This window comes from Yoonia sp. D2-7 (assembly GCF_055809435.1).
Genome location: NZ_CM147912.1, coordinates 2912501 through 2970171 on the forward strand (window position 1 = coordinate 2912501; position 57671 = coordinate 2970171).

Genomic DNA, 57671 nt, shown 5'->3' on the forward strand with positions numbered 1-57671 from the left:
GAACAAGGCACCAAAAAGAAAGAGAACTGACATGATCATTGGTCACATTGGCGCGCGCGGCGGCAGCAAGGGCGTTCCGGGCAAGAACTTCAAACAACTTCACGGCAAACCCCTGATTGATTGGTCGCTGGACCAATTGTTCGCCTCTCAAGACGTCGATCATGTTGTCGTCTCTTCTGATGATCCGGAAATCTACGAGCATGGCCTGAAACGTGGCGGTTTGGATATCGGCATCCGCCCAGCCCACCTTGCCAATGATACCGCTGGTAAATGGGGTGTTTGGCAGCATGCATTAGAAGAAGTCGAAAAGATCACTGGACCCGTCAGTACCTTTATTGATCTCGACTGCACATCACCGTTGCGATTGCAGGAAGATCTGGACGGCGCCCTGACACTATATAAGACCGAAAAGCCGGACATGGTGATGTCGTGCTGCGAAAGCCGGAAGAACCCCTATTTCAACATTCTGGAATTGGACGAGACCGGTAGCCTGCATGTGTCCAAACCATTGCCCGGAGGGGTCGTCGCACGGCAGCAAGCACCGAAGGTCTTGGATCACGTCGGGTTGGTCTATGTTTTGAACCCCGACTATCTGCGCACGGCAAAGTCGTTATTTGAAGGGCGTGTGATCCCTTACGAAGTACCAAACGAACGAGGTCTTGATGTGGACAGCCCCATCGACTGGGAGATCATTGAATTCCTGATGGGGCGCCAGATTGCGAATGGACTGAAGGGTTAGACTTACCAGCCTTCCCACAGTTTCTGTTTGGCCTTCATCGCGGCATAGCCCGCTTTGGTTTCGTCTTCGTCATATTCAGTCTCTACCCAAGTCCGAATATCAATCTGGTCTTGGGCGCGACGGGCAAGATAGGTTTCGAGCACATAGTCCAGAATGCCCGTCGAAGACTTGCGGATATGAAGGTAACGGAAACTCAGCTGCGCGCGCACCGTGTCGTCATCTGCATCGCTATAGGCCAGCAGATAGAATGCAGACGCCAGACCGGTCCGATCCGCGCCTGACTTGCAATGGATCAGGAACGGTTTTTCAATCGCCTCAAAGGCTTCAAACAACTGAACCAGCCGGATCTTCTGCGGGGCTTTGCGCGCGCTTAGGCCAACTGTCACGATCTTCAGACCCAGCGCATCGCAGGCTTCTTTCTCAAACAGGTAAAACGGTTCTTTCAAACCGCCGCGCAAGTTCAAGATCGTTTTGATCCCCATTTCCGCGTAAGCCGCAAAGCGATCCGGTGACGGCTGGTTCGACCGGTAGACGCCATCAGCCACCGCTTCAAAATTGTGCCACTTCCGACGTAGGACGTCGTGGTCCTGCCAATCGAACTGGCGCAACGCACGCGCGCGGCCTTCAGGGGTGTCGATTTCGTGGGGCCGCTTCGCCATGGTATCGTCCTTCGTTCAAGGTCTCGCTGATGCAATATTCCACGCTCTTTGACAATAAACGCCCCTCTCCTTCTTTTGGCCCTCAATATCCCGGGGGTTTGGGGGCTGGCCCCCAATTGCCCTGCCCTCACAAACCTCGTAGACCAAAGCAAAGCAGGATAAGTGAGAAACACACATGGATATCGCAGGCCGCAAAATCGGACCATCGCACCCGCCTCTCGTGATCGCAGAAATCGGGATCAACCACGGCGGCGACCTGGATGTCGCAAAAGAAATGGTGCGCCTCGCCGCGGGTAGCGGATGCGAAATGATCAAGCATCAGACCCATATCGTCAGCGACGAGATGACCGAAGAGGCCAAGCAAATCTTCCCACCCAATGCGGATGTGTCGATCTGGGACGTGATGGAGCGTTGCGCCCTGTCGTTAGAAGACGAAGCAGAGCTGAAACGCTACACCGAAGAACTGGGCATGATCTGGATTTCGACACCGTTCTCACGCGCTGCTGCTGATTTTCTCGAAACGCTTGATGTTCCTGCCTATAAAATCGGGTCGGGCGAAGCGGACAATCTGCCGCTGATCCGTCACATCGCCGCCAAGGGCAAACCAGTGATCATGTCCACCGGCATGCAAACCATCGAGACGATCCGCGCATCAGTTCAAATCCTTGAAGACGCCGGCATTGAATACGCGCTGCTGGAGTGCACGAACCTTTACCCGTCGCCGCCAGAAATTGTGTCGCTGCAAGGTGTGACTGATCTCAAGGCCGCCTTCCCCGACGCGATTGTCGGCTTTTCAGATCATTCAATTGGGCCGGAAATGGCGCTTGCCTCTGTCGCCCTTGGTGCGTGTATCTTGGAACGCCATTATACAGACAGCCGTTACCGCGCAGGTCCCGACATTATCAATTCCATGGACCCCTCTGAATTGCGGCACATCATTGACCGGTCTCGCGAAATTCACACGGCCCTTCATAACCCCAAACAACGCACCGACGCCGAAGGTCCGGTTTATGCCTTTGCCCGTGCGTCTGTCGTGGCCGACCGCGATCTGGTCGCAGGCCACGTGATCCGCGAATCCGATATCTGGGCACGCCGCCCCGGATCGGGCGAAATCGCAGGCTATGAATTCGATAAAGTCGTCGGCAAAACCCTGACACGTGCAGTCACCCGCAACACGCAACTGAAGTGGAGCGATCTTTCGTGACCCATACCCGCGCAGATATCGGGGTTTGGGTCATCAATCTGGACCAAGACAGTGACCGCATGTCAGCAATGGCAACCCAGCTTGATGCGATGGGCCTGCCTTTCCAACGCTTTGCGGCTGTCTACGGGAAAGACCATTACGACACATTGATCCAAAACGCCGATGAAGCCGCCTACCAACGCAATATGGGCTCCAACCTATTGCCCGGAAAGCTGGGCGTTTTTGCGAGCCATACAAAGGTGTGGGAAGCTTTCATCGCGTCCGATCATGAAATCGCGCTGATCTTGGAAGACGATGTCGTGTTTCACAATGATTTTCGCGACAGTCTTGATCTGGCTTTGGCGCAGTCTGGCAAATGGGACACCCTGCGCTTCAACTGTATCCGTGCAAAAATGCCCGTCGCGCAGGGCAAGATCGGGCCGTACACGCTGAACGCTTATGTCGGCCCATTTACGGGCAACGCGGCTTATCTGATCCACAAATCGGTCGCAGAACGAGTATTGCCGGGCCTTTGGCCGCAAACCCGTGCGTTGGACCATGAACTGAACCGGTTCTTCAAACACAACTTCCGTCAATTCGGGTTAGAGCCCTTCAGCAGTCACGTTGATGATGGCGGCACCAGTTCCATCACCGGCACAGCACATGGGTTGCGCCGGAAACTTCCGCCATTGCAGCGGCTTCCCCATTACAGGTTGAAGGCCGCGAACTATTTCCGCCGCTTCTTTTGGCTTACGAAGAATGGTTACATCTTGGGACGCAAGTCATGAAGCTGCATTTTCAACACCTGCGCGAAACCGACAATATCGGGGATCGGTCCTGTTCCCCATTTGATTACTTCGATTGGGGCGATGCGACTGTTTCAGATGTGCGCAACGGCGACACGCCTGCCTACGATGTTGGTATCTATGGTGGCGGTAAAATCTTTGGCGGTTTGTCAAAATACGCGGGTGTCAGGCGTGACAAGGATGCCGTGAATATCGCGTGGGGCGTGGGCACCGTTCAATCGTTCCCGTTGTCTTGGCGTTACATGAAATCGCGCCGATCCATGGATCTGATCGGGAGCCGCGACTTCGGTGACAAACGGTACACCTATGCGCCCTGCCCCAGCTGTATGGCCCATCAATTTGACGCTCCCGACGCACCAGTACACGACGTCGTCTTCTACGCGCACGGCGGTAAGACCGCGAAGATGGGGTTGGACATTCCGGACCACATCCCTGTGCTGACGAACGAATGCAAAGACTTGGACTCCGCCCTGCGTTTTATAAGCAGTGGCGCGACAGTTATCTCGAATTCGTATCACGGAGTTTATTGGGGGCTATTGATGGGCCGCAAGACGCTGTGCGTCCCGTTTTCGAACAAGTTCGGCGGATATCGGCAATCACCGCATTACGCCACGCCAGAGAACTGGCCAAGCGAGATTAAAAACGCCATCGCCCGCCCCGAGATGCGTGATATCGTGCGTGATGCGACACATGCCTTTAAAGCCAAAGTAGATGCACGGATTGATGAACATGTCTGACCCTAAATCAATCCTGTTTGTCACCGGAACTCGTGCTGATTTCGGAAAGCTTGAACCGCTTGCGATTGCTGCGCGGGATGCAGGTCTGACCGTTTCATTCTTTGCCACGGGGATGCACATGCTGTCCCGCTACGGTTTGACCAAGCTGGAAGTGCAACGCGTGCCGGGCGTGACCGTGCACGAATACCTCAATCAAAGGGAAGGCGATCCGCAGGACATTATTCTTGCGAAAACCGTCACCGGCTTTTCCGACTTCGTCCGCGAAGCGAAACCCGATCTTGTGGTTATTCATGGCGATAGGGTCGAAGCATTAGCCTGTGCGCTGGTTTGCGCCACAAATTACATTCGGTCTGCCCATATTGAGGGTGGCGAAGTCTCTGGCACGATTGACGAAATTTACCGCCATTGTAATTCGAAACTGGCCAGCCACCATTTCGTCAGTTCCGAGGACGCCGCGCGACGCGTGAAAGCACTGGGCGAAGATACAGGTGCGATTCATGTGATCGGATCACCAGAGCTTGATTTTCATGCGGGGCCTTCGGGTGTGTCGTTGGACGAGGTCAAAGATCGCTACGCCATCCCGTTCGATGAATTCGGTATCTGCGTGTTCCACCCCGTCACATCCGAAGCGGATACGATGGCCGCCCAAGCCCGCGACATGTTCGGCGCATTGGACGCGTCGGGGCGTAATTTCGTCGTGATTGCACCGAACAACGACCCTGGCAGCACAGGCATTTTCGACGCAATCGCGGCACTGCCAACTGAACGTTTCCGCATTCTGCCATCCATGCGGTTCGCCTATTTTTCGGAACTGATGAAACACGCGGCATGCATGGTCGGCAATTCATCAGCGGGGGTGCGAGAGGCGCCATTCTTGGGGCTGCCGTCGCTCGACATTGGCACTCGCCAAACCGACCGGGCCAAGGCCGCATCGGTGCATTTTGCCAATGCGAACGAGATGCAAAAGATCGCGGATTTCTTGCAAGATCATTGGGGCGAACGCCACCCGCGTGATGAAGGGTTCGGCGCAGGATCAGCCGCTGCGCGGTTCGCCGATATTCTGCAATCAGACACGTTCTGGACTGGCGATCTGCAAAAGCGGTTCCATGACGGCGACTAAAATGCCCCTGAGCCTGCGGGCCTATCTGGGTGCGACGCGCGTTGTACCGCTGATCGCGACACGGCACCTCAAACGACGGGTCGCACGCGGTAAGGAACACACGACCCGATGGACCGAAAAACGCGGGGAACCCAGCACCGCGCGGCCACGTGGCACCCTGATTTGGCTGCATGCGGTGGGTTTGGGCGAAGTCCTATCGTTGCGCGGATTGATCACCGAAATGGCACAAAACTGCGATGCGCATTTCCTTGTGACGTCCAGTACGCGGGCAGGCGCGCAAGCATTTGCCGACAACGCCCCACCCCGCACGATTCACCAATTTCTGCCGTTGGATGCCCCTAACTACCGACGCCGTTTTTTGGACCATTGGCAGCCTGATCTCTGCATCTGGGTGGAACAGGACATCTGGCCCGGTTTTGTCGTTGATCTAGCGCAGCGCGGCATCCCGCAATGTCTGATTGCGGCGCGGATGGACGCCAAAAGCTATGCAAAACACGCGCGATCACAAACGACATTTACGTTTATTTATGATCAGATGCGGAAGATCACGGCGCAAGATCCCCAAACTGCCGATCATTTGGCGAAACTGGGTGCGAAGGCTGTGACGGTCACGGGATCACTGAAATCAAGCGCACCGCCACTTCAATGCGATGTCGAAGAGCATAAACAGCTTCGCGAGATCACGGCTGGTCGTTTCATCTGGGCGACTGCGCCCGCACATCCCGCGGATGTGGCGCTTGCACTGGCCGCACAAACCGACCTGATGCAGACAAGGTCCGACGCCCTACTGATTATCGCGCCGCGCTTTCCAGATGAACCCATCAACATCGCATTGCCGCACACCAATCGCGCGGCAGGCGAAGGGCCAACCGCTGCCGTTTGGGTCATGGATACGTTTGGCGAACTTGGATTGGTGTACCGCTTGGCCCAAGCGGCCCTGATCGGCGGCACCAATAACGACACCGAAGGGCACAATCCTTGGGAAGCCGTAGCGCTGGACACCGCGATCCTACATGGCCCGCGAACCGCGAATTTCGCGTCCGATTTCAAGGCGCTAGACGCGAATGGAGCGATCGGCATTGGCTCGGCCCGTGAAATTGTCGATGCGTTGAATAGTGACTTGCCTGCAATGGCCGCCGCATCAAATGAGCTGCGCAAGACACTGGCAGACGAGACAAAAACCTTGGCGCATACACTTACAAAAATGGTGCCTAATCATGTCTGATTTCCCAACGCTTGCGCTGCGCCGCTTTTTCCTACTCTACAAATTGCTGTGGATTGTTGGGCTACCGTTCGCGATTGCCTATCTGTTTTGGCGCAGTCGCCGCGATCCAGACTACAGACGGCACATTGCGGAACGCTTTGGTTTCTACCGCAAAAGCCTTGATAGCCCTGTTTGGGTGCATGCCGTTTCCCTAGGCGAATTGCGGTCCGCCGTGCCGCTGATTCAACGGTTGCTGGATGAAGGCAACACAATCGTCACGACGCATTTCACGCCCGCAGGCAGACGCGAAGCCGAACGGGTTTTCGCGACCGAAATTGCAGAGGGGCGCGTGCAGGTGATCTGGATCCCGCTTGAGTTCAAATGGACTTTTCGCCGTTTCTTTTCCGCCTTCCGCCCCCGTTACGGGTTGGTCATGGAAATCGAAATCTGGCCAGAAATGATCCGCAGTGCCGCAGAAAACAGCATCGCCCTTTTTGCATGCAATGCGCAATACCCGCTTAAATCCTTCACCAGAGATCTTGAAAAATCAAAATGGCGTTTTGATCTGCACAGCGGCTTCGCCGGTGCTTTCTTGAAATCAGATCTGCAAGCCGACCGCTTTGCGCAGGCTGGGTGTCCGAACATCCATGTCACAGGTGAACTCCGGTTTGATCAACCGATCCCGTCGGATCACGTATCTAAGGGGGCGGCGATCAAGGCCGGCATAAATCGCCCCACCGTGACCATTACGAGTGTCGTGAAAGGCGAAGACGACACTTACATCCGAGCCATCAAAGCAAACAAAGACCGCTTGTATATCTATGTTCCCCGAGCGCCCGAGCGCTTTGATGAAACCTTCGACATGCTGACCGAAGCGGGCCTAAAAGTCGCGCGCCGCTCTGACCTTTTTGACAGTGATCTGACGCTTATCGGCGATCCGAACGTCGATGTCATTCTGGGCGACAGCATGGGCGAGATGTATTTCTACCTTGCCCTGTGTGACGCCGCGATCATCGGCGGCAGCTTTGTGACGAAGGGTGCGCACAACATTTCGGAACCCTTGGCGCTTGGCAAACCCGTCATTGTCGGGCCGCACACATGGACGATTGAATTCCCGATTGTCGAAGCGCTTGCCGCGGATGCCGCAGTTCAGGTTACCGATTCAGAGGCTTTGATTGCACTGTTGCGGTCAGACGCCATTCCCACGTCGCAGGCCGCAACCGCCTTTTTTGCCAGCCAAAAGGGTGCAGTCGCCCGCACCCTTGCCGCGATCAAGACTGAGACGCAGCAGCCCGAATAGCGCGCATATTCTCGCCGTAAGGGGCCGGATCAGTCACTGATCCACCACGGAACACCGCAGACCCTGCGACTAAAACATCGGCCCCGGCTGCTGCGACCAAAGGTGCAGTTTTCGGGTCAACGCCGCCGTCAATTTCAATGTGGATCGGACGGTCGCCAATCATCGCCCGCAGTTTTGCGATTTTTGTGGTCATATCGATGAACTTTTGCCCGCCGAAACCGGGGTTTACGGTCATCACGCAGACCAAATCGACCATGTCCAACAAATCGGCGACAGCCTCTGCAGGGGTGCCGGGGTTCAGGGCGACGCCTGCTTTGCAGCCCAAGGCCCGAATGTTTTGCAATGTGCGGTGAATATGAGGCCCCGCTTCGACATGGGCAGTGATCACATCGGCACCAGCTTGCGCAAATCCTTCGAGGTATGCGTCAACAGGTGAAATCATCAGATGCACGTCCATCACGGTTTTAATGTGCGGGCGCAACGCCTTACAGGTCTGCGCGCCAAAGGTGATCGCAGGGACGAAATGCCCGTCCATCACATCAACGTGGATCCAATCCGCGCCTTGTGCCTCGACCGCTTCGCATTCCGCGCCGAAGTTGGCGAAATCGGCGGCAAGGATCGAAGGGGCAATCTTGATGGAGCGATCAAAAGTCATGGCAATGTCCGGTCTGTGTCAGGTTCGCCCTGCCATAAACTGCGGCGTTTGAAATGTCATCGGTTCCGTTTGCGCAAACATCAATAGGCTTTGCGTTTTACAGTGATCTGCTAGGTTTACCTTATGACACATACCATGCGCCAAAAATCGATTCTCGCAAATGGACAAGCCGTTCATTTAACACGTGCAACCGTCCTACCGCGCCGCCCGAAATCTTTGCATACACACGACTATGTCGAAATGTTTTGGGTGCAAAACGGGATCATCCGGCATCATGCGGACGACGGCGTCGACACGCTTTCCGAAGGCACGCTTGTCGTCGTGCCAAAAGGGCAAACGCATGCACTGCAAGGCAAAGGTGAACATGCCATGGTCGTCATGCTGTGTTTGTCGACAAAACTGACGAGCGGCATCGTGAAACGCCATGCCCCCTGCGCGAACATCTTACAGGTCCCGACGATCCGCACATTTTCGCGCGATACCCGCCAGTTAGCGGCGCTCAACCAAGCAGCCATGCGCCTTGAACGCAGTCCTTGCGATGCGTTTGCTGCAGAGGCATTTTTGCTACCTTTGCTCGTTGATCTGTTGGATGCGCCAGAATTCACGGATGCACCAGCGTGGCTAACGAAAGCCTACACCGATGCCCAAGACCCCGCCGTTTTCCGGCAAGGGGCAGCGGGGTTTGTCGCACTGACAGGAAAGGCGCATCCGCACGTCAGCCGGACGATGAAGCACTTCAGCGGTCTAACACCTGTGCAATATATCAACGACTTACGTATGAAGCACGCGGCACGGTCTTTGACGGGGTCAAGCGATCCACTGTCGGAAATTGCGTCGGAAATTGGTTTGCCGAACCTGTCGCATTTCCACAAATTGTTCCGCGCAAAATACGGTGTAACGCCCGCTCAATATCGGGCAGACAAGCAACGTCACGTCGTCCAACCAGAATAGCATTTGACCAAAAGGTCAAAACTTGCCAAGACAGGACCTTCATGCAACGCTCGCATGACGTATCGGAGGCACTATGCAAACGCTTAGCCAAACACACACGACGCCCGATCAGCTCCCTCAGGTTCACGAACCCCGTAACGACGGTATTCCGTTGGATTTGGAATGGGTGAAATCTGTTCAGGCAAACACGTCCGCCATTGAACGCCGCGCAGCAACGTTGCCGGGTCGGCGGTCCGTCAAAAAAGATTATCAGGCCGCGTGGCTGTGCAAAGCGATCAGCGTCATGGACCTGACCACGTTGTCCGGTGACGACACCGAGAACCGCGTGAAGCGCTTATGCGCGAAGGCTAAACAGCCCGTGTCCCCCGCTCTGCTGGAAAAGCTGGGAATGGAAGGCCTGACGACGGGTGCCGTTTGCGTTTACCACGATATGGTTGAAACCGCTGTGAAAGCGCTCGATGGCACGTCCATTCCTGTCGCTGCCGTGTCGACGGGTTTCCCTGCTGGTCTGTCCCCATTCCACCTACGTATTCAAGAAATCCGCGAAAGCGTTGCTGCCGGTGCCGAAGAAATCGACATCGTGATCAGCCGCCGTCATGTTCTGAACGGAAACTGGCAGGCGTTATACGATGAAATGGCCGAAATGCGCGAAGCCTGCGGTGAAGCACATGTAAAGGCGATCCTTGCAACGGGCGAGCTTGGCACATTGCGCAATGTCGCCCGTGCCAGCCACGTTTGCATGATGGCCGGTGCTGACTTCATTAAAACATCAACGGGTAAAGAACCTGTCAACGCGACCCTGCCTGTCACCTTAACCATGATCCGCGCGATCCGTGCTTACCAAGAACGGACCGGCATCAAGGTCGGCTACAAACCCGCGGGCGGTATTTCCAAGGCGAAAGATGCTTTGGTCTACCTTGCCATGATCAAGGACGAACTTGGTGATCGTTGGCTCCAGCCTGATCTGTTCCGCTTCGGCGCATCGTCCCTTCTGGGCGATATCGAACGCCAACTCGAACACCACGTGACCGGCGCATATTCCGCCCAATACCGCCACCCGATTGGATAAGCCGATGACCATCAAAGAAATTTTCGACACCATGGACTACGGCCCAGCCCCTGAATCCTCAGCCGAGGCTTTGCAATGGCTGTCCGACAAAGGCGGCATCGCTGGACATTACATCAACGGGAAATGGGGTGCGCTGCGTGATGATTTCGCGTCAACGAACCCGGCGACTGGTGAACGTCTTGCCGGTGTGACCAAAGGCACCGCCGACGAAGTCACCGAAGCCGTCAAAGCGGCGCGCAAAGCCCAGCCCGCATGGGCGAAGGACGGCCACAAACGTGCACGCGTTCTATACGCCATCGCCCGTTTGATGCAGAAACATTCCCGTCTTTTGGCGGTGATGGAAGTGCTCGACAACGGCAAACCGGTCCGCGAAGCCCGCGACATCGACGTGCCGCAAGCGATCCGCCATTTCTACCACCACGCAGGATTCGCCCAACTGATGGACGACGAACTGCCCGACCGCGAAGCTTTGGGCGTCTGCGGCCAGATCATTCCTTGGAATTTCCCGCTGCTGATGCTCGCGTGGAAAATCGCGCCAGCGCTTGCGATGGGCAACACGGTTGTGTTGAAACCTGCTGAATACACATCACTGTCCGCCATGGTGTTTGCAGACATCTGCACCCAAGCAGGCGTGCCAGCGGGCGTCGTGAACATCGTGACCGGCGACGGCGACACGGGTGCGGCTTTGGTGAACGCAGATGTCGATAAGATCGCCTTCACAGGCTCCACAGCCGTAGGCCGGATCATCCGCGAACAAACGGCTGGCAGCGGCAAAGCGCTGTCTCTCGAACTGGGGGGCAAGTCGCCCTATATCGTCTTTGACGACGCGGATATAGATTCTGCCGTCGAAGGTTTGGTTGACGCGATCTGGTTTAACCAAGGTCAGGTCTGCTGCGCGGGTTCACGGCTTTTGGTGCAAGAAACCATCGCCGACGCGTTCTACGCCAAGCTGAAAGCCCGCATGCAAGGCCTGCGCATTGGCAACCCCTTGGACAAATGCATCGACGTGGGCGCAATTGTGGACCCGATCCAGTTGCAGCAGATCACCAAAATGGTCAGCGACAACACGGACGGCGAAACGTTCCAGATTGCGGCACCCGAGGGCTGTTTCTATCCACCGACCCTGATCACAGGCCTGTCGCCCGCGTCCACCTTGATGCAGGAAGAGATCTTTGGTCCGGTCCTCGCGGCAACCACATTCCGCACGCCATCCGAAGCGATCGAAATTGCGAATAACACCCGCTACGGGCTCGCCGCGTCGGTCTGGTCCGAGAATATCAATCTGGCGCTGGACATGGCCCCAAAACTGGCCGCAGGCATCGTCTGGATCAACGGCACCAACATGATGGACGCCGCAGCAGGTTTTGGCGGCGTGCGCGAAAGCGGTTTTGGCCGTGAAGGCGGCTGGGAAGGCCTGGCTGGCTACACGAAGCCGAAAACAACCGCGAAACCGGTAAAAGCGATTGCTGCGTTTACTGGCGACGATGCACCTAGTGATCCGCTGGACCGGACTGCGAAACTGTATATTGGTGGCAAACAAGCACGTCCCGATGGCGGCTACAGCCAAGCGGTCTTTGCACCAAAAGGGGCGCGTCTGGGTGATGTGTCGCTTGCGAACCGCAAAGATCTGCGCAACGCGGTTGAAGCCATGAACGCGGCCAAAGGCTGGTCCAAGACGACGGGGCATCTGCGGGCGCAAATCCTCTACTACATCGCCGAAAACCTGTCCGCGCGGGCCGACGAATTTGCAAACCGGATCAAAGCCATGACAGGAAAATCCGGCACGGCAGAGGTCGAAGCATCCATTCAAGCGCTGTTCACAGCTGCGGCTTGGGCGGACAAATACGACGGTCAGGTGCACGGAGTGCCTGTGCGCGGCGTGGCCATCGCCATGAAAGAACCGGTCGGCAAAATCGCAGCACTTTGCGACGACACTCCGCTATTGGGCCTGATCCAAGCGATGGCGCCTGCAATCGCGATGGGTAACCGGATCACGCTTGTGGCCAGCGGGCCATTTCCGCTCGCGGCAACGGATTTCTACCAAATCCTGGAAACGTCTGATGTGCCAGCTGGTGTCGTCAATATCATCACGGGCGACCATGCCGAACTGGCACCGCATATGGGCAAACATATGGACATCGACGCGGTTTGGTCGTTCTCACCACAGGACCTTGCAGCGACAATCGAAGCGGGCAGTGCGACGAACCTGAAGCGGACGTGGATCACACAGGCACCAACGACCAAAGAAACGTTGATGCAGGCGACAGAGGTCAAAAACGTCTGGGTGCCTTACGGCGAATAACGCACGCAGATTTCGCGAGACAAAAAAGGGTGGGAGGCTGCAAAGCCCCCCACCCTTTTTCAATTATGTCGTAGGCGCAGCCTACATTTGGATCAACGCTGGTTGTCTTTGGACCGCCATGTGTTCATCCAGCGCTTCACCCCGCTTTGACGCTTGGCAACACCCGCTTGGACCTCGTCCAACCGATGACCCGCGCTATCCAGAAGTGGATCGACGGACCGTTCACGCAATTGCATCCACATCGCCCGCACAAAGAAAAAGCCGATGATCAACGCGATGAAGAAGAAGATGTTAAACCACGGGATGACCTGATGATCCGGCCCTGTCGCGGGTTTTACACTAACCGCGTTTGGGAAAATCGACAGAAACGGAATACGCCAGCCATAATGCGTAACCACCGACCAATTCCCGTTCTCTGAAGATGCATCCCTACGCGCAAGGCTCGCCGCTTCAGCCTGCAGGTTAGAGCTGTCGAACTTGAAATACGGCGGCCAAATCCAGCCCGTATCTTCGTTCCGGTAGACGCTGACCCCGATGGAATCACGTTGGACGAGACCAAAAAGAAACGTCTTCTTGCGATCTGCGTAAATGTAGAAAATATCGCGGTTTTCCAGCACGGCACTGCCGATGTCGGCTTGCGAGTAGAACCATTTGTTAAAGCCACCAAAGTCGGTCCGCTTGGTTTCCACTTGCGTGATTTGCACAACGTCATGTTGCGGCAGCACGTAGTGGAAAAATGATCCAAGGATCACGAATAGAAGGACACGAAAGATGATACGGAAACGGCGCATATTGGACCTCAATTCGCGTTTGTTAAGTAAATGATTGTCGCCACGACAAGCGGCGGGATCACAAAGACCAGAGCAATCAGTTTCGGCCGAAAGCTGTTGTTGTAGGCTTGAACGCCCTTATCGACAAATTCCTTGCGCGTCATGTTCGCAATCGGGTTTTCGTCGTATTCATTTTCGAGCTTTTCGCGGCGCACTGACCGTGAATAGACTGAAATAGAAAGATAAATAACGCCAAGCGCGATAAATCCAAAAACGACTAGCCTGACCAATCCCATTGTCTATTTCCTTCCCACACGGCCCCACGGGCCTACGCGTTCTATCACGTCGTGGCGGATTTCATACCCACCCTTGTTTGTCCATGGTCCCGCAGGTCGTGCGGGTGCGGCCTTGGGTTCTTCCATCGGCGCCTCGTGTCCAAACAATGCCTCGCGCGTTCCGGCCTTATCGACCTGATATTCACGAACCAAAAAGTCGACGACGTAGGCGCGTTTTTTGTCCGACCACGTGGCATAGGTTTGATAGAACGCCTCTTTGTGGCAAATGAATAATTGCCGGATATCCAGTGGCGATAGTTCGGCAAGCAGCATGTTCACCAGATCAGCGTCTGCATGATCTTTGGCCCGCAGCGTATAGAAATAGGCCGGATGATCCGCCGTGATCTTAGGCCAAGGGCCGTCTTCTTCTGCCCAACGTGCAAGTGCGGCAAGGCCCTGCCACGCCTCCGGCAACAGTTTCGCATAGCGTCGCCCCAAGTTGCGCAGATCGCGGCGGGTCGCACCTGTCAGGTCTTCCTCCATGGTCGCCGCAACCTCGGCCACCATGAAATCCATTTTCTGGTGCAAGATCGCAGCTGCATCAACGCCGCGTGCTTTCACGATGGGTTCCACCAGATCATTCAGTTCAAGAAACTTTGCAATCCCGCGCCGTTCGTCGAAATCAAACTCAAACGCGATTGGTAGGTCTTTCAACGCCGTCTTGTCACCGTGAATGATTGCGGCAGGATGTTCGACACCACGGAAAATGTACATTCCGCCGAAATGCGCTGTCCAAAAGTTATCCTGCCCAAATTCAGCAGAGGCCAGCGTGACCGGATTGCGCGTCACGTCACCTGTTTCCTTGGCCAAGCTGATCATTCGACCGATCAGAACATCGTCAAACCACGCGTCTTGTTTGGTCTTAAAGTCGTCGATCATCTCGCGCAGCTTATGCGCCGTTGCCACTGTCCCTTGGGTCGTATCCGCTTCGACAGTGACTTTACGAATATCAAACAAGCGCGCAGGCTGTTCGACGTGGTAAACTGAATTCACCAACTCGCCTGCGACTGCGTCCCGTGTCGTCAGGGCAAACAACTGGCTTTCGTTATCCAAGATGAATTGCTTGAGAATACCGCGCGACGTCGAAAACTTCGCATTCAGCAAAGGCGCGGTTTTCTGCTCCGTCGTCAGCAATATGAACTGCCGGTTCACACCTGCGTGGTTCAGATATTGGTCATCGCCCAATTCATCGCCGATCTCGGGAGAATAGCCGGAGATGTCGATGTGAAAGTCGGTCAAAGTCGTCTCGAACCGCGTCAGATGCTTCAGCGCACGATTGTACCGTTCCACCAAAATCGGGCTATCCACCCGGATCAGGTTGCCAAACATCAGGCCATTTTCGATAAGTCTATGCATTGCTCAGTAATTCTCGTTGCACGTTACCATTCCACCGATGTCCATGTTCGCGGCAGTCCCGCAATCGACAGCACCATGATCGGTGCCCAGATGATGCCCGCCGAGACGGACAGACGGACGAAAAACAACAGTGTTTGCCCGATGCCGCCCACTGTCAGCGTAGCCAGTGATGCCCCTTGGATCATGTAGAGCAGCAAGAATAGCCCGCTTGTCAGCGCCAGCATGATGACGAACGACAGTAAGGACAAGATGACCAAGGGTTTCACCCCTTCGGCCATAACCGTCGATAGCAATTTCGGCACGAGCCATCCCATCAACGCCAAGAACAGCGCGGGGAATAGAAGACTGGAGCCGAATGCCTCTGCCATTATCCTTTGTCTTTCAGGTAGCGGCGCTTGGCTTCTTCTTGGCGACCAAAGTCGCGCACCATGTTCTCAATCGCCACTTCGTCTGATTTGTCCGCGTAGCGGAATTCACTGTCGGCGTAGCGGTTGATTTCTTGCAGCACCATATCCGTCGTAATCGGCTGACGCAGGTCCGCGATCATCGCCTTTTTAGCGTCGTAGTCTTTGAACAGGAACAATTCGGGATTTTCCATCCATTCGTCCGGCAATTCAAAATCCATCGCGCGAACCTTCACCGCGTCCGTGATGTTCTTGATCGCCCGACCGGTAAAGCGTTCGTCCGCTTCTTGAATACCCTTCAGATAGGTCCCCATCTTGGCAATCGTATCAAGTTCACCGACCTGATCGCGCACACGGTCGAACACCCGCATCAGGCCTTCTTCGTGCGGCTTTGCGTGGCCTTCGAATGACGCCGCAACCGCTTTTTTGATCTCTTGTGCGCTGAACACTTCGTGGTCACCCACGGGAATATCATGGTTCTTGCCCATCAGCAGATAAAGAATGTCGATGTAATCGTCCCGCGTCTGCGGTCCGTCCACAAGGAACCGCGCCCCTGCCCGCTGGCGCAACGCATCATCCACGTTTTCAGGATAGTTCGAAAACATCCCGAAGGTACAATTCCCGCGCACGACGGTATTGGCCCCCGCGAAGCTTTCCATCAGGACAGCAGTAATTTCGAGCTGACCCGCAGATGACTGCCGATCCCCGCGCTTACCGGCAAGCTGGTCGATGTCGTCGATTGTGCCAAAGCCGATCGCATTCGGATCAAGCACGTTGTTGATAAACGCCTTCGCGTTCTGGCCCGATTTACCCTGATAGCTATCGATATTGTCGGTGCTTAGGTTCTGATACCGGAACGGATAGCCCGCGACCTGACAGTAGTTATTGATCAAGCCTGCCATCATTTGGATCAACGTCGTTTTACCCGTGCCGGGTTTGCCGTCGCCCATAAAGGTAAAGATGAAACCGCCCAATTCGGCAAACGGGTTCAGTTTACGTTCGAAATCATAAGCCATCACCATCTTGGCCAGCTTCATCGCCTGATATTTAGCGATGTGGTTACCAACGACTTCGTTCGGTTTTTTGAACTGCATCGTCAGTTTGGTGCCCTTCGCCTTTGTGGCGGGGCTGAAACCATCAACGGTGAAATCATCGGCTTCGACGTGCCAAGATGCGGCGATGAAGGGCTCTAACCGCGTGGCGGTGCTGGCGCGTGCGGCAACCTTGTCCATTAACGCCTCGGCGAAGGCGAGGATTGTGGCGACGAGTTTCGGCTCAGACGTCGCGTGGGTCGCGATGTCTTGATCTAACTCCCAAAGCACACCATGCAGCGCAAGCTGGCCGTTGTCGGTGAGAACTTCATCGACTTCGCCGACCTCAACAGTGTCTTCAGTCGCGTGAGATGCCAGCAGAAACGCGGTTGCAGAGCCGAAGACGTAGAGCGTGACCAAGGCCTCCGCCGTCAGCAATTCGGAAAACTCAGTGCGGTTCGCGTCAGACAAACCACCTTCCAAATTCGCGCGCTTCAGGTCTTTTAACGCGGTGCGTTCTGCGAACTGATCAGCCACGCCCAGCGCAATCGCGATCGCGCGGCGCAGGCTTTGCAGAACAGTGGCTTGCAGGGGGGATGTCAGGCCATCGCCGCCTTCGACCGCTTCAATGCGTGTGGTCAGTTGGATACCTTCGGCGCGTACGGTGCGGCGTGTGGCCAGCCCCGGTGTCGTGGACCGGAAACGTCTGCGTGTGCCAACGCCGGAAGACCGTTCAACTGGCGCGTCAGCCGTTGCCGTCGCGATGCGCGGCGCATGATCGAACCCGTCAATCAGGTCGAGTGCGGCGGCATAATGGCTGCGAATATCATCTTCGCGTAATTCCATCTGATCACTGGTTTGGCTCATCGGTCAAATACTCACTTTATCAAAATCTTAGCGGTGGCTCAGCACGCGACCGCGGTCGCTGACCACAAATTTACGCACGTCACGAAACCCCGGCGGATTACGTTCGGCAAGCGCCTGATAGGGCCGTTCGGGCATAATCAACGACCGTTCCATCCGCGTCGCACCCGTATCAGCACCCTGCCCCGCAAACGGATCAAGCGCGAAGATTTGCCGTTCAACCGTGCCGAACCAACCGGATTTCACACGTTCCACGCGATCCGCGACCAGTTCTTCTTCGGTCCAGACCAGCGCCCAATCTTCACCAACGGGGCTGTTCGCGGCGGCAAGGACTTCGCGCAATGGACCGGTTTGCCGCGTGAACGCGTTCGAATACATCGGCCCGATATGAAAACGGCGCAACCGCACGGGATGCAGATCGTCAAAATCTTCGTCAAAGCCCTTGGCAATCGTCAGCAGTTTCAGATGCGCGACAGACTGCGCCATGAGATGCGCCTGCACTTCAGGCCAACGCCGTTCGTCTTTGGGCAAGCCGGTGCGCCCGCTGTCTTCGACATCCATGAGGTAGATCGTCGGCAAGTTCACTTGGCTATCATAGACCGCCCAATGGATTTGGAACGTCCGCCTGTCGCCCTCATTGCCGATCCAAACAGCTTGTGGATCGTTGCGCGCCCAGAACTGGTACCCTTTGAGCAGTTCCTCGTAATAAAGCCGCTGCGACAGTGCGTATTGCAGCTTTGTCGGGATCTTCTGTTCGCCAACAATCGTGCGGACCATCTGGTCTTTCAGGTCCTCGGCGGACGGCATGGTCGCCAAATGCCGTTCGGCCTGTAGCGCATCATTTGCCATCTCAAGCAGCTCTTGATACACCGGAAAGCCGCTTTCGACCCGATCAAAGGTCAGCTGCCCCGCGTGGGAAAAGCGGCCCGAGAAGTGGTATTTATGCGCAAGCGAACGGAACGTGATGTTCAGCCCCACCAGATACCGGGCGACCGCATCAATATCGCGTTTGGACAAGCTGCGTTCAGCCTGCATCGTCGCCGCAACCTTGTTGAGGTACTGCGTGATCCGTTCAAACTTGCCGAAGTAGCGCCGCGTGACGCGGGTGTCTTCGAGTTTGAAGTGGTCGTCGGAGAGGTCAGTTTGTGGCATCTGGATCCTCTCCGGTTCGGTCGATGTGCATGATCCACCTGAAGATGAAGGCTGTCGGACCTGTGACATAGGTTGAGCGATACATTCTCGCAGAAAAACTCGTACCGTCAGCAAGCCCCCTTAGCCCCGCAAACCAAACAAAACGACATGCCACCCTGAAAATCACACCAAAAAACAAAGTCGCAAAAAATATCGCCGTAAAAACATCCAATAGATAGCTCATCCCACTGTCATCCGCGACGCTTTCGATCCCGGCATTTTTACTCAAAAATAGCGAGATTAGCGTAACGGCGAAAAGCGCAAACAAGCTGACAAGAGAGGTTAGAACAAGCTGCGCCTTGAATGTCACTCTGCACCATACTCATTGCTATCATGCTTCTCCACGATCTTCGCAAACCGCCGCACGAACCGCTCGTCCGCTTTTGCTTTCTGCTCAAGCACTTCACGCGCAAAGACCATGTGGTCTTCGTGGGCTTCCAGCATGTCAGCCATCCGGTTGTTGGTCGCAGCGCCAATCGCGGCCATGGCAGTCTGGGCCTCTTGGTCCGTCTTCACGCCGATCTCGTTGATCTGGTGGGCGACGTCCTGCTGTTGGGCGGTCTTCAAGGACTTCGACAGGGCATCGTACAGCACAACCCGCTGCTTCGTGTCCGTCTCAAGCTTGTTGATCAGCACCATCTGGGTCGCGGCTTGGTTCTGTAGTGAATCGATCCATGTCTTGCCCTTCTCGATGTAGCGTTCCAGCGTCTGGGATTTCGCGACCAGAACCTGTTCGGCCTGCACCAGTTCGTTATATTTCTGGTTCGCCGCGGCCAATTCGCTTTCCAGCTTTGTCCGTGCAGCGGCGTCCTGTTCGACGGAAATCTTGTTCTCAAGCGCAATGATGTCTGGATCCATCGCAAGGATATCGGCACGCGCCGCTTCGAGTTCGCCAACAGTGACTTCACGTTCATCAAGCGTACCAGTCAGGTTGTTTTCAACGCTGACCTTCTGTTCGTTCAATTCGGCCAACTGCGTTTGCAGCAACTTCGTGATCACGTCGGATTTGGAAATCAGGTCTTGCAATTTGTCATCGACGGACGCTGTGCGCATCCGTTCCTGACGCATGCTGTCCGCCTTCGCCTTCGAGAAAATCCCGATGAAGGTTTCCATGCCCGTCTTGTTGCGCATTTCGTCAAAGTCTTTGGAGAATGCAGACGTCACATCATCCAAACCCATGATCAGTTCGGCGATGTTGGCGTTCATCAGTTCGGTGTGCGCGTGAACTTCGTCCAGCGACGCGTTTTCGATGTCGACGGAAATGTCTGTCCCTGCCGCCATTTTCTGACGTGCAGTTTCAATCCGGCTGGTCAAAGCGGCGATCTTGTTTTGCGCCTCTGCGACCTGTTCTTGTGATTGTTGAATTTGCGCGTCGAAATCGGCCATTTGAAAATTCCCTGAGGTTAGTCTTGTTACAACTAACCTAGGAAATGCAGGACCGATTTACAAATGCAGATCACACGCTTGGCGCGATTTTGGGGGAATACCTTACCCCAAAAAATCGGGTCAGCTATCGATGAACAGCTCCACATCGTCCGCGTTCGGTTCTTCCGTGCCGAATAGTTCCTCACGGGACAGGATTTTCGGCGGAAGTTCGACACCACGTTCGTAGTTTTCCGGATCAACCCGCAGGGATTCTTCACGGCTGCGAATGTGGACTTTGGTCGGCACATCCACTTCTTCGTATAGATGGATGATGTCGTGGTTGAACATGCGGATACAACCTGCAGAACCGGAATTACCAATTGATTCCAGATCGTTGGTGCCGTGGATGCGGTAATACGTGTCACGCCCGCCGCGATACAGATACAACGCGCGGCTTCCCAACGGGCTGCTTAGGCCACCGGGCACGCCGCTTGCGAAAGGACCATAAACTTCGGGTTCGGTGCGCAGCATGTTCTGCGTTGGCGTCCAACCGGGCCATTCGCGCTTCAGCTTGATGGTCGCACCACCGTTGATGGATCGACCTTGGCGGCCAACACCAACCGGATACCGCACGGCAGATCCATCGGATTTAATGTTGTACAAAAACTTGGCGTAAGGATCGACATCGATCGTGCCCGGGCCTTGTTCACCAAGATATTGCCCAACCATCCGGCGGTTAATCCCTTGGGTATAGGTATCAGGGATGCCCGGCAGACTATACTCACCGTCTTGGATCGGGCCGTAGCCTTCCATGAAATTGATCTGCGGCTCAAAATCTTCGGCTGCATTCGATGCGGGAATACGTGGACCGCAGGCAGCCGTCGAAGCAAGAAGCATGGCGCCAAAAGTGCGTCGATTGAAAATAAAAGAATCGGGCATGGCAGCACCTTTTAGAATTAATTCAAGCGGTCTAGCACAATCACCGGTTAGCGTGAAATCACCATAATGTGGGCCGGTAAGAGTGGTGTGCGAACGCAACAGTCCAAGTCAGAACCAATTCCAAGGCGGAAAGTTCCCCCATAAGAATGGGGAAACCCGTGATGTTGGTGCGTCAGCCGATCACGTTGTGGTCAGGCCCATAGGGGAAGCCAGTGATGTTTTCTGCCCCGTTTTGATTAATGATCAGGATATCATGTTCGCGATACCCGCCTGAGCCGGCCTGACCTTCAGGAATTGTCAGCATGGGTTCCATGCTAATCACCATCCCCGGTTCGAGCACCGTATCGATATCTTCACGCAGCTCTAATCCGGCTTCGCGCCCGTAATAATGAGACAGAACGCCAAAGGAATGCCCGTAGCCAAAGGTCCGGTATTGCAGAAGATCGCGTTCCGCAAAGAAGTCGTTAATCTTATGCGTCACCTCGGCGCAGCTTACGCCGGGTCTTAGTAACGACATGCCATATTCATGCGCCCCGACGTTGGCTTCCCAAATGCGGCGGCTTTCGTCGTCCACATCGCCCACAAACAACGTCCGTTCAAGCGCGGTGTAGTAGCCGGAAATCATCGGGAACGTGTTCAGTGACAGGATATCACCTTGTTCCAACTGACGCGATGTCACCGGATTATGCGCACCGTCTGTGTTGATCCCTGACTGGAACCAGACCCACGTGTCCCTGTATTCTGCATTGGGGAAGCGCCGCGCGATTTCGATCTCCATCGCATCGCGGCCCGCCATTGCGACGTCAATTTCACGGATACCGGGCTTGATGGCGTCACGGATGGCGTAGCCACCTACGTCCGCGACCGCTGCACCCTGTCGGATCAGGTCCAACTCTGCGGTGGATTTGTGCATACGTTGCCGCATTGTATCCAACGAGACATCCAGCAACGCAGCCGGAGCGAGAAAAGCCGACAGTTTTTCAGATTGCAGGATCGTCAGGTGATCCATTTCGTAACCAACGACTTTGCTCGTGCCTGTGACCGACAAAATGGCGCGCCAGTAATTGTCGCGTTCCCAATCCGTATAGACAATATTATCGCCAAATCCGCGTCGCCATGGTTGCGCGGCATCAATGCCTGCACTGGTAGTGACGACCTGTGTTTTGGTCACAACCAGCGCGTAAGGACGGCCAAACGCGCAATACAGAAAACCGGAATAATAGCCGATATTGTGCATTGATGTCAGAACGCAGGCATCGATGCCCTTGATGGCCATGGTCTCGCGCAGGTTTGCGAGGCGGGCTTCGTATTCTGCATCATCAAAGGGAAGCGTGCGTTCGCCTTGCTGAAATCTGTGAAATTGAGTGCGGGTAGTCATCGTTTTAGACCTCATAACATAAGGTCCCGGCGTTCAGGACTTGCGGGTGTTATCGACCGCGACGCCATCGCGATCCCCATGGTCAAATCTTTAGGCGGCACGGCTGCGTTTTGGCAAACGAAATTCACGTGACACGATGTTCTTTCCGCGGCAGACTATCCGGCATGTCTTTGTTTCGTCGCCTTCTTCCTGTTGTCTTTTCTGGTGCGGGTTTGCCCTTTGGCCTCGGTTTTCTGCGCCGCAGTCGGTCGCGCCAGCCGAAACTTGGCAAGCCCTTGCCCGCAGATAAAACGCGCGTCCACTTTTTCGCGGGAAACTTCGCTAGCAAAGATGCCGCGCGGCATTATTGCTTTCACAGCGAACGCAATGTCCCCGAAGATCTAACCCGCGAATTGCCCGATGCCTTCATCGATATTGCACATGTCGAAGTCGTGTTTGGCGGACATCGCGAACGCCTGTCCGACTTTTTAGACGTGGACGGAGTCGAGACGTTGTTGCGCGAAATCGATCACAAAAACACACTTGTCATGATCGCAGAACAGGCCTTCGGCGGTTTTCCTTACGCATTAAACGACACGTCCGTTCTGCACTACATTGGCGATAAGGTGGTCGACGTTTAGCCTGCATCGATACGCCCAGTTCACTTTTGTCCTTTACCTACCCCACCATCAGCCCCAGATATGAGGCAACACGAATGGGGAGATCGCTATGCTTGACCAAACAACTGACCTCGCTGGGCGCCTGTCCCGCCCTGACCTGATTTGCACAAAGGCCTATGTGGGCGGCGAATGGGTCGATGCGAAAGACGGCAAAACCTTTGACGTCATCAATCCGGCCCGCGGCGATGTGATTGCGAAGGTCACCGATTTGTCGCGCGAAGACGTCGCAGATGCGATCAAGCTCGCCGAAACCGCTCAAAAAGGCTGGGCCGCGTTGGCCGCCAAAGAACGGTCCAAAGTCCTGCGCAAATGGTTTGACCTGATGATGGCCAACCAAGAAGACCTTGCCCAGATCATGACCGCAGAACAGGGCAAACCGCTGGCAGAGGCACGTGGCGAAGTCGCCTATGGCGCGTCTTTTGTTGAATGGTTTGGCGAAGAAGCAAAACGCGTTTACGGCCAGACGATCCCCGGCCATATGGCTGACAAACGTATCCAAGTGATTAAACAGCCAATTGGCGTGGCCGCTGGTATCACGCCTTGGAACTTCCCCAACGCGATGATTGCCCGCAAAGTGGCCCCAGCATTGGCGGCAGGCTGTGCATTTGTTGTGCGTCCTGCGTCCCTGACACCGCTGTCTGCCCTAGCCATGGCGAAATTGGGCGAAGAAGCGGGTATTCCTGCTGGCCTGTTTTCCGTTGTGACATCTGATGACGCATCTGGCGTCGGCAAGGAATTCTGCGAAAATCCGATTGTGCGCAAATTGACCTTCACAGGCTCAACCCCCGTTGGGCGCATCTTGCTGAAACAAGCCGCTGATCAAGTAATGAAGTGTTCGATGGAACTTGGCGGCAATGCCCCGTTCATCGTGTTTGATGACGCTGATCTGGACGCTGCTGTCGAAGGCGCGATTGCCTGCAAATTCCGTAATAACGGACAAACATGTGTCTGTGCCAACCGGATTTACGTGCAGGCGGGTGTCTATGATGCATTTGCGGAAAAGCTGAAAATTGCGGTCGAAAAACTGGCTGTGGGTGACGGGCTGGAAGACGGCACGGCACTTGGTCCGCTGATCGAACCGAAAGCCGTGACAAAAGTCGAAGAGCACCTGAAAGACGCGTTATCCAAAGGTGCTACGGTTCTGACCGGCGGCAAGCCGCATGATTTGGGCGGGCTGTTCTTTGAACCGACCGTCGTCACGGGCGCGACCAAAGACATGCAGGTCGCAACTGACGAAACCTTCGGCCCATTTGCGCCGTTGTTCAAATTCGAAGATACGGATGACGTGATTGCGCAAGCCAACGACACGATCTTCGGGCTCGCATCCTATTTCTACGCCAATGACCTCAGCCGCGTGACCAAGGTCGCAGAGGCACTGGAATACGGCATTGTGGGTGTGAACACAGGTATCATCTCAACCGAGGTTGCGCCGTTTGGCGGTGTCAAACAATCCGGTTTGGGCCGTGAAGGATCCAGCCACGGCATGGATGACTACATGGAAATGAAATACATCTGTACGTCTGTATGATTTGCACGGGCGGGTGCACGTGCCCGCCCTTCACCAATCTGTGATGCGCCTTTGCTCCCCTTTGCTGATTGCGGCCGTTAAGGTATCTCAAAACACCACGGCGGACTCAATTCATGTCAAAATCTCGTAAAGCGACCCAGCGCCGCAAGGCAAAACAGGCCGCAGCCCCCGCACCCAAAACGCGTCGTTCCTTCTTGGCGATGGCCCCTTACATCATTGGCGGGATCATCGTCGCAGGTGGCATCGGATATATGGGGATCAGCACCGTCAGGGCCGATTTGGCAGAACAGGACCTCAGCGATATCGGCAATGGTATCCCGACGATTGTACAGGTCCACGATCCGGCCTGTGGGTCATGCATCATTCTGGAAAAAGAAACACGCGCAGCGTTTTCGGACATCGACGAAGATGATTTGGCATACCGCATTGCCAGCCTGACCTCTGATGTCGGCAGTGAATTTGCAGCGAAACATACCGCAGGTTTCGCGACTTTGTTGTTCTTCGACGCGGACGGCGTTTTGACCGATCGGATACATGGCGAAACCGACCGCGCGGTACTGAAGACCGCGTTTCAGACGCATATCGAAGAAAATAGCTAAAAAATTTCCAAGCTCGCCAAGGATTGACCATTCGCATCCGTCCTATAACCGTGATGCGTATGACAACTAGCGACGAAGACTTGGCTTTAGCGGCCGCAAATGGGGACGGACAGGCATTTGCGAGCCTGCTCGACCGTCATTACGACCGCCTGTTTGCCTATTGTTTTCGGATGACCGGACAGCGATCCGAGGCAGAGGATCTGACGCAAGATATCTGTGCCGCCCTGCCCGCCAAATTGGCCAGCTATCAACGCAGGGCCAAGGTCACGACATGGCTATATAAGGTCGCGATGAATGCGGCCCACGACCGGCGGCGCAAACAGGCGACCTATGCCAAGGCAAGCGACGGCTGGGGCGATTGGGAAACCGCACGCACAGCGGTAAACGATGAAACCGCCGAACAGATCGACTGGCTGACCCAAGCGATGCGCCAACTGGTTCCCGACCTACGGGATACACTAGCGCTTGTGCTCGACGATCTGACCCACGCGCAAGCAGCCGAAATCATGGGCGTGTCGGAAGGCACGATCAGCTGGCGCATATCAGAGGCCAAAAAGGCGCTCAAAGCATTGAAAGAAAAGGAGGACGCCGCATGACTGACGATCTAGACGACCTCAAGTCCATGATGACGACGCCTAAGCCTGACCCAACTAAACGGGCTGCTGCTTTGGCGTTGGCGCAAAAAAATTTCGAAAACCTCCAAGGATCACGCGATGCGCCGCGTCCTACCCCTGTAACCGGCCTGAATGGCCTCTGGACAGGAGTAACGACTATGCTTTCATCAATGACATCCAAGGGCGGGCTGACCGCGACAACTGCAATTGTGGCCTGCGGGTTCTTGTTTTTGACGCCTACAGGGCAGGACATGTGGCGCACAGATGTGAAGGGACTGACAAGCAACGAACACTTGATTGACCCACTGCCAGAAGACATCGGGACGGTCGACGTTCCTACACCCGAACTCGATAAAGCGCTAGCTGAAGCGCCCGCGAATTTCACGACGCCCGCGCCGGTGGAGCTGCAGGACTCCGATTTCGATGACCGCGTCCGAGCCGCGGCACCAGAGGCACGCGGGCGGGTGATTGACGCCCCATTTGCAATGGAAACCGTCGACGAAGCCCCCGTAGCGTCGCTTGCCGCACCAACCGTCAGGTCAAATGCCGTTAGAATAGCCACCGAGGAATCGTTCGTGACGGGCGGCCCCGAAATAGCCCCGGTTCTTACCCCCGATACGGAAACCTTCGCCAACGCCGCTGTAAACCCGCTGAAGGTCACGTCTGAAGACCCCGTTTCGACCTTTTCAATCGATGTGGATACGGCGTCCTACGCGTTGGTCCGCAATACCATCATGCGCGGCCAGCTTCCTCTTCCGGATTCAGTACGTGTCGAGGAAATGATCAACTATTTCCCTTACGACTACCCCGCCCCCGAAGCAGGCGGCGATCCGTTCGAACCAACTGTCAGTGTGATGCCAACCCCTTGGAACGCGGACACGCAATTGGTGCACATCGCGTTGCAAGGCGAAATGCCGGTTGTTGACGCGCGCCCGCCGCTGAACCTCGTTTTCTTAATCGACACGTCAGGGTCCATGGCTGATCCGACCAAGCTGCCGTTGCTGAAGCAATCCTTCATGTTGATGCTTGATCAACTGCGCCCCGAGGACGAAGTGGCCATCGTCGAATATGCGGGTTCTGCTGGACAGGTGCTTGCGCCCACGCCCGCTGGCGAACGCGCCAAAATTCGCGCGGCTTTGAATGGTCTCGGCGCAGGCGGTTCAACCAATGGTCAAGGCGGGCTGGAGCAGGCCTATACCGTGGCTGAAAGCATGGCAAAGGATGGTGAAGTCAGCCGCGTGTTGCTGGCCACTGACGGAGACTTCAACGTCGGTCTCAGCGATCCGTCTGGATTGGAGAACTACATCGCCAAGAAACGGGATACCGGCACGTTCCTGTCTGTTTTGGGCTTTGGTCGTGGCAATCTGAACGATCAGACGATGCAAACGCTTGCGCAAAACGGCAACGGCACGGCGGCTTATATCGACACGCTATCCGAGGCGCAAAAAGTGTTGGTCGATCAATTGACTGGCGCTTTGTTCCCGATTGCCAGCGACGTGAAAGTGCAGGTCGAATTTGACCCGACACAGATCGCCGAATACCGCCTGATCGGGTACGAAACACGCGCGTTGAACCGAGAGGATTTCAACAACGACAAGGTCGACGCAGGTGATTTAGGCGCGGGCCATACGGTGACGGCACTGTACGAAGTCACACCTGTCGGTAGCGCCGCCCGCATAACCGATCCGCTGCGTTACGGTGCGGCTCAAGCGGTCGCGCCGCGCGACGAAATTGGATTTCTGAAACTGCGCTACAAAGAACCGGGTGCAGAGACGTCGCAACTGATCGAAACGCCCATTCTACGCGACGCCGACGCGGGCGAAGAAGCGTCATTTGCGGCAGCAATTGCAGGTTTTGGCCAGATTTTACGTGGGTCAAATTCCTTGGGCGCATGGTCCATGGGCGACGCAATCGCGCTGGCATCCGAAAGCAAAGGTGCTGATGAATACGGTTACCGCGCTGAAGCGATCCAACTGATGCGCCTCGCACAAAGCCTTGGTGCGGAGTAACGGAAAACTAGCGGCTTGGCTTGGTTAACTAAGCCAAGCCAGACTGCTGCCGGTCAGCCCGTCAGGCGTATATTCGCCCGATATCCACCCCTTGTAGCCGTCTTTTTTGATTTGCTTCACAAAGGCCGCTATATCGATATCACCAGCTTCATCGGGGCTTTTGCGCCCCGGTGATTGGGCAAGCTGCACATGGGTCACATGGTCTTTTACCTGTGCCCAGACAGACATTAGATCGCCATGGATTTGCTGCACGTGACAGGTGTCGAATTGCAACCCAAGTTGCGGCACATCCACTTCTTTCACAATCTCAACCGCTTGAATGCAGTCGTTCAGGAAATATCCCGGGACAAGCGACCCAGCCATCGGTTCAATCGTCAGGCTTTGATCAGGCGCAAATTCCGCAGCCCAGCGCAGGTTTGCGACAAAGGTTTCCAGCGCATCAGGACCGGACGCGACACCCGCCATGATGTGGATATGTTTTGCACCAAGCGCCTTCGCATACCGGTGTGTCCGGCGAAAATCTTGTTGAAACCGCGGACGACGCGTCGGCACAGCCGCGAAACCACGATCACCGCCGGTATAATTTGGCGGCGGGCATGTGATCATTGCAAGCGACAATTCGTTGCGCCCCAACATATCCAGCATTTCAGGCACGGGATGATCGTAAGGGAACAGAACTTCGACCGCTTCAAATCCGGCCGACCGCGCCGCCCCAAACCGTTCCAAGAACGGGAACTCTGGAAACAACGTCGACAGATTGGCGCAGTATTTTGCCATTCGCTGGCCCCCTCATACAACCTTAAGCGGCATTAAGGGCGAAACCTGCTAGAAAATGCAACTCTTTAAATGTGGGTCCGTACTTTAGCTTAATTCTGCGGCGGGGATGATTGGAAAGAACACATCATGCGACCGCACACCGAACCAAGCCACGCCATCGACAAGGTCTTCCTCGCCCAGATCAACAAGCCGATAAAACGATTTCCTGTCGATCAGCGCCTCTAGATTAGCGCGGATCAATACGTAGGGCGACGGCTCACCCGTTTCAGGGTCACGCACCACCCGGATTGGATGATCTGGACCTGCAACAACTTCATCGCCCACGTTGGTCAGGAACTGTAAACCTGCGTCCGCCTTATCGAAATCGATGGCCACAAATGGGGCGTCATCCACGGTGATCCCGACTTTTTCAACAGGCGTGACGAGAAAGTAGTCATCCCCATCCCGCCGGATAATCGTCGAAAACAGGTTCACAAGCTCTTTACGGCCGATGGGGGTGCCCATGTAGAACCACGTCCCGTCGCGCGCGATCCGCATATCGATGTCACCACAGAACGGCGGGTTCCATAAATGGACCGGCGGTAGCCCCTTTTTGCCTTCTTTAGCTGCCGCACGCGCCGAAGATGCGAGACTTTCCGCCGAAGGGGTCACGATGATTTGTTCTGGGGTGCTTTTTGCCATTGGGGTTCTTTGGGTTATCTGCTGTTATACCCTTGATATAGCAAGCCCCGAGGAAAAGTCATGACCAATGCCACCGATCTAGTTGCAGATATCGAAACCCTTGGCGGTAAGCTGGCAGAGGCACGCGCCTCTATCGCGAAACGTTTTATCGGGCAGGACGCTGTGGTTGACCTGACATTAACCGCGCTGATCTGCGGCGGGCATGCCGTCTTGGTCGGCCTGCCCGGTCTTGGGAAGACCCGCCTTGTCGATACACTGTCCACCGTGATGGGCCTGAATGGGAACCGCATCCAGTTTACGCCTGACCTGATGCCAGCCGATATCTTGGGATCCGAGGTGTTGGACCAAGCCGCCGATGGCACCCGCGCGTTCCGGTTCATCGAAGGGCCTGTGTTCTGCCAGCTTCTGATGGCCGACGAAATCAACCGCGCGTCGCCGCGAACCCAATCCGCACTCTTGCAGGCGATGCAGGAAAAAGAAGTGACCATCGCAGGCGAACACCGTCCGCTTGGAACGCCTTTCCACGTGCTCGCGACCCAAAACCCGATTGAACAAGAAGGCACTTATCCTTTGCCCGAAGCCCAGCTTGACCGCTTCCTCGTGCAAATCGACGTGCCGTATCCGGACCGCGACGCGGAACGTGATATCCTACTCGCAACGACGGGCACCTCAGACGAAGCCGTCAACGCCGTGTTCAGCGCCCAAGAATTGCTTGATGCGCAGACCTTGCTGCGCCGGATACCTGTGGGCGAAAATATCGTTGAAATGATTCTCGATCTGGTGCGGTCGTGTCGCCCTGACGCCGATGCGCCTGACATCATCCGTCAAAACGTCGGCTGGGGTCCTGGGCCACGTGCGGCGCAGGCCTTGATGCTGACCGTGCGGGCATCCGCCTTGCTAGACGGACGCCTTGCGCCTTCCGCCGAAGACGTGCGACGTATGGCGATTCCCGTGCTGGAACACCGCATGGCACTGACATTCGCAGCCCGTGCGCGCGGCGAAACGATCCAGAACGTCATCAATACAGCCGCCACATTGATCACAAAGGTTGAGGCGGCAGCGTGATCACACCACTCGCCCTCCGGTCCGAGGCAGAAAGCCTTTCCAGCGCCCTGCCGCCGCTTTTGGCAGAGGCGGAACAACTGGCTGCGACCGTTCTGCTGGGCGATCACGGACGCAGACGGGCGGGCACTGGCGACACGTTTTGGCAATACCGCCCGGCGCAGGACACGGACGAGGCACGTAGCATCGACTGGCGGCGGTCGGCGCGGTCCGACACAAATTTCGTGCAGGACAAAGAATGGCAGATCGCACAGTCGATCTTACTTTGGGTCGACCAAACGGCGGCGATGTCGTTTACCTCTGACAAGAACCTCGCCAGCAAAGGGCACCGCGCACGCACCATCGCACTTGCGACCGCGATTTTGCTGATCAGAGGCGGCGAACGTGTCGGGCTGACGGGGCTGCGGTTACCGCCCAAGCGCGGCGAACAGCAACTGGCGCAGATGGCCGCATTGTTGACCGAAGACAGCGATAAAGATTTTGGCGCACCCGAAGCGCAAGGCATGTTGCCCCATTCACGTGCCCTGTTCATCAGCGATTTTCTCGGCGACATCGAACCCACCCGCGACGCTTTGTTCAAAGCCGCGGATCGCGGCGTGCGCGGCGCGCTTTTGCAAATCCTAGACCCTCAGGAAGAAGCGTTCCCCTTTGATGGCCGGACCATTTTCCAATCCATGTCGGGCACGATGCAGCACGAAACGTTGAAAGCAGGTGATTTGAAATCCCGCTATCTTGATCGACTGGCGCAGCGCAAAGATGATCTGCAATCGCTCGCGCGCATGACCGGTTGGCAGTTCCAGACACACCACACCAACGCGGCCCCCAATACGGCCTTGATGTGGATTTACGGCGCGTTGGAGCGGCACATATGACCCGCGCGCCCCTTCTTTTGGTCTTAAATATCTCGGGGTTTGGGGCAGCGCCCCAACAGGCTCCGTTAGGAGACTTCGTAGCATGATAACTATTGGCCCACTCGCGTTCACAGCCCCTTGGCTGCTTCTTGGACTGCTGGCCTTACCGATATTGTGGCTGGTTCTCAGGGCGGTCCCGCCCGCACCGATCAAACGCCGCTTTCCGGGCGTCGCGCTTTTGTTGGGGCTGCAAGACACCGAAAGCCAATCGGACCGGACGCCGTGGTGGTTGCTTTTGCTACGTCTTCTGGCCGTTGCCGCAGTGATCATCGGCTTCGCCGGTCCCGTGCTGAACGCGCAGACAAAGGCGACCGGCACGGGTCCACTACTGATCATCGCAGATGGCACATGGGCTGACGCCCGCGATTGGCCCGCCCGTGTGGACCGGATGGATGCGCTTTTGGCAGAAGCCGCCCGTCAAGATCGCACCGCCGCCGTCACGACACTGACTAATCTACCTGCGGATGGCGTCACCTTTCAGGCGGCCGATGTCGTGGCGCAAACGCTGCCCAATCTGACACCCGCCCCGTGGGAGCCGCAATCAGATACACTGACCGACTTTGCCGCGACATTTGACGGCGGTTTTGAAACCTACTGGCTGTCGGACGGGCTGGCGCGGGACAATCGCGCTGATCTACTTGACGCCCTCGAAGCCCAAGGTGCAGTTACTGTTTTCCAATCACCACGCCAGATCTACGGCGTCCGCCCGCCACGGTTGAACGATGGCGAAATCATCGTTTCTGCCACGCGCACGCCCGTAGGCCAGCCCGCGACGACCGACTTGACCGCCATTGGCCTTGATCCATCTGGCGTAGAACGGCAGCTGGCAACCGTGCCGCTGGACTTCGCCGCCGGTGAAGCTGTCGCAGAAACCGCGCTCGCCCTACCGCCAGAACTACGCAACCGCGTCACCCGTTTTGAGATAACAGGCGCACGGTCCGCAGCGGCGGTCAGCCTGACGGATGACAGCCTGAAACGCCGCGAAGTCGCCCTGATCGCCGGACGCGACGACCGCGAAGGGCTGGAACTGTTGTCCCCCCTTTATTACCTGCGCGAAGCACTGCAACCGACCGCCGACCTGATCGACGGGACCTTGGACGATATTCTCTTGGCCAATCCGGACGTTATTGTTCTGGCCGATGTCGCCACGCTCGCAGGCACAGAATCGGCAGATGTTTTGCAATGGGTTGAAAACGGCGGGTTGCTGTTGCGCTTTGCAGGTCCCCGCCTTGCCGCGTCCGACACAGGCCGCGCCGAACAAGATCCCTTGCTGCCGGTCCGTCTACGGTCCGGTGGCCGCAGTGTGGGCGGGGCTATGTCGTGGGGCGAACCCAAAGCGTTGGCACCGTTCAGTGAGACATCCCCTTTCTTCGGCTTGCCCGTGCCGGATGACGTCGCTGTCACCGCACAGGTCATGGCCCAACCCGATCCGACACTCGCGGACCGCGTGATTGCGCAACTGGCGGACGGCACGCCATTGGTCACGCGTGCGACTGCTGGTGAAGGGCAAATCGTTCTGGTTCATGTGACGGCCAACGCCGAATGGTCGTCGCTGCCACTGTCGGGACTGTTCGTGCAGATGTTGGAACGGCTTGCGATTTCTACCAGTACACAGGCGCCAAATGCCGAAGACCTTGCTGGTAGCACGTGGTTGCCGAACAGAGTGCTGGACGCAACCGGACGCCTTGAAGACGGCAGCACTTTGCCGGGTGTCGCGGGCGAAACGCTCGCCGCTGCGGAAACGGGCCCTGACCTACGGCCTGGTCTGTACACAGGCGACAACCGCCAGATCGCGGTGAATGTCATGCAAGCCGATAGCACGCTTGGGCCTGCCGCATGGCCTGCACGCATCGTTGTCGAAGGGATGAACGTCGCGCGCGAAACCGCCTTAAAAGGCTGGCTTTTGACGCTGGCGATTGGATTGCTTCTGATTGACGTGATCGCATCATTGGCGATCGGGGGCCGTCTACGCGGGCCGCGCGCGGATGCGATGGCGGCTATTGTTCTGGCGCTGCTGACGATGGGCGCGCCCGCAGATGCCCAGCAGGACGACGCATTCGCATTGCGCGCAACGTCCGAAGTTGTTCTGGGCCATGTCCTAACCGGCGATGCAGACCTCGACGCGGTTGCAAACGCAGGGCTGTTGGGGCTGTCCCAAACGCTGTTCCGGCGGACATCGATAGAACCCGCCGATCCGCTCGGTGTGAACATCGAAACCGATGAATTGGCGTTCTTCCCGTTTCTATATTGGCCCATCACCGCAGACCAAGCCCTGCCATCACGCGAAGCTTATGCCAAGTTGAACCGCTATCTGCGCGGCGGCGGCATGATCCTGTTTGACACGCGCGATGCGGATACAGCAGGCTTTGGCACCGGATCACCCGAGGGGCGTAAATTGCAGGCAATTGCGCGATCTCTCGACATTCCGTCGATTGAACCGATCCCTGAAGATCATGTTCTGACCCGCACCTTTTACCTGCTACAAGATTTCCCCGGTCGTTACGCGTCACGCGACATTTGGGTCGAAGCGGCCCCGTTGGTGACCGAACAGGCCGAAGGCGTGCCGTTTCGCAACCTGAATGACGGCGTCACCCCCGTGGTGATTGGCGGCAACGACTGGGCCCGTGCATGGGCCGTGAACGAATACGGTGATCGGATGTTCCCCGTCGGGCGCGGTCAAGCTGGCGAAAGGCAACGCGAAATTGCTTATCGTTTCGGCGTGAACCTGATCATGCATGTGCTGACAGGCAACTATAAGTCGGATCAGGTACACGTCCCAGCCTTGCTAGATCGGTTGGGGCAATAACGATGAGCCATTTCCAAGCGGCACTGTCGGAGCCTCCGGCGGAGATATTTAAGACCAAAAGAAGCTGGGGGCAGCGCCTATGACTGCGATTGTTGTGCTTGATCCGCTGGTGCCGATGTTGGCGCTTTGGGGTGCGGCCGCGTTATGTGCTGTGGCCGTCGCACTTGCGTTATGGCGGCGATTGCCCGGGTGGTGGTTACGTGGGTTGGCGGGGCTCGCCCTGCTGGCCGCACTGGCGAACCCTTCGCTGCAAAGCGAAGACCGCGACCCGCTGGCCGACATCATCGTGCTGGTTGTAGACGAAAGCGCCAGCCAACGCATTTCGGATCGCCCTGATCAGATTGCAGATGCGATTGCCAATGTGCGCGCCGAAGTCGCCCGCCTGACGAACACCGAATTGCGCATTGTCCCGATTGGTGACAGCGCGATTGAAGGCGACAGCGGGACACTGCTGATGACTGGCCTGTCAGAAGCGCTTGCCGAAGAGCCCCAAGGGCGGATCGCGGGTGTGATCCTGTTGACAGATGGACGGCTACACGATGTGATCCGTGCGCCAGCGTTGCCCGCGCCACTACATACGCTTTTGACCGGACAACCTGACGATTGGGATCGTCGCCTTGTCGTCGCAAACGCCCCTGCCTTTGCCATTCTGGGCGAACCCGTGACGCTGACTTTGCGTGTCGAAGATCAAGGGGCGACCCCTGCGGACACCGCGTTTGTCCCTTTGACCATCGCGATTGATGGCGACGATCCTTTGCCGTTTGAAATTCCCGTTGGACGCGACGTTGAACTGCCGATCAATCTGCCGCATGGCGGGATGAACGTCCTTCAATTCGAAATTCCGACCGCAGAAGGTGAACTGACAGACCGCAACAACAGCGCAGTCATCCAGATCAACGGTGTCCGCGACCGTTTGCGTGTGTTGTTGGTATCGGGCGAACCCCATCCGGGCGAACGCACGTGGCGGAATTTGTTGAAATCAGATGCGTCGGTTGATCTGGTCCACTTCACCATTCTACGCCCTCCGGCCAAACAAGACGGCGTGCCGGTGAACGAACTGTCCCTGATCGCATTTCCGACCCGTGAGTTGTTCCTCGAAAAGATCGACGAATTCGACCTGATCATTTTCGACCGCTATTCGCGGCGCGGTATTTTGCCGAATGAATACCTCGATAATATTCGCCAATACGTGGAAAATGGTGGTGCGGTTTTGGTATCCTCTGGCCCTGAATACGGATCAGCGGAAAGCATTTACCGTTCCCCATTGGGCGCGGTCCTGCCCGGTGCGCCAACTGCGCGGGTGTTTGAAGAAGGTTACACGCCGCAGATCACCGACATCGGCAACCGCCATCCTGTCACCGAAGGACTTGCCGCCTTTTCCCCGCCTGCGGACGATGGCGACGGTCCCGGTTGGGGGCGTTGGTTCCGGTTGGTTGACGTGATTGCCGCACCCAATGCGACCACTGTGATGAGCGGTCTGGATGATCGCCCGCTGCTGACGCTCGAACGGATCGGGTTGGGACGTGTGGCGTTGATTGCGTCGGATCAATCTTGGCTGTGGGATCGCGGATACGAAGGCGGCGGACCGCAATTGGAACTGCTGCGCCGCTTGGCCCATTGGATGATGCAAGAACCTGAGCTGGAAGAAGAATTGCTTTGGGCAGACCCGACGGGTCAAACGATGCGGATCATTCGTCGTACGCTTGAGACTGAAACAGACGACGTGACTGTGACTCATCCGGACGGCACAGAAACTGTCCTGACGCTGGAAGAGGTATCACCGGGCCGGTTCGAGACCCTGTGGGAAGCCCCTGAAATCGGTCTGTACCGCCTATCGGACGGCACATTGGATGCAGTGATTGCATTGGGACCAGCCGCGCCGCGTGAATTTGAACAGACGATTGCGACGGGGGACCTGCTTGAGCCGCTTGTGAACAGCACGCGAGGTGGCATTTTGCGGGTATCAGACGGCGAAATTGACCTGCGTGAAGTCCGCACAGGCCGCCCTGCAGCCGGGCGTGGATGGTTCGGGATCACACCGCGCGAGGCCTATCAAACTGCTGATATTTCTATCGCGCCATTGTTGCCAGCATGGGCATTCCTGCTGCTGGCGTCATTGCTGATCATCGGGGCGTGGGTCCGCGAAGGACGCCAATAAAAACGCGAGCCTAGCGCGGCAGTTCCACCAGGGTGCGGTCGTCGAACCAGCCGTCCACATTGTCGCGGGTGCGGATGTAGACTTCGGTCACGCCCTCTGGAATGACGATGCCGCCTTGCGACCGCGTGAACGGTTGTTCGTTCACATGCGGATGGGCCAAGGGCCGCAAACCAAGTTGGTTGCCGTCCGCGTCAATGACTTCCCAGCCATCTGCATAATGATCCCATCCGGTATCGGGATGCAGAATAGAGACGTCAAAACGCCACGTGTCCCCTGTGCGGGTTACAGTGACATCGACGACCTCTGGGGCATCGGCAAACGCAGCGCCAGACATCAGGGCAAAAGCAATGGATAGGGTTTTCAGTTTTTTCATGGGTACTTGCCTAACAAGATATCACGCGGAAGCGATGCAAATTCTCGTGACCAGACCAGCCAGATCACTGCAAGCGTGGCCAAGATAAAGGCGGTTGACCCGACCAGCCACGCCAATCCACCCAAAGCAAAGTACATCGACCGCAGCCCGCGATTAAAGTTGATTGCGGCGCGGATATTCAATTCCGCAGCCTGCATAGCACGTCCCATCGCGTCAGGATGATTTGGATCGTTTGGAACAGCCGCCATCATGACCGAACAATAGCCGAAAATCCGGTTAGCCCAGACGAATTTCAGAAAGCCGTTGGTGAGCATGAGGGCCACAAGACCCAACTTTACCTGCCAGACGACAATCGGGATGTCGTCTGTTGAAATTTCTGCGGCGACCCCCTGCAATGGGTCCGTATTTGCGATCAGAGCAAAGACGCCACCAATGGCGAAAATGCAGGTCGATGCAAAGAACGCAGTGCCCTGCCGCAAGCTGCCCATGATCTGACTGTCGAAGATTCGCGGCTCTCTGCCGATAAAAACGCGCAGCCATTCGCGCCGGTTATCGGACATGATTTTCGTCACGGACGGGCGCGATTTCGGCGGATGTTCGATCATCCAACCCAATATAAAATAAGCAAAACCTAGGAATGCAGCAGCGGCGGCATCCCAATAGGTTAACAAGGCAAGGTGTTCGATCATTTGCATGGTCAAACACTACGCCGAACCGGTTTTACTTGCCATGCCTGAAAATTGGTTATATTTCCTTACCAATCGTGCAAATGCCCGTCAGCCACCGATCAGGAGCCCACCATGCAAATGCCCACACCAAGTGCCACCGTCATCGCACGTAAATCGCAAATCGTTGACCGCCTGCGTCAGGTGCTACCTGCGGATGCTGTGATCGACGATGTTGCGGAAACACGGGCCTATGAATGCGATGGATTGTCGGCGTATCGGTGCCCGCCTTTGTGTGCTGTGCTACCTGCATCGACGGAAGAAGTTTCGGCAGTTCTGAAAATCTGCTCTGAAATGGGTGTGCCGGTGGTCCCACGCGGATCGGGCACGTCGTTGGCGGGTGGGGCGATGCCAACCGCGGATTCGGTTATCTTGGGCGTGGCCAAGTTGAACGATGTGCTGGAAACCAATTACGACGACCGGATCATTCGGGTGCAAACAGGCCGGACGAACCTGTCCGTGACAGGTGCCGTTGAAACTGACGGCTTTTTCTACGCCCCCGACCCGTCCAGCCAGCTGGCCTGCGCCATTGCGGGCAATATCGCGATGAATTCCGGCGGTGCGCATTGCCTGAAATACGGGGTGACGACCAACAATCTGCTGGGCGTCACCATGGTAATGATGGACGGCACAATCGTTGAAATCGGCGGCGGGCATCTGGACGCGGGCGGGCTTGATCTGCTGGGCGTGATTTGCGGGTCCGAAGGACAGCTTGGTGTTGTAACCGAAGCGACGCTGCGCATTTTACATAAGCCCGAAGGGGCACGGCCTGTGCTGATGGGCTTTGACAGTTCTGAAGTGGCCGGCGCCTGTGTGTCCGACATTATCAAGGCGGGCGTTCTGCCCGTGGCAATTGAATTTATGGACCGTCCCTGCATCGAAGTTTGCGAAGCCTTCGCAAAGGCGGGCTACCCGATGTGCGAAGCCTTACTGATCGTTGAAGTCGAAGGATCAGACGCGGAAATCGACGAACAGCTTGAAAAAATCATGGCAATTGCAAAGACACACAACCCAGTTGAACTGCGCGAAGCGAAAAACGCAGATGAAGCAGGCCGCATTTGGTTGGGCCGTAAATCGGCCTTTGGCGCGATGGGTCAGGTCAATGATTACATGTGCCTCGACGGGACTATTCCTGTGTCAGCCCTGCCCGAGGTGCTGCGCCGCATTCAAGAATTGTCAAAAGAGTTCGGGCTTGATGTAGGTAACGTTTTCCACGCGGGCGACGGCAATATGCACCCGCTGATCCTGTATAACGCGAACAAACCGGGTGATCTGGAACTTTGCGAAGCGATGGGTGCGGAAATCCTGAAGGTTTGCGTTGAAGTTGGTGGCTGCCTGACCGGCGAACACGGCGTTGGGATCGAAAAACGCGATCTGATGAATGTACAATTCGATCCGGTTGATTTGGAACTGCAAATGGCGGTGAAGGATGTGTTTGATCCGCAATGGTTGCTGAACCCTGCCAAAGTGTTTCCGCTCGCCACGTCAGAAGCCCGCCGCGCGGCGTAGCGTTTGCGGCGCATGACAGATTGGGGGCCAGCCCCCAAACCCCCGAGATATTTAGGACCAAAAGAAGCTATGCCAGACCAAGCCAAGACAGTGACAAACGAGACAGAGCTATCCGGCGCAATTGTTGATGCCGCGGGGCCGCTGCGCATTGTCGGCGGCGGGACCCGCCCTATCGGGACACCTGCAGATGGCACGATTCTATCGACTGCGGCGCTGAGCGGGATCACATTATACGAACCGGGGGCGCTGACCCTCGTGGCCCAGGCGGGCACGCCAACTGCCGAGATCGAGGCGGCATTAGACGCCGAAAATCAACGGTTGGCGTTTGAGCCGATGGACCACCGCGCGCTGTTGGGGACCAACGGGACGCCAACCATTGGCGGCGTCGTTGCGGCCAACGTGTCAGGGCCACGCCGCATCGCCGTCGGGGCGTGCCGCGACTTTATGTTGGGCGTACGTTTTGTGGACGGCGCTGGTCAGATCGTGAAAAACGGTGGCCGCGTGATGAAGAACGTCACCGGATATGATCTGGTGAAGTTGCTGACCGGATCCTACGGCACGTTGGGCGTTTTGACCGAAGTTGCGTTGAAGGTCCTTCCAAAGCCGGAAACATCCGCGACTTTGTCTATCTCTGGCCAAGACATCACACAGGCTGTCGCTGCGATGTCGTCTGCGCTTGGATCGCCTTTTGAAATCACGGGTGCTGCCTATCGGTCCGACAATGAAGGCCAAACGCTATTGCGAATCGAAGGTTTCGAGAAATCAATCGCGTACCGGACGGAGCAGCTGAAGGATCGGCTGAAGTCCTTTGGCGACATTGACGTCGTCACCGAAGACCCGTGGTCCAACATCGCGAACGTGACTGCATTTGCGGGCAGCGACGCAGATGTCTGGCGGATATCCGTACGGCCAAGCGATGCGCCCGCAGTCGCCGCGTCTTTGCCCAGTCAAAGCCAGATCATGTTGGACTGGGGCGGTGGCCTGATTTGGGCAGCCGTGCCCGCGGGGTCCGACGTCCGGTCCGGCCTTGGGGCGATCAAGGGGCACGCAACGCTGATCCGCGGCGTGGCCGACGCGCCAACTTTCCAGCCAGAACCAGCACCGCTTGCTGCAATCAGCGCAGGGCTACGCGCAAAATTTGACCCTCGCGGGATACTGAACACGGGGATCATGACCTGATGCAAACGACTTTTACACCAGAACAGCTGACTGATCCGGGCACACAGCGGGCCAACGAAATTCTGCGGGCCTGTGTGCACTGCGGGTTCTGCACAGCAACATGTCCAACGTATCAGGTTCTTGGCGATGAACTGGATAGCCCGCGCGGGCGCATTTACCTGATCAAGGATATGCTTGAGAACGAACGGGTGCCGGATGAGAAAACGGTCAAACATATCGACCGTTGCCTATCCTGTCTGGCTTGCATGACGACCTGCCCGTCTGGGGTCCACTATATGCACCTGATCGACCATGCGCGTGCGTATATTGAGGAAAACTATGATCGCCCGCTGTCTGAACGCGCCCTACGTTGGGTGTTGGCGCGGATTTTGCCGTACCCGACGCGGTTCCGCGTGGCGTTGCTTGGCGCAAAGATTGCACGACCCTTTGCGCGGTTCCTGCCTGATCCGCGCCTGCGGGCGATGATCGCGATGGCCCCCAAACAGGTCCCGCCTGTCAGCAAGAACGACGACCCGCAAACCTTTGCGGTGGCAGAACCCAAGATGCGGGTGGCACTGATGACGGGCTGTGCGCAGCGGGCGTTGAACACCGATATTAACGACGCGACGATCCGGCTGCTGACCCGTCATGGCGCCGAGGTGGTGATCCCCGATGGCCAAGGCTGCTGCGGAGCATTGACTCACCACATGGGCAAAGAAACCGAAAGCCACGCGACCGCCGCCAAGAACATCAAGGCATGGGTCAAACAGATGGATGCAGGCGGGTTGGACGCCATCGTGATCAATACATCTGGCTGTGGGACGACCGTCAAAGACTATGGTCATATGTTCCGCAACGACCCGCTCGCCGCAAATGCAGCACGCGTGTCCGCGATTGCGATGGACGTGTCCGAGGTGCTGATAAAACTGGACCTGCCGAAGGGCGACGCGAAAGGCACGAAGGTCGCTTATCATGCCGCATGTTCGCTGCAGCATGGCCAACAGATCAAGACATACCCCAAAGACCTGCTCAAGAACGCGGGTTTCACGGTGCTCGAACCTAAAGACAGCCACCTGTGCTGCGGGTCTGCGGGCACCTACAACCTGATGCAGCCAGAGATTTCTGGGCAGTTGAAGGAACGTAAGGTACAGACGCTCGAAGCATTGACGCCGGACATCATTGCGGCCGGCAACATTGGTTGCATGATGCAAATCGGTAGCGCGACGGATGTACCAATTGTCCACACCGTGGAACTGTTGGATTGGGCCACCGGCGGACCGCAGCCCCCTGCCCTGACGGCTGATAAAAACGCCACACCTGCCGTGCCAATGCTACGCTGACGCCTTATTATCGCCGTACGGATCAATCACATTGCGACGAACCTCCAGATAGGGCCGTGTTATGATCCGTTCTCTTGTTTTGATCGCTGCAACCATTGTGGGTGGCTCTGTCGCCACTGCGCAAACCAACGCGGGGTCTGCGCTGGTCACGCTTGAAACGCGGCAAGACAGCCAAGGCTGGGAAGCGGTCGGTCGGCTTGATGTCATCGACAAGGGCTTTTGCACGGCAGCTTTGATCAGGGACAAACTGCTGCTGACTGCGGCGCATTGTGTTTACGATGATGATGATCAGTTGATTTCAGCAGATGAATTTATCTTTCAATCCGGTTTGAAAAACGGACGTGCAGAGGCCACGCGCGGGATCAGCCGACTTGTCGTACACCCCGATTACGATCCAACCGGCGATGGTGCGCGCGTGAACAACGTCGCCCATGACATTGCGGTGCTCGAGTTGGACCAACCAATTCGCAGAACGCGCATCCAACCCTTTCCGATTGCTGCCAGACCAACAGCCGGAGACCAGATTTCCATCGTGTCATACGGAAAGGATCGGTCAGAAGCACCAAGCCTGCAAGAAAGCTGTTCGGTGTTGGGTCGCCAAAACGGGGCGATTGTCATGAATTGCGAGGCAGAATTCGGGTCAAGCGGATCGCCCGTGTTTCGGGTGCAAAACGGACGCGCACAGATCGTATCCGTTGTGTCGGCCATCGCACAAGCGGGCGGAAAACAAGTGTCGCTGGGCACGTCGTTGCAAGACCCACTGCAAGAGTTGCTAGCGCATTTCGCGAGCGTCGGTCCGGCCCAAGCCGGCGGTAGCCAACGTTTGATCACCTTGGGTGAACGCAACACGACAGGTGCAAAATTTGTGCGCCCCTAGGCGATACTGCGCCCCTTGAAATCCATTTTCGACGTCACCACATCTTTATCACGAGGCCGCCAATGATGGGGCCTTTGCCAAACCGCCTGTCCCCTATGGGAAGGCATCACATTGTTATCGCTTGATAAAGGATGACCCAAATGCGTCGACTTGATTTGACACCCCTGTACCGTGCCACTGTTGGTTTTGACCAAATTGCCGATCTGATGGATCGCGCGCTTGCCAATGACGTGAGCCAGAACAGCTACCCCCCTTATAACATCGAGAAGATCGAAGAAGACGGTTGGCGGATTGCCATTGCTGTTGCCGGATTTTCTGACAACGACCTGTCGATCGAAGTACGTGACCGCGCGCTTGTTGTGACAGCCCGTAAAGCGGACGACGAGACCGAAAAGACCTACCTGCATCGTGGTATCGCAACCCGCGCGTTCGAACGTCGCTTTACACTTGCCGACCACGTCCGCGTGACCGGTGCGTCCCATGTGGACGGTATGCTGAACATTGATCTTGTGCGCGAAGTGCCAGAGGCCCTGAAACCGCGTCAGATTGAAATCAGCAAAGCGCCGAAAAGCGATGCGAACCTCGTTGAGGCGAACGCTGTAAACTAATCGGATTGCGACGGGTGATGACCCGTCGCGCCACTGGAGGGGGCCAGCCCCCTCCAGACCTCCACCGGGATTTGGAATACGTCAAAGAAACAGGTCGTGGCGCTAGTGCGCCTCTGCCCAATTAGCCCCTTTGCCTGCGTCAACGGCAAGTTTGACGTCAAGTTTGACCGCAGGATCGCTGGCATTTTCCATGATATCGCGCGCCACGCCGATCAGATCGTCCGCCGCATTTTCATCGACCTCGAAGATCAATTCATCGTGGACTTGCAGCAGCATTTTCGCAGGCATGTCCTTGATCGCATTAGGCATGCGCACCATCGCACGGCGGATCACATCAGCCGCAGTCCCCTGGATCGGTGCGTTGATCGCGCCCCGCTTGGCAAAGCCCGCGCCCGGGCCTTTTGCGTTGATCTCCGGTGTGTGGATTTTGCGACCAAACAGGGTTTGCACATACTGGTGATCTTTCGCGAACTGCACGGTGTCATCCATGTAAGTCCGAATGCCCGGGAACCGTTCGAAATAGCGGTCGATGAACCCCTGCGCTTCGCCGCGCGGGATACGCAGGTTACGCGCGAGCCCGAAACCTGAAATCCCGTAAATCACACCAAAGTTGATCGCTTTCGCCTGACGCCGGATGTCCGGTGTCATTTCATCCATCGGCACGTCAAACATTTCGGACGCTGTCATCGCGTGGATGTCTTGTCCGTCTTTGAATGCCTGTTTCAGCGCGTCAATCTCAGCGATATGCGCAAGAATACGCAATTCGATCTGAGAATAATCGAGAGCCACCAAAACCTTACCCTCATCCGCGACAAATGCTTCGCGAATGCGCCGCCCTTCTTCAGACCGGATAGGAATGTTCTGAAGGTTCGGATCAGTGGACGCCAGACGACCCGTATTTGCACCGGCGATAGAGTAGGACGTATGCACCCGGCCCGTGTCCGCATTGATATGATCCTGCAACGCGTCGGTGTAGGTCGATTTCAGTTTCGACAGCTGACGCCAATCCAAAATCAGGCGCGGCACATCATGCTCGGTCGCAAGGTCTTCGAGCACTTCCACACCCGTTGAATAAGCCCCCGTCTTGCCTTTCTTGGGCGCTTTGCCCCCAGGCATTTCCAACTTCAGCTCGTCAAACAGGACTTCGCCCAATTGCTTCGGCGAGCCGACATTGAAACTGCGACCAGCCTTTTCTTGGATTTCGTCCTCAAGCCCAGCCATCTTCTGCGCGAAGCCATTGGACATCCGACTAAGCGTATCTTGATCCACCTTCACACCATGCCGTTCCATCTGCGCGAGCACAGGAACCAGTGGACGCTCCAACGTCTCGTACACCGTCGTCACACCAACCGTATGCAGTTTCGGCTTGAACATCTGCCACAGGCGCAGCGTCACATCCGCGTCCTCAGCCGCATAAGGCACCGCATCGGCGACAGGCACGCGGTCAAAGGTGATCGCGGATTTTCCGCTACCAAGCAAAGGCTTAATCGGGATCGGCGTGTGCCCAAGGTATTTCTCTGACAGCAAATCCATGCCGTGATTATGCATCCCGCCATGCATCGCGTAGGACATCAGCATCGTGTCGTCGATCGGGGCGACCATAATCCCGAGGTTCGCGAAAATCTTGTTGTCATATTTCATGTTCTGACCGATTTTCACAATCGACGGATCGGTCAACATCGGGGTCAGGGCCTTTAGGCATTCTTCGAACCCCATTTGCCCTTCGGTGAGGTCATCGTTGCCGAACAAATCGTCCGCCTTGCCGCCCTTATGCGTCAACGGGATGTAACACGCCTGCCCTGCTTCGACGCACAGCGATATGCCCACCAACTGTGCCCGCATTTCGTTCAGAGACGTGGTTTCCGTATCAATTGCCACATAGCCGCGCGCGTAGATGCGGTCGATCCAGACCTGCAACGCGGCCAGATCGGACACACATTCGTATTTGGTCGCATCAAACGGCACGGCTTCGGGTGCTGCGACCTCGACCGGCGCTGCGTCAGCGACGACGGGCGCTTCGACGCCCATTTTGTCGGCGATCCGTTTCAGAACGGTCCTGAATTCCATTTCCTGCAGAAAGCCCATCAGCGTATCCGCATCTGGGTCCTTGATCTCGAGCGAATCCAGATCAAACGGCAGGTCCATTTCGCAATCCAGTTGGACAAGCCGTTTCGACAGTTCGATCTGCGCCCGATGATCAATCAACGTCTGGCGGCGTTTGGGTTGTTTGATTTCCTCGGCACGGTCGAGCAGGCTTTCCAGATCGCCGTATTCGTTGATCAGCAAGGCGGCGGTCTTAATCCCAATCCCCGGCGCCCCCGGCACGTTATCGACGCTATCACCAGCAAGTGCTTGCACATCGACCACACGGTTCGGACCAACACCGAATTTCTCGTGCACGCCTTCATCGTCGATCCGTTTGTTTTTCATCGGGTCGAGCATTTCCACGCCACCGCCAACAAGCTGCATCAAGTCCTTATCAGACGACACGATTGTCACGCGCCCGCCGGCATCACGCGCCTGATGGGACAGGGTCGCAATGATATCATCGGCCTCGAACCCTTCGATTTCTTCACACGCAATGTTGAACGCACGCGTCGCGTCGCGGGTCAGCGGCATCTGCGGGCGCAAATCTTCGGGCATCGCATCGCGGTTCGCTTTGTACTGATCGTACATCTCATTCCGGAACGTATGGCTGCCTTTATCGAAGATCACAGCAACATGGGTCGCGGCGTCAGGGCCTGAATTGCCTTCGATGTACCGCTGCAGCATGTTCACAAAGCCGGATACCGCCCCTATCGGCAACCCGTCCGATTTGCGCGTCAGCGGCGGCAGCGCGTGATAGGCGCGGAAGATGAACGCCGATCCGTCAATCAGATGCAAATGACAGCCTTTGCCGAACTGCTGGCTCATGTGAAATCTCCCGATGTGCTTTGGATCGGTTTTGCCATGTTACGGGCCGATGGGCCAGCGCGTTTGCGGCTTAACCGAACCACCAACGTGACAGCGTCACGGCGTAAGGTGTTGGGGTCCAGATTCCCATCTTAACGCCCGCACCGCGCAAAACCTGTCCAATCCAGACATTGCAGGTCCGCAGGATCGAAAAATGCCCCTGTGCTTCTAGAAATACGTCCGTCGCCGTAAAACCGTCAGACGTCACAGGGATGGGCCCGCCCAGATCATCGCGGTCCAAGTCTTGCAAAATCTGGCCACGCAATAGCGCCATTTGTTCATGGCTCAACGGAATGGTGGGCCCCAGCCCTGACAAATCACCAAAAGCCGCATCAAATCGCATCACTGCACTGTCACCAGTCACGGCCTGAAGCACAGGTCCAATCGCCAAATCCTGATAGGTCCCCGTCGCCGTGTAAAACGCGCGACTTCCCCACCCAACAACGATCCAATCAGCACCCTCCACAGGCACGCCAAAGTCAGTCAGGAAACCAAATGCCTGACGCGTGTCTGGATCAGCGGGAATCAACAGATCGTAATGGATCGGGCCAGCGGCCAGCACGACCGATGTCTGCGTACCTTGCGCGACATTGGCCGTTGGTCCGGGTATCAATGCCCCGACAACTGCCGCGAACAGATACAGTCCGATCGCAGTCAGCAGCCCAGCAAAAAGCCGGGCTAACCGCTTCACTTTACAGTATCTTTGAAATCTTCGTGGATGATTTTCGCATCGCAATACCCGCATTCGACAAAGCCGGTATCATGCGGAATGGACAACCAAACACGTGGGTGACCCAACGCGCCATCGCCACCATCACATGACACGCGCCATTCAGATACAATACGGGTCTCGGGGGCGGGTGTGGTCATGTCAAAGGCCTGCTTGATTGCTGGTGGGTTGCGACTATCTGGTCGTCTTGATAGCCCAGCACTACGCCTATGGCCAGAGCCCACAAACACATTGGAAGACGGACATGACCCAGAACGCCATCGAAATTGCAGGGCTGACGAAAACCTATGCCGCCACGGGCAAAACCGAGGCCAAAGACGCGCTTAAAGGCATTGATCTGAACATTCCGCGCGGGTCGGTTTTCGGGCTGTTGGGCCCGAATGGTGCAGGCAAATCAACGCTGATCAATATTCTTGCGGGGCTGGTGACCAAAACCACCGGAACCGTGAAAATCTGGGGCTTCGACCAAGATACGAACCCGCGCCAGTCCCGTGCATCTATCGGGATCATGCCGCAGGAACCGCATCTTGATGCGTTCTTCACGCCGCGGGGGTCACTTGATGTGCAAGCGGGTCTTTACGGGGTACCAAAATCGAAACGCAAAACCGATGAAATCCTTGATTTCATTGGCCTGACGGACAAGGCAGACGCCTATGCGCGGTCCCTGTCTGGCGGAATGCGGCGCAGGCTGTTGATGGGAAAGGCCCTCGTGCATACACCACATATCCTTGTGCTGGATGAACCAACCGCGGGCGTCGATATTGAACTACGCAACATGCTTTGGGCCAACGTGCGCAAGCTGAACGAACAAGGCACGACGATCATTCTGACCACGCATTATCTCGAAGAAGCGCAGGAAATGTGTGATGAAATCGCGATTATTAATCACGGCGACATGATTGTGCGGGACACGACGGAAAACCTGCTCGGACGGCTTGATAGCAAAACGCTCGTCGTGCGTCCGGCAACCGACGCGTCCCTGCCTGCCCTACCAGACACAATCACCGGGCAAACGCGGTCCGACGGAACGTTGGCGTTCAGCTACCACACGGCTCAAACCAGTGCCGACCAAATTCTCGACATTCTACGCACCGCAGGTATCCAGATTGCCGATATCAGCACAGAACAATCCGACCTCGAAGACGTGTTCCTTGCGCTGACATCAAGCCGTTAGACCCCGTTCATTGGTCCAGAAGCAGCCTATCACCGCGCACAAACGCAAAAGGGGCACGTCACCGTGCCCCCTGCTCAAATCAAAAATGTGCGGAAGCACTCATTTTGGTAACATCCGCCCCAAGGGCTTACCGCCGATGATGTGCATGTGGAAATGCGGCACCTCTTGTACGCCGTCATCACGCGAATTCGCAATCGCACGGAAACCAGCATCGACACCGGTGATCTGACAAACTTCGGACACGGCTGCCATGAACCCGACCTGTTCTTCCGCCGACGCATCGCGGGCAAAATGATCAAGGCTCATATACGGCCCTTTAGGGATCACGAGCACATGCACCGGAGCCTGTGGATATAGATCGTTGAACGCCAGCGCATGATCGTTCTCGTAGACGGTGTTATTTGGGATCTCGCCACGCAAAATCTTCGCAAAGATGTTCTGGTCGTCATAGTTAAAGTCCATCGGACACCTCTAATCTACAAATAAGTAAGGGGTTTCAGCCAAGGCCCGCGCCGTTTCGGCATCCACATTCAAGAACCGCGATAACACGTCAGTCTGTTCTGCAAGATCAGCCGTTTCCCGCAAGCGGTCGAAATGCGCAAAGTCTGCATCGCGCAGTCTTTCACTTTCGAAATTAACATCGTTGCGGATCGTGGGAATCAGGCGGGCAATCGTATCGGCAGGGCTATGTTCTGTCGCCAATCGCACCCGTTTTGCATGACCTTCCAGATAGGCATCGCTAAATTCGCAATTGATCTCTAACAGGCGCACCTTGGCTTTATCGCTGACGAAATCCTCGATCAGGTCAAAGTTTCCAGGATCAAGACAGATGACCATCCGGTTCTTCCCGTGATGATCAAACAACATCCGGATCAATGCACGCCTGTGACGCGCCCGTTTTTCGACCGAATTCTCCAGCCCACCGAGATCAGGCATGTCGCTGCCGTCTTCGTTGAACAGAAACTCCATCGCTGGAATGTCAGTTTTTTCCTTAATCGCAGCGACCAAGCGTTTGGCGACATGCCATTTTTTACAAGCGATGATCATCAGTTCATGATCACGCCCCAACGTCGCCTCGCGTTCCCAGAACCGCATACCAAAACGGCGCCCCACACGACCACGCCCCGTTAGAAATCCATAAAGGTTACGTCCTTCATCAGAAATGTCGAAATCCGTTCGGCCCGACACGAACAATTCGCCTAACCGTTCTTTCAGCTCATATGCCTCTGGGCTGATCTTACGCGCGAAAAGCGCGTCCTGCCCCAACAAAAGATCGTAGTGGTCGTTATAAAACGTCACCGGCATCCCGTAATCGGTAAACATCAAGAACGTCAGCGTGCGCGACTTGATCTGCGTCCCGGGCACCAGATGGCGCACAAGCGTTTGGAAAAATGTCTCGTCCGGGATCCACGTTGTTTTGAAGAACCGCATCACATCGCGCCGTTTGGCCACAAAATCGAGCAACGCTTCGATTGTCCGCCTACGCAGGCACCACCACTGGCTGCCGATCATCATCTGAATGTCGGCAGGGACGTCGCGGGTGATGTTAAAACGGCGTTGCAGATTAAAACTTGTGTAGAACAGCCATTTCTGGGTCCGTTCGTTGAACCAATGGCGATAGATCAGGCGTTCTTCGCGGAAACCCGTCTTGATCCAGTCGCTTTCAAAGTAGTCAAAGCTTTCGACGTAATCGACATCGTCGTGATCCAGAAAGTCATGCAGATGGTCCGCCGATTTCACTGGCATGCAATCGCCCGACACCATGTAAAAATGGGACGCATGCGGGAATGCATCAACGGCTGCTTCCACCGCGTTCAATGTCGCCTGCACCAGCGACCATTCCCCCCAGCCACATTTGATGCGTTTTTTGGCAAAGGTCACCGACGGATTTGACGCCAATGCGTCCCGCATCTTGTCATATGCGGCCTGTGGAGCACGCGCATCAAAGTGGATGGCAAGGCAATCACCCGCCGCAGTCAACTGCGTCGCTTGCCGAATTATGGCATCCGGGTCTTTGTGACATAACAATATGAACGCAATTTTTGCCATTTGGTGATCTTATATCGCCACAGTAAAGTGTTTGTTGCCAAGACATACATGCAATGGACATTGAAATTACAGACCTTCTTTGCTTTTTAGCATGCACAGATTAAGCAGTTGACGAAGTCGCGGCATTTTCGCCGCAATGTGGAGTAGTAATTTATGGGATTTCCTGGCGTCTGGATGACCGAAAGCGAAAGCGTTGTGTATCGGGTTGTACCCAAATGCGCCTGTTCGACTATTGGCCAGATCATGTATTACTCCGATCAGGGCAAATTCTTTGACGGCGATATCCATGATGCCAAAGACGGCATGCACAAATGGGCGCTAGATCACAGCCATCAGCCGATTACCGACAACGTGCAGGCGCACAAAAGCTACGCCTTCACCTGTGTGCGCAATCCTTACACCCGCATCCTGTCGTCATTCTTTGACAAAATCTGCGGCATTCAGCGGAACGGCAAATACTATCGTGGCAACCTTGTCCCCCTTCTCGTCCAGAAATACGGGATCGAAGTCGGCAGCCCCGACGACGGTTTCCAGTTCGACCAAATCCAGTCGTTCCGCCGCTTTCTATTGTTTGCGCGCGACACCATCCGTTGGCGTCGCCCGATGGAACCTGACATTCACTGGTCGGCAATGTCCGGTCACGTGTCCACCTTCATCGTGAATGGCGGTCGCTACGACAAAATCATCTGGACCGAAAAGTTCAACGACGGCATGCAAGAAGTTCTGGATCACATCGACACCCCGACCCCGGTCGACATCAACGCGATCCCACGCTTCAACGAAAGCGAAGGACACGGACCGAAGCGGGCGCATCCTGTTGAAGACTACTTCGACGACCTCTCGATGCATCTGGTCTATGAAATCTACAAAAAAGACTTCGAACTCTTCAAATACGATTTCCACGATCCGTCCAACAAAATGCCCATCGGCGAAATCGACCTGCACGAAGTACACGCCAAACTCGGCGATTAAGGCCCTCGACGTTCCGTCGATACACACCAGCTGAATTTCGCACGGCGTCCGCGCTTCTTTGACGTTCTCTATATCCCCGCCGGAGGCCCCTTTGCCATCCGCGTGCGCTGGACTGTGTGTTCACGTGGCCTAAGTTGGCAAAGACAAAGGGGCAATTCATGAACACAGTTCTTATTCTCGGCAGCGGGCCAAACGTTGTGACAGCCCGCGACTGGCCCAAGCAGCATTTCGACCTGATCCTTACGATCAACAATGCATGGGCGGTCCGGCCCGATTGGGATCTACTGATCCACCCCGACGATTTTCCACCCGAACGACGCCCAGTGGACATGCATGACGGCCAGCGTATCGTGACCTCCACTGATTACGTTCCGGTCCAAAACACCTTTGGTGGTTTTGTCTATGCAGGTGGGACGATGGCATTTACGGCGGCCTACTGGGCACTCGGGGCCCTTAAGCCGTCTGTCATCGCAATGATGGGCTGCGACATGACGTATGACGCCGCCACAACGCATTTCTATGGAATCGGCACTGCTGATCCCTTGCGGGGCGACATCAGCCTACGCAGTCTCGAAGCGAAATCAGCCCGCATGCAGGTCCTCGCGGCGCAATCGGGCTGCGCGATGGTGAACCTGTCATCTGAACCTAGCCGTCTAACGTTTCCACGTACGACCCCTGAATTAGCCGCCGCAAGCCTGCCAGTGCCGCACAGCAAAACAACCGCAGCGGCGGCCCTCGCAGAGGAAGACCGCCTTGGCTACGTCGTGGCATCCGGCAAATATTGGAAAGAAGAAAGCCGCTTTGATCCCGTAGCCATCGACGCGCTTGATCAGATGTGGCTCAAAGCAGCCCGGCTTGTTTCAGCATAGCACCGATGTTCGCCTTCGGGCGCGGCCCCACGTGACCAATCACTTCGCTTGCGGCGAGAACGCCCATCGCGCCACAGATATCCAACGGACGTCCTGACGCCAAACCAAACAGGAAACCAGCAGCGAATTGATCGCCCGCGCCCGTCGCATCAACCGGCGTGACGGGGGTAACGGGAATCTCGAAACACTTAGCACCTTCGCGCACGACAACCGGATCACCGGACCGCGTACAAACTACGATGTCACACACGGCGGCCGCTTGATCGAGAGCGGCATCAAGGTCTTCAGTCTCGTAAAGCGTCAACCATTCCGCGTCGTTGCCAATTGCAAAATCCATGCTTTCAGTGATCAGACGTTTAAAGTCATCGCGGTGACGATCCGCGCAGAAAGGATCAGACAAAGTAATCCCTGTACGCCCGCCCGCAGCTTTCATCTGTGCTGCCGCTTCAGCGAAAGCTGTTTTACCTTCGTCTTTGTCGAACAGGTAGCCCTCAAGGAAAAGGATTTTACCGCCGTCAAACACGGCTGCATCCACGTCTGCGCTGCCAATATCTGCGCCCGCGCCCAGATAGGTATTCATCGACCGTTCCCCATCCGGAGAGACAAAAATCATCGACCGCGACGTTGGCGCATCTGCACCCGCGACCGGATCGTTCGGAAACGCCGTACCTGCATCTGCCATACCTTTGGCATAGAACTGGCCAAGCGCATCATCTTTCACTTTACCAATGAATGCAGTCGACAGGCCTAACGCCCCGATACCCGCAATCGTGTTCGCGACCGATCCACCAGGCGTTTGGGTGCGTTCTGACATCGCGGCATACAGCACCTCAGCACGATCCTTTTCGATCAGCTGCATGATGCCTTTCTCAATGCCCATGTGATCCAGAAAGGTATCCTCAGCCGGAGCAATGACGTCAACAATCGCATTGCCGATCCCGATCACATCGTAAGAACTCATAGGTTTTTATCCTCAAACATACATAGATCGCGGATCAGACATGCCGCGCATTTTGGTTTTCTCGCGACGCATGTATAGCGCCCGTGCAAAATAAGCCAGTGGTGCGCATGCAGTTGGAAATCAGCCGGAATATGGTCTTCGATAGCGCGTTCAACGGCATCCACATCTTTGCCCGGAGCAATACCAGACCGGTTGCCGACGCGGAAAATATGGGTGTCCACCGCCTGTGCAGGTTGTCCCCACCACATGTTGAGAACGACGTTGGCGGTTTTGCGCCCCACACCGGGCAGCGATTGAAGCGCCGCACGCGAATTTGGCACCTCTCCGTCAAATTCATCCACCAACATCTGGCTCATCTTGATGACGTTCTTGGCCTTGTTCCGGTAAAGCCCAATCGTCTTGATATGTTCTGTGACGCCTTCTAGCCCGAGATCGAGCATCTTTTGTGGCGTATCCGCGATCGCGAACAGTTTGCGCGTCGCTTTATTCACGCCAGCATCGGTCGCTTGGGCCGACAATGCGACGGCAACGACAAGCGTATACACATTCACATGTTCCAGCTCGCCTTTCGGTTCAGCCTCTGCTTCGTGAAAACGCGTGAAAATCTCGCGGATGGTTTTGTAATCAAGTTGCTTTGCCATACAATCCGTATGCCGCCCCGCCGCACAAACCGCAACAATCGGGTCGCATTGGGGCGGTGAAAACCGCTACGGTCCGCACATGACACAGAACTCTTATCATTACGGCGTCATGGCCCGCGCAATCGACGTGATTGATACGGCTGATGCGCCGCTTTCATTAGACGCGCTCGCGAGCCAAATGGACATGTCGCCTGCCCATTTCCAACGCCTGTTTTCCCAATGGGTTGGCGTGTCGCCCAAACGTTACCAGCAATATCTAGCGCTTGGTCATGCAAAGACGCTTCTGCGGGATCGTTTCACAACCTTGGCCACCGCTGACGCTGTCGGCCTATCCGGCTCTGGCCGCCTGCACGATATGTTCCTGACGTGGGAAGCCATGAGCCCCGGCGATTTCGCCAAAGGCGGCACAGGTCTGACGATCTATTCGGGCTGGTTCGACAGCCCCTTTGGCCCCACCTTGGTCATGGGCACGAACAAGGGCATCTGTGGCGCGGCCTTTGCCGAAACCATGGGCGATGCGGCAGCCGTGCAAGACCTGCAGTCGCGCTGGCCCAATGCAACCTTCATCGAAAATCCGGCACATCTAGCCCCATGGGTGCAAACCGCCTTCGCGCTGAGCGACAACGCCACGCCGCTGCACCTGATCGGGGCACCTTTCCAAATCAAAGTCTGGGAAGCGTTGCTGCAAGTTCCCACCGGCACAGTCACCACCTATTCCGAAATCGCGACGGCCATCGGATCACCAAAGGCCGTTCGCGCCGTAGGCACCGCCGTCGGACGCAATCCGGTGTCTTGGTTGATTCCCTGCCATCGCGCTTTGCGGAAATCAGGTGAATTGGGCGGCTACCATTGGGGCTTAAACCGCAAACGTGCGATGTTGGCGTGGGAAACCGCCCGACGCGATGCTGCAACAGCGCCTTAGAAAACAGGCGGACATCCGCTATCATACGCTTCGTTATTGGATAACGCGCAGGGTTCCGGCATAGATTGTGCAGCAATAGCACTGCGGTGCGCTTTTAACTGGACTGAACACATGACCTTTACAAAACTCCCAATGATTTTCGCGGCCACTTCCCTGATCGCTGTCACAGCATGTTCCGGCACAGGCGGGCCAAACGACAACATCCAAACCCGTAACGGTGCAGCGATCGGCGCGATCGGTGGTGCAATCTTGGGTGCGGCCACTGCTGATAACCGCAGCGAACGCGGCCAGCGCGCTGTTGTTGGCGCATTGCTCGGCGGCACGGCAGGCGGCGGTATCGGCTCTGTTCTGGACCGTCAGGAAGAAGAACTGCGCCAATCGCTCGGCAACAACGTGGGTATCGTGAACAACGGCAACAACCTGACCGTGACCCTGCCGAACAACATCCTGTTCGCAACAGACAGCGCGTCAGTATCCGGCACGGCGCAGAATGACCTGTTCGCTGTGGCGCGGTCCTTGAACAACAACCCGTCTTCCACAATCAACGTAATCGGTCACACCGACAACGTCGGTGACGCGTCCTACAACTTTGATCTGTCCCAGCGTCGCGCGCAGGCGGTGTCATCGGTCCTGATCAATGCGGGCGTTTCCCCAACACGTCTGCGGTCCGTGGGGCGCGGTGAGGATGCACCAGTTGCATCAAACCTGAATGCCAACGGTCGCGCGCAGAACCGCCGCGTTGAAATCGTGATCACACCAAACTAAGCACATCTGCTAACCATCGCAGAATAAGGGCCATCCAGACGGATGGCCCTTTTTTGTTTGTGATCATTCGGCGCTGGTCATATAATTTGACCAATATCGGGGGACATAATGCCGTTTGAACCTATTCAGCAGGAAAAACTATCCAAGGGCGTTGTGCGCCAAGTCGAAGGTCTGATCCTGCGCGGTATCTTACGCCCGGGCGAACGATTGCCGTCAGAGCGTGAATTATCCGAACGCATGAACGTGTCCCGACCGTCCTTGCGCGAAGCATTTGCAGAACTGCAGGAACAAGGGCTGCTGGTGTCCAAAGCGGGCGCAGGGGTCTTTGTCGCCGACGTGCTCGGGTCCGCCTTTGCCCCTGCCCTTGTGACGCTCTTCGCGACACATGACGAGGCGGTGTTCGACTACATTAGTTTCCGGCGCGATATGGAAGGGCTTGCCGCCGAACGTGCCGCCCACCTCGGGTCCGACACCGATCTGGCCGTGATCGACAGTATCTTCAAAAAGATGGAAGTGGCGCACCAAAAGCGAAATCCATCCGATGAAGCGCAGCTGGACGCTGATTTCCACCTCGCGATCATCGAGGCGAGCCATAATATCGTCATGCTCCACATGATGCGGTCGATGTATGAATTGCTGCGCGAAGGCGTGTTCTACAACCGGTCCGTGATGTTCAAACAGCGCATGACACGCGATCACCTGCTGGGACAACATCGGGCGATCAACGTGGCCCTACAAGCCCGAGATCGGGACGGGGCAAGAACAGCCGTGGCAGCACACCTCGATTACGTCGAAGGGGCGCTGAAGGACCAACAAAAGGCGGATCGAAACGAAGCGTTCGCGAAGAAACGATTTGAGCATGAGGCGGGGCGGTAAATCCAACGTATGACGGAACTACATAAAAACAGCTCTCTAAAGAACAATGTTGCCAAATGTTCGGCGGTTTCATTTATCTTACTAATCATTGTCTTGGCAATTCGTGGAGATGGTCCGATATCGCAGATAACCATTGTGACCGTGGGACTTGTCTGGGTAACTTCCTTTGGACTTCTCATCTTATTACGATTGAGATCGCTGGCATCTGACCTCCCGAATTTTCGGCATCCCAAAAGCAAATAGCTCCTTTTTCAGTCTCTCCTTAAGAGAACCTTAAAGATGGAGTAGGCGCTTGGTATGATCCAGAAAAAGTACAACCAAAGTATGCCCATTGATACTTGGACACCGTTCTCTGGAAAGAACTGGCGGACTGCGCCAAGTACTGGCAACGCTGAAATGTAGCTTATTACTACGCCGACTACCGTCAGTAGCGGATATTCCCTCAGGAAATTTTCCAACCATTTCATTGAATTGCCTTTCTGGTCGTCCAATTAGGATATTCTTGAAGTTGTACAACTCAGTCCCCCACACCGAAAGCTGCCAATCAAACATCGTGCAGCATCAGGCAAACAGGGCTCAGTCCTCCTCTCAGGGCAACCCGCAAAAAACCCGGCTGCCTCTCAGCAACCGGGTCTTTAAATCTCAAAAGCGGCTCAGCTTAGTGCAGCTTTGCACCGACCTGTGCAATTGCGTCGTCGATCAGGGCCGCTGTGCTTTTCGCATCAGCTTGCTTGGCGATGATGTCTTGCGCGGCACCAACGGCAACAGTCACAGCCTGGTTGCGGATGTCTTTCACAGCCGCAGCTTGCGCCGCTTCGATTTGCTCTTCGGCGCTTGCCAGACGACGGGCAACGGATGCCACGATGTCGTCTTTTGCAGTTGCCGCGGCTTTCGCAGCTTCGTCCTTTGCAGATGCGACGATACGGTCGGCCTGCTCTTGGACTTCTTTCTGCTTTCGCTCGTAAGATGCCAACAACGCCTTAGCTTCGTCGCGCAGTGCGCGGGCTTCGTCGAGCTCGGACTTGATGCCAGTCGCACGGGCGTCCAGCATTTCGCCGACTTTGCCTGGAACCTTGAAGTAAACCAAGATGCCAACAAACACGAGGAACGCGATCAGAACAACAAAGTCAGTGTTCTTCAGCGATACAAACGGGCCGCTCGCAGCAAATGCAGGGGACGCCATCACAGCCAAAAGAGCAGTCATAAGTAGTTTCATAGCTTACCCTTTCATCCGTGCAGTGACCGCAGCAGTGACGGTTTTGGCATCAGCCTTACCACCCAATGCAGCAACGATTTCGCCAGCTGTATCTTTGGCAACCGCGGTGACGCTTTTGACAGCACCAGCGCGAATTTCCGCAATCGCAGCTTCGCTTTCAGCAGTCTTGGCTGAAATCTGCGTATCGGCTTTTGCCAATTCCGCGTCCAGTTCAGACTGAATTTCTGCCTTCGCTTCGGCTACAATCTTTGCAGCTTCAGAACGGGCGTCTGCCAGCGCTTGGTTATATGCAGCTTCGGCCTCTTGGGCTTTCAGCTTCAATTCTTCAGCGGCAGCAATGTCATTCGTAATTGTACCTGACCGCTCTGCGAGCACGGATGCGATCCGCGGCAATGCAATGCGTGACAGTACAAAGAAGATCACAACAAGTGTGACCAACAGCCAGAAAATCTGGTTCGGGATCCAATCAGCACAAAGCTGTGGCATCCCAATGGCGCTGCCCGACGGGCCAACACATGCGCCAACTGCGTGTTCAACTGTTTCTGTTGCCATTTTGGCCCCCGAAGTCCTGTTAAGTTACCGGCTGGCGCGACGTATCACGCCAGCCAGCCGTAAGGATAGATCGGTTGTCTTAGACAGCAAACATCAGCAGCAAGGACACGAGGAATGCAAAGATACCAAGTGCTTCTGCGAATGCGAGACCGATGAACAGTGTAGCAGTCTGCGATGCAGCTGCGGATGGGTTACGCAGAGCGCCTGCGAGGTAGTTGCCAGCAACGTTACCAACACCGA

Annotated in this window: 56 protein-coding genes (1 of these 56 cut by a window edge); 30 read left to right on the plus strand and 26 right to left on the minus strand. The window is 56.1% G+C overall.

Translation table 11 applies throughout. From position 1 onward, the window contains the following. The first annotated feature begins 31 nt into the window (after positions 1-31). Positions 32-739 carry a cytidylyltransferase domain-containing protein gene (locus AC0L7R_RS14345; protein WP_473657550.1) on the plus strand — a complete coding sequence of 236 codons (708 nt, stop codon included), beginning with the start codon at positions 32-34 and terminating at the stop codon, positions 737-739. 2 nt (positions 740-741) lie between these two features. Here AC0L7R_RS14345 and AC0L7R_RS14350 read toward each other — a convergent pair whose 3' ends face one another. Further along, positions 742-1398, minus strand: a complete 657-nt coding sequence (locus tag AC0L7R_RS14350; protein ID WP_473657552.1) for a tyrosine-protein phosphatase — start codon at positions 1396-1398, stop codon at positions 742-744. A gap of 175 nt (positions 1399-1573) precedes the next feature. On the opposite strand from AC0L7R_RS14350, the gene AC0L7R_RS14355 reads away from it, so the two are divergent. From AC0L7R_RS14355 to AC0L7R_RS14380, 6 genes are read left to right on the plus strand one after another with little or no spacing between them, the layout of a single operon-like run. Next, positions 1574-2602, plus strand: a complete 1029-nt coding sequence (locus AC0L7R_RS14355; RefSeq protein WP_473657553.1) for an N-acetylneuraminate synthase family protein — start codon at positions 1574-1576, stop codon at positions 2600-2602. Next, entirely contained in the window at positions 2599-3369 is a 771-nt protein-coding gene (locus tag AC0L7R_RS14360) for a glycosyltransferase family 25 protein (RefSeq protein WP_473657554.1), read from the plus strand. The genes AC0L7R_RS14355 and AC0L7R_RS14360 overlap by 4 nt, the downstream gene beginning before the upstream one ends. Continuing rightward, positions 3366-4124 carry a glycosyltransferase family protein gene (locus AC0L7R_RS14365; protein ID WP_473657556.1) on the plus strand — a complete coding sequence of 253 codons (759 nt, stop codon included), beginning with the start codon at positions 3366-3368 and terminating at the stop codon, positions 4122-4124. The genes AC0L7R_RS14360 and AC0L7R_RS14365 overlap by 4 nt, the downstream gene beginning before the upstream one ends. Beyond that, entirely contained in the window at positions 4117-5244 is a 1128-nt protein-coding gene (gene neuC, locus AC0L7R_RS14370; RefSeq protein WP_473657557.1) for a UDP-N-acetylglucosamine 2-epimerase, read from the plus strand. Before AC0L7R_RS14365 ends, neuC begins: the two co-directional genes overlap by 8 nt. Next, a complete protein-coding gene (locus AC0L7R_RS14375; RefSeq protein ID WP_473657558.1) occupies positions 5231-6469 on the plus strand; it encodes a glycosyltransferase N-terminal domain-containing protein in 1239 nt (412 codons plus the stop codon). Before neuC ends, AC0L7R_RS14375 begins: the two co-directional genes overlap by 14 nt. Beyond that, positions 6462-7748 (plus strand): glycosyltransferase N-terminal domain-containing protein, encoded by a 1287-nt coding sequence (locus tag AC0L7R_RS14380; RefSeq protein ID WP_473657559.1) that lies wholly within the window; start codon positions 6462-6464, stop codon positions 7746-7748. Before AC0L7R_RS14375 ends, AC0L7R_RS14380 begins: the two co-directional genes overlap by 8 nt. Here the strand turns inward: AC0L7R_RS14380 and rpe are convergent. After that, positions 7720-8403 (minus strand): ribulose-phosphate 3-epimerase, encoded by a 684-nt coding sequence (gene rpe, locus AC0L7R_RS14385; protein WP_473657560.1) that lies wholly within the window; start codon positions 8401-8403, stop codon positions 7720-7722. The two genes, AC0L7R_RS14380 and rpe, sit on opposite strands and share 29 nt — an antisense overlap. A gap of 123 nt (positions 8404-8526) precedes the next feature. On the opposite strand from rpe, the gene AC0L7R_RS14390 reads away from it, so the two are divergent. The 3 genes from AC0L7R_RS14390 to AC0L7R_RS14400 all read left to right on the plus strand — a co-directional run bounded on the left by AC0L7R_RS14390 (position 8527) and on the right by AC0L7R_RS14400 (position 12725). Continuing rightward, on the plus strand, positions 8527-9354 hold the full coding sequence (locus tag AC0L7R_RS14390; RefSeq protein ID WP_473657561.1) for a helix-turn-helix domain-containing protein: 828 nt from the start codon (positions 8527-8529) through the stop codon (positions 9352-9354). A gap of 73 nt (positions 9355-9427) precedes the next feature. Further along, positions 9428-10423 (plus strand): deoxyribose-phosphate aldolase, encoded by a 996-nt coding sequence (gene deoC, locus AC0L7R_RS14395; protein ID WP_473657562.1) that lies wholly within the window; start codon positions 9428-9430, stop codon positions 10421-10423. Positions 10424-10427: 4 nt separating this feature from the next. Further along, entirely contained in the window at positions 10428-12725 is a 2298-nt protein-coding gene (locus AC0L7R_RS14400) for an aldehyde dehydrogenase family protein (RefSeq protein WP_473657563.1), read from the plus strand. 92 nt (positions 12726-12817) lie between these two features. On the opposite strand, the gene AC0L7R_RS14405 is transcribed toward AC0L7R_RS14400, so the two are convergent. The 10 genes from AC0L7R_RS14405 to AC0L7R_RS14450 all read right to left on the minus strand — a co-directional run bounded on the left by AC0L7R_RS14405 (position 12818) and on the right by AC0L7R_RS14450 (position 22358). Then, on the minus strand, positions 12818-13516 hold the full coding sequence (locus tag AC0L7R_RS14405) for a DUF1523 family protein (protein WP_247127247.1): 699 nt from the start codon (positions 13514-13516) through the stop codon (positions 12818-12820). Positions 13517-13524: 8 nt separating this feature from the next. After that, on the minus strand, positions 13525-13791 hold the full coding sequence (locus tag AC0L7R_RS14410; protein ID WP_473657564.1) for a hypothetical protein: 267 nt from the start codon (positions 13789-13791) through the stop codon (positions 13525-13527). Positions 13792-13794: 3 nt separating this feature from the next. After that, positions 13795-15186: a DUF6638 family protein gene (locus AC0L7R_RS14415; protein WP_473657565.1), complete on the minus strand. Its 1392-nt coding sequence runs from the start codon at positions 15184-15186 to the stop codon at positions 13795-13797. Between the two features lie 23 nt (positions 15187-15209). Continuing rightward, entirely contained in the window at positions 15210-15554 is a 345-nt protein-coding gene (locus AC0L7R_RS14420) for a hypothetical protein (RefSeq protein ID WP_473657566.1), read from the minus strand. After that, on the minus strand, positions 15554-17488 hold the full coding sequence (locus AC0L7R_RS14425) for an AAA family ATPase (RefSeq protein ID WP_473657567.1): 1935 nt from the start codon (positions 17486-17488) through the stop codon (positions 15554-15556). The genes AC0L7R_RS14420 and AC0L7R_RS14425 overlap by 1 nt, the downstream gene beginning before the upstream one ends. 27 nt (positions 17489-17515) lie before the next feature. Further along, complete coding sequence (locus AC0L7R_RS14430) at positions 17516-18637, minus strand: hypothetical protein (protein WP_473657568.1); 1122 nt, start codon at positions 18635-18637, stop codon at positions 17516-17518. After that, positions 18624-18986 (minus strand): hypothetical protein, encoded by a 363-nt coding sequence (locus AC0L7R_RS14435; protein WP_473657569.1) that lies wholly within the window; start codon positions 18984-18986, stop codon positions 18624-18626. Before AC0L7R_RS14435 ends, AC0L7R_RS14430 begins: the two co-directional genes overlap by 14 nt. Continuing rightward, positions 18983-20062 carry a coiled-coil domain-containing protein gene (locus tag AC0L7R_RS14440; RefSeq protein ID WP_348394101.1) on the minus strand — a complete coding sequence of 360 codons (1080 nt, stop codon included), beginning with the start codon at positions 20060-20062 and terminating at the stop codon, positions 18983-18985. Before AC0L7R_RS14440 ends, AC0L7R_RS14435 begins: the two co-directional genes overlap by 4 nt. A 120-nt stretch (positions 20063-20182) precedes the next feature. Then, positions 20183-20980: a L,D-transpeptidase gene (locus AC0L7R_RS14445; protein ID WP_247127254.1), complete on the minus strand. Its 798-nt coding sequence runs from the start codon at positions 20978-20980 to the stop codon at positions 20183-20185. A 172-nt stretch (positions 20981-21152) separates the two neighbouring features. Then, entirely contained in the window at positions 21153-22358 is a 1206-nt protein-coding gene (locus AC0L7R_RS14450; RefSeq protein ID WP_473657570.1) for a M24 family metallopeptidase, read from the minus strand. Positions 22359-22522: 164 nt separating this feature from the next. On the opposite strand from AC0L7R_RS14450, the gene AC0L7R_RS14455 reads away from it, so the two are divergent. From AC0L7R_RS14455 to AC0L7R_RS14475, 5 genes are all read left to right on the plus strand, one after another. Beyond that, positions 22523-22978, plus strand: a complete 456-nt coding sequence (locus tag AC0L7R_RS14455) for a hypothetical protein (protein ID WP_473657571.1) — start codon at positions 22523-22525, stop codon at positions 22976-22978. 88 nt (positions 22979-23066) lie between these two features. After that, the gene (locus AC0L7R_RS14460) at positions 23067-24545 is read left to right on the plus strand and encodes a succinate-semialdehyde dehydrogenase (RefSeq protein WP_473657572.1); all 1479 of its coding nucleotides are present in this window, start codon (positions 23067-23069) and stop codon (positions 24543-24545) included. A gap of 113 nt (positions 24546-24658) precedes the next feature. Further along, positions 24659-25144 carry a hypothetical protein gene (locus AC0L7R_RS14465; protein ID WP_473657573.1) on the plus strand — a complete coding sequence of 162 codons (486 nt, stop codon included), beginning with the start codon at positions 24659-24661 and terminating at the stop codon, positions 25142-25144. Between the two features lie 59 nt (positions 25145-25203). Continuing rightward, positions 25204-25740 (plus strand): sigma-70 family RNA polymerase sigma factor, encoded by a 537-nt coding sequence (locus AC0L7R_RS14470; protein WP_473657574.1) that lies wholly within the window; start codon positions 25204-25206, stop codon positions 25738-25740. Further along, positions 25737-27767, plus strand: coding sequence for a YfbK domain-containing protein (locus tag AC0L7R_RS14475; protein WP_473657575.1), 2031 nt, complete (start codon positions 25737-25739; stop codon positions 27765-27767). The genes AC0L7R_RS14470 and AC0L7R_RS14475 overlap by 4 nt, the downstream gene beginning before the upstream one ends. 24 nt (positions 27768-27791) lie before the next feature. On the opposite strand, the gene AC0L7R_RS14480 is transcribed toward AC0L7R_RS14475, so the two are convergent. Together AC0L7R_RS14480 and AC0L7R_RS14485 are read right to left on the minus strand one after the other, a co-directional pair. After that, positions 27792-28544: a TIM barrel protein gene (locus AC0L7R_RS14480; protein ID WP_473657576.1), complete on the minus strand. Its 753-nt coding sequence runs from the start codon at positions 28542-28544 to the stop codon at positions 27792-27794. 84 nt (positions 28545-28628) lie between these two features. Continuing rightward, the gene (locus AC0L7R_RS14485; protein ID WP_473657577.1) at positions 28629-29225 is read right to left on the minus strand and encodes a DUF1285 domain-containing protein; all 597 of its coding nucleotides are present in this window, start codon (positions 29223-29225) and stop codon (positions 28629-28631) included. A 60-nt stretch (positions 29226-29285) separates the two neighbouring features. On the opposite strand from AC0L7R_RS14485, the gene AC0L7R_RS14490 reads away from it, so the two are divergent. The 4 genes from AC0L7R_RS14490 (at position 29286) to AC0L7R_RS14505 (ending at position 36162) form a co-directional block, all read left to right on the plus strand. Beyond that, positions 29286-30290: an AAA family ATPase gene (locus tag AC0L7R_RS14490; protein WP_473657578.1), complete on the plus strand. Its 1005-nt coding sequence runs from the start codon at positions 29286-29288 to the stop codon at positions 30288-30290. Continuing rightward, the gene (locus tag AC0L7R_RS14495; protein ID WP_473657579.1) at positions 30287-31159 is read left to right on the plus strand and encodes a DUF58 domain-containing protein; all 873 of its coding nucleotides are present in this window, start codon (positions 30287-30289) and stop codon (positions 31157-31159) included. Before AC0L7R_RS14490 ends, AC0L7R_RS14495 begins: the two co-directional genes overlap by 4 nt. 82 nt (positions 31160-31241) lie before the next feature. Continuing rightward, on the plus strand, positions 31242-34004 hold the full coding sequence (locus tag AC0L7R_RS14500) for a DUF4159 domain-containing protein (RefSeq protein ID WP_473657580.1): 2763 nt from the start codon (positions 31242-31244) through the stop codon (positions 34002-34004). Between the two features lie 79 nt (positions 34005-34083). Then, on the plus strand, positions 34084-36162 hold the full coding sequence (locus AC0L7R_RS14505) for a hypothetical protein (RefSeq protein ID WP_473657581.1): 2079 nt from the start codon (positions 34084-34086) through the stop codon (positions 36160-36162). 10 nt (positions 36163-36172) lie between these two features. Here AC0L7R_RS14505 and AC0L7R_RS14510 read toward each other — a convergent pair whose 3' ends face one another. Both AC0L7R_RS14510 and AC0L7R_RS14515 read right to left on the minus strand, forming a co-directional pair. Continuing rightward, a complete protein-coding gene (locus AC0L7R_RS14510) occupies positions 36173-36535 on the minus strand; it encodes a hypothetical protein (RefSeq protein ID WP_473657582.1) in 363 nt (120 codons plus the stop codon). Next, a complete protein-coding gene (locus tag AC0L7R_RS14515; RefSeq protein ID WP_348108784.1) occupies positions 36532-37230 on the minus strand; it encodes a DUF599 domain-containing protein in 699 nt (232 codons plus the stop codon). The genes AC0L7R_RS14510 and AC0L7R_RS14515 overlap by 4 nt, the downstream gene beginning before the upstream one ends. A 105-nt stretch (positions 37231-37335) precedes the next feature. Between AC0L7R_RS14515 and AC0L7R_RS14520 the strand changes: the two genes are divergently transcribed. From AC0L7R_RS14520 to AC0L7R_RS14540, 5 genes are all read left to right on the plus strand, one after another. Continuing rightward, complete coding sequence (locus AC0L7R_RS14520) at positions 37336-38769, plus strand: FAD-linked oxidase C-terminal domain-containing protein (RefSeq protein WP_473657583.1); 1434 nt, start codon at positions 37336-37338, stop codon at positions 38767-38769. Positions 38770-38838: 69 nt separating this feature from the next. Beyond that, a complete protein-coding gene (locus tag AC0L7R_RS14525) occupies positions 38839-39948 on the plus strand; it encodes an FAD-binding protein (protein WP_473657584.1) in 1110 nt (369 codons plus the stop codon). After that, on the plus strand, positions 39948-41267 hold the full coding sequence (gene glcF, locus AC0L7R_RS14530; protein ID WP_473657585.1) for a glycolate oxidase subunit GlcF: 1320 nt from the start codon (positions 39948-39950) through the stop codon (positions 41265-41267). The genes AC0L7R_RS14525 and glcF overlap by 1 nt, the downstream gene beginning before the upstream one ends. Positions 41268-41328: 61 nt before the next feature. Next, entirely contained in the window at positions 41329-42144 is an 816-nt protein-coding gene (locus AC0L7R_RS14535; protein WP_473657586.1) for a trypsin-like serine peptidase, read from the plus strand. A gap of 140 nt (positions 42145-42284) precedes the next feature. After that, positions 42285-42752: an Hsp20 family protein gene (locus AC0L7R_RS14540; protein ID WP_473657587.1), complete on the plus strand. Its 468-nt coding sequence runs from the start codon at positions 42285-42287 to the stop codon at positions 42750-42752. 102 nt (positions 42753-42854) lie between these two features. On the opposite strand, the gene polA is transcribed toward AC0L7R_RS14540, so the two are convergent. From polA to AC0L7R_RS14555, 3 genes are all read right to left on the minus strand, one after another. After that, entirely contained in the window at positions 42855-45665 is a 2811-nt protein-coding gene (polA, locus tag AC0L7R_RS14545; RefSeq protein WP_473657588.1) for a DNA polymerase I, read from the minus strand. A gap of 70 nt (positions 45666-45735) precedes the next feature. Continuing rightward, positions 45736-46395 (minus strand): DUF2459 domain-containing protein, encoded by a 660-nt coding sequence (locus AC0L7R_RS14550; RefSeq protein ID WP_473657589.1) that lies wholly within the window; start codon positions 46393-46395, stop codon positions 45736-45738. Beyond that, complete coding sequence (locus tag AC0L7R_RS14555) at positions 46392-46574, minus strand: zinc-finger domain-containing protein (protein WP_247127276.1); 183 nt, start codon at positions 46572-46574, stop codon at positions 46392-46394. The genes AC0L7R_RS14550 and AC0L7R_RS14555 overlap by 4 nt, the downstream gene beginning before the upstream one ends. A 104-nt stretch (positions 46575-46678) precedes the next feature. Here AC0L7R_RS14555 and AC0L7R_RS14560 point away from each other — a divergent pair, with 104 nt between their 5' ends. Further along, complete coding sequence (locus AC0L7R_RS14560; RefSeq protein ID WP_473657591.1) at positions 46679-47608, plus strand: ATP-binding cassette domain-containing protein; 930 nt, start codon at positions 46679-46681, stop codon at positions 47606-47608. A 99-nt stretch (positions 47609-47707) separates the two neighbouring features. Here the strand turns inward: AC0L7R_RS14560 and AC0L7R_RS14565 are convergent, their stop codons facing one another. Both AC0L7R_RS14565 and AC0L7R_RS14570 read right to left on the minus strand, forming a co-directional pair. Further along, a complete protein-coding gene (locus AC0L7R_RS14565; protein ID WP_247127278.1) occupies positions 47708-48070 on the minus strand; it encodes an HIT domain-containing protein in 363 nt (120 codons plus the stop codon). 9 nt (positions 48071-48079) lie between these two features. Then, the gene (locus AC0L7R_RS14570) at positions 48080-49657 is read right to left on the minus strand and encodes a DUF5928 domain-containing protein (RefSeq protein WP_473657592.1); all 1578 of its coding nucleotides are present in this window, start codon (positions 49655-49657) and stop codon (positions 48080-48082) included. A 153-nt stretch (positions 49658-49810) separates the two neighbouring features. Here AC0L7R_RS14570 and AC0L7R_RS14575 point away from each other — a divergent pair, with 153 nt between their 5' ends. Beyond that, the gene (locus AC0L7R_RS14575) at positions 49811-50629 is read left to right on the plus strand and encodes a sulfotransferase family protein (RefSeq protein WP_247127280.1); all 819 of its coding nucleotides are present in this window, start codon (positions 49811-49813) and stop codon (positions 50627-50629) included. Positions 50630-50787: 158 nt separating this feature from the next. After that, positions 50788-51498, plus strand: coding sequence for a hypothetical protein (locus tag AC0L7R_RS14580; RefSeq protein WP_473657593.1), 711 nt, complete (start codon positions 50788-50790; stop codon positions 51496-51498). Here AC0L7R_RS14580 and AC0L7R_RS14585 read toward each other — a convergent pair. After that, a complete protein-coding gene (locus AC0L7R_RS14585) occupies positions 51470-52459 on the minus strand; it encodes a PfkB family carbohydrate kinase (protein WP_473657594.1) in 990 nt (329 codons plus the stop codon). The genes AC0L7R_RS14580 and AC0L7R_RS14585 overlap by 29 nt on opposite strands. Next, entirely contained in the window at positions 52456-53100 is a 645-nt protein-coding gene (gene nth, locus AC0L7R_RS14590; RefSeq protein WP_247127283.1) for an endonuclease III, read from the minus strand. Before nth ends, AC0L7R_RS14585 begins: the two co-directional genes overlap by 4 nt. 79 nt (positions 53101-53179) lie before the next feature. Here nth and AC0L7R_RS14595 point away from each other — a divergent pair, with 79 nt between their 5' ends. The 3 genes from AC0L7R_RS14595 (at position 53180) to AC0L7R_RS14605 (ending at position 55663) form a co-directional block, all read left to right on the plus strand. Beyond that, the gene (locus AC0L7R_RS14595; RefSeq protein ID WP_473657596.1) at positions 53180-54022 is read left to right on the plus strand and encodes a methylated-DNA--[protein]-cysteine S-methyltransferase; all 843 of its coding nucleotides are present in this window, start codon (positions 53180-53182) and stop codon (positions 54020-54022) included. A gap of 111 nt (positions 54023-54133) precedes the next feature. Continuing rightward, on the plus strand, positions 54134-54787 hold the full coding sequence (locus AC0L7R_RS14600) for a YiaD family glycine zipper/OmpA-like lipoprotein (protein WP_247127284.1): 654 nt from the start codon (positions 54134-54136) through the stop codon (positions 54785-54787). A 108-nt stretch (positions 54788-54895) separates the two neighbouring features. Beyond that, on the plus strand, positions 54896-55663 hold the full coding sequence (locus AC0L7R_RS14605; RefSeq protein WP_247127285.1) for a FadR/GntR family transcriptional regulator: 768 nt from the start codon (positions 54896-54898) through the stop codon (positions 55661-55663). A gap of 658 nt (positions 55664-56321) precedes the next feature. On the opposite strand, the gene AC0L7R_RS14610 is transcribed toward AC0L7R_RS14605, so the two are convergent. The 3 genes from AC0L7R_RS14610 to AC0L7R_RS14620 form a co-directional block, all read right to left on the minus strand. Next, positions 56322-56879, minus strand: coding sequence for a F0F1 ATP synthase subunit B (locus AC0L7R_RS14610; RefSeq protein WP_247127291.1), 558 nt, complete (start codon positions 56877-56879; stop codon positions 56322-56324). 3 nt (positions 56880-56882) lie between these two features. Next, positions 56883-57431, minus strand: a complete 549-nt coding sequence (locus AC0L7R_RS14615; protein WP_348108372.1) for a F0F1 ATP synthase subunit B' — start codon at positions 57429-57431, stop codon at positions 56883-56885. 79 nt (positions 57432-57510) lie between these two features. Then, on the minus strand, positions 57511-57671 hold the 3' portion of the coding sequence (locus tag AC0L7R_RS14620; protein WP_247127293.1) for a F0F1 ATP synthase subunit C. Its footprint extends 64 nt past the window's final position; only the last 161 of its 225 coding nucleotides appear in the window; its start codon lies beyond the right edge, outside the window; its stop codon occupies positions 57511-57513.

Bases quoted from the DNA above. Each gene is read 5' to 3' on its own strand.
- AC0L7R_RS14410 (WP_473657564.1), bottom strand. From the start codon at position 13,791: ATGGGATTGGTCAGGCTAGTCGTTTTTGGATTTATCGCGCTTGGCGTT.
- AC0L7R_RS14405 (WP_247127247.1), bottom strand. From the start codon at position 13,516: ATGCGCCGTTTCCGTATCATCTTTCGTGTCCTTCTATTCGTGATCCTT.
- AC0L7R_RS14575 (WP_247127280.1), top strand. From the start codon at position 49,811: ATGGGATTTCCTGGCGTCTGGATGACCGAAAGCGAAAGCGTTGTGTAT.
- AC0L7R_RS14350 (WP_473657552.1), bottom strand. From the start codon at position 1,398: ATGGCGAAGCGGCCCCACGAAATCGACACCCCTGAAGGCCGCGCGCGT.
- AC0L7R_RS14505 (WP_473657581.1), top strand. From the start codon at position 34,084: ATGACTGCGATTGTTGTGCTTGATCCGCTGGTGCCGATGTTGGCGCTT.
- AC0L7R_RS14515 (WP_348108784.1), bottom strand. From the start codon at position 37,230: ATGCAAATGATCGAACACCTTGCCTTGTTAACCTATTGGGATGCCGCC.
- AC0L7R_RS14610 (WP_247127291.1), bottom strand. From the start codon at position 56,879: ATGAAACTACTTATGACTGCTCTTTTGGCTGTGATGGCGTCCCCTGCA.
- AC0L7R_RS14430 (WP_473657568.1), bottom strand. From the start codon at position 18,637: ATGCCACAAACTGACCTCTCCGACGACCACTTCAAACTCGAAGACACC.
- AC0L7R_RS14355 (WP_473657553.1), top strand. From the start codon at position 1,574: ATGGATATCGCAGGCCGCAAAATCGGACCATCGCACCCGCCTCTCGTG.
- AC0L7R_RS14400 (WP_473657563.1), top strand. From the start codon at position 10,428: ATGACCATCAAAGAAATTTTCGACACCATGGACTACGGCCCAGCCCCT.
- AC0L7R_RS14525 (WP_473657584.1), top strand. From the start codon at position 38,839: ATGCCAGACCAAGCCAAGACAGTGACAAACGAGACAGAGCTATCCGGC.
- AC0L7R_RS14475 (WP_473657575.1), top strand. From the start codon at position 25,737: ATGACTGACGATCTAGACGACCTCAAGTCCATGATGACGACGCCTAAG.
- glcF (WP_473657585.1), top strand. From the start codon at position 39,948: ATGCAAACGACTTTTACACCAGAACAGCTGACTGATCCGGGCACACAG.
- AC0L7R_RS14480 (WP_473657576.1), bottom strand. From the start codon at position 28,544: ATGGCAAAATACTGCGCCAATCTGTCGACGTTGTTTCCAGAGTTCCCG.
- AC0L7R_RS14510 (WP_473657582.1), bottom strand. From the start codon at position 36,535: ATGAAAAAACTGAAAACCCTATCCATTGCTTTTGCCCTGATGTCTGGC.
- rpe (WP_473657560.1), bottom strand. From the start codon at position 8,403: ATGACTTTTGATCGCTCCATCAAGATTGCCCCTTCGATCCTTGCCGCC.
- AC0L7R_RS14455 (WP_473657571.1), top strand. From the start codon at position 22,523: ATGTCTTTGTTTCGTCGCCTTCTTCCTGTTGTCTTTTCTGGTGCGGGT.
- AC0L7R_RS14580 (WP_473657593.1), top strand. From the start codon at position 50,788: ATGAACACAGTTCTTATTCTCGGCAGCGGGCCAAACGTTGTGACAGCC.
- AC0L7R_RS14375 (WP_473657558.1), top strand. From the start codon at position 5,231: ATGACGGCGACTAAAATGCCCCTGAGCCTGCGGGCCTATCTGGGTGCG.
- AC0L7R_RS14600 (WP_247127284.1), top strand. From the start codon at position 54,134: ATGACCTTTACAAAACTCCCAATGATTTTCGCGGCCACTTCCCTGATC.
- AC0L7R_RS14465 (WP_473657573.1), top strand. From the start codon at position 24,659: ATGTCAAAATCTCGTAAAGCGACCCAGCGCCGCAAGGCAAAACAGGCC.
- AC0L7R_RS14470 (WP_473657574.1), top strand. From the start codon at position 25,204: ATGACAACTAGCGACGAAGACTTGGCTTTAGCGGCCGCAAATGGGGAC.
- AC0L7R_RS14560 (WP_473657591.1), top strand. From the start codon at position 46,679: ATGACCCAGAACGCCATCGAAATTGCAGGGCTGACGAAAACCTATGCC.
- AC0L7R_RS14520 (WP_473657583.1), top strand. From the start codon at position 37,336: ATGCAAATGCCCACACCAAGTGCCACCGTCATCGCACGTAAATCGCAA.
- AC0L7R_RS14365 (WP_473657556.1), top strand. From the start codon at position 3,366: ATGAAGCTGCATTTTCAACACCTGCGCGAAACCGACAATATCGGGGAT.
- AC0L7R_RS14490 (WP_473657578.1), top strand. From the start codon at position 29,286: ATGACCAATGCCACCGATCTAGTTGCAGATATCGAAACCCTTGGCGGT.
- AC0L7R_RS14570 (WP_473657592.1), bottom strand. From the start codon at position 49,657: ATGGCAAAAATTGCGTTCATATTGTTATGTCACAAAGACCCGGATGCC.
- AC0L7R_RS14390 (WP_473657561.1), top strand. From the start codon at position 8,527: ATGACACATACCATGCGCCAAAAATCGATTCTCGCAAATGGACAAGCC.
- AC0L7R_RS14440 (WP_348394101.1), bottom strand. From the start codon at position 20,062: ATGGCCGATTTCGACGCGCAAATTCAACAATCACAAGAACAGGTCGCA.
- AC0L7R_RS14565 (WP_247127278.1), bottom strand. From the start codon at position 48,070: ATGGACTTTAACTATGACGACCAGAACATCTTTGCGAAGATTTTGCGT.
- AC0L7R_RS14585 (WP_473657594.1), bottom strand. From the start codon at position 52,459: ATGAGTTCTTACGATGTGATCGGGATCGGCAATGCGATTGTTGACGTC.
- AC0L7R_RS14595 (WP_473657596.1), top strand. From the start codon at position 53,180: ATGACACAGAACTCTTATCATTACGGCGTCATGGCCCGCGCAATCGAC.
- AC0L7R_RS14425 (WP_473657567.1), bottom strand. From the start codon at position 17,488: ATGAGCCAAACCAGTGATCAGATGGAATTACGCGAAGATGATATTCGC.
- AC0L7R_RS14345 (WP_473657550.1), top strand. From the start codon at position 32: ATGATCATTGGTCACATTGGCGCGCGCGGCGGCAGCAAGGGCGTTCCG.
- AC0L7R_RS14555 (WP_247127276.1), bottom strand. From the start codon at position 46,574: ATGACCACACCCGCCCCCGAGACCCGTATTGTATCTGAATGGCGCGTG.
- AC0L7R_RS14460 (WP_473657572.1), top strand. From the start codon at position 23,067: ATGCTTGACCAAACAACTGACCTCGCTGGGCGCCTGTCCCGCCCTGAC.
- AC0L7R_RS14615 (WP_348108372.1), bottom strand. From the start codon at position 57,431: ATGGCAACAGAAACAGTTGAACACGCAGTTGGCGCATGTGTTGGCCCG.
- AC0L7R_RS14540 (WP_473657587.1), top strand. From the start codon at position 42,285: ATGCGTCGACTTGATTTGACACCCCTGTACCGTGCCACTGTTGGTTTT.
- polA (WP_473657588.1), bottom strand. From the start codon at position 45,665: ATGAGCCAGCAGTTCGGCAAAGGCTGTCATTTGCATCTGATTGACGGA.
- AC0L7R_RS14605 (WP_247127285.1), top strand. From the start codon at position 54,896: ATGCCGTTTGAACCTATTCAGCAGGAAAAACTATCCAAGGGCGTTGTG.
- AC0L7R_RS14380 (WP_473657559.1), top strand. From the start codon at position 6,462: ATGTCTGATTTCCCAACGCTTGCGCTGCGCCGCTTTTTCCTACTCTAC.
- nth (WP_247127283.1), bottom strand. From the start codon at position 53,100: ATGGCAAAGCAACTTGATTACAAAACCATCCGCGAGATTTTCACGCGT.
- AC0L7R_RS14420 (WP_473657566.1), bottom strand. From the start codon at position 15,554: ATGGCAGAGGCATTCGGCTCCAGTCTTCTATTCCCCGCGCTGTTCTTG.
- AC0L7R_RS14415 (WP_473657565.1), bottom strand. From the start codon at position 15,186: ATGCATAGACTTATCGAAAATGGCCTGATGTTTGGCAACCTGATCCGG.
- AC0L7R_RS14445 (WP_247127254.1), bottom strand. From the start codon at position 20,980: ATGCCCGATTCTTTTATTTTCAATCGACGCACTTTTGGCGCCATGCTT.
- AC0L7R_RS14485 (WP_473657577.1), bottom strand. From the start codon at position 29,225: ATGGCAAAAAGCACCCCAGAACAAATCATCGTGACCCCTTCGGCGGAA.
- AC0L7R_RS14500 (WP_473657580.1), top strand. From the start codon at position 31,242: ATGATAACTATTGGCCCACTCGCGTTCACAGCCCCTTGGCTGCTTCTT.
- AC0L7R_RS14450 (WP_473657570.1), bottom strand. From the start codon at position 22,358: ATGACTACCCGCACTCAATTTCACAGATTTCAGCAAGGCGAACGCACG.
- deoC (WP_473657562.1), top strand. From the start codon at position 9,428: ATGCAAACGCTTAGCCAAACACACACGACGCCCGATCAGCTCCCTCAG.
- neuC (WP_473657557.1), top strand. From the start codon at position 4,117: ATGTCTGACCCTAAATCAATCCTGTTTGTCACCGGAACTCGTGCTGAT.
- AC0L7R_RS14535 (WP_473657586.1), top strand. From the start codon at position 41,329: ATGATCCGTTCTCTTGTTTTGATCGCTGCAACCATTGTGGGTGGCTCT.